This window comes from Streptomyces sp. NBRC 110035 (genome assembly GCF_000829695.1).
Taxonomy (GTDB): domain Bacteria; phylum Actinomycetota; class Actinomycetes; order Streptomycetales; family Streptomycetaceae; genus Streptomyces.
Genome location: NZ_BBNN01000048.1, coordinates 1 through 56,670 on the forward strand (window position 1 = coordinate 1; position 56,670 = coordinate 56,670).

The window sequence follows — 56,670 nt, forward strand, 5'->3', positions numbered from 1 at the left end:
AACGGATAAAAGGTACCCCGGGGATAACAGGCTGATCTTCCCCAAGAGTCCATATCGACGGGATGGTTTGGCACCTCGATGTCGGCTCGTCGCATCCTGGGGCTGGAGTCGGTCCCAAGGGTTGGGCTGTTCGCCCATTAAAGCGGTACGCGAGCTGGGTTTAGAACGTCGTGAGACAGTTCGGTCCCTATCCGCTGTGCGCGTAGGAGTCTTGAGAAGGGCTGTCCCTAGTACGAGAGGACCGGGACGGACGAACCTCTGGTGTGCCAGTTGTCCTGCCAAGGGCATGGCTGGTTGGCTACGTTCGGGAGGGATAACCGCTGAAAGCATCTAAGCGGGAAGCCTGCTTCGAGATGAGGACTCCCACCTCCATGAGAGGGTAAGGCTCCCAGTAGACGACTGGGTTGATAGGCCGGATATGGAAGCACGGTAACGTGTGGAGTTGACCGGTACTAATAGGCCGAGGGCTTGTCCTCAGTTGCTCGCGTCCACTGTGTTGGTTCTGAAACCACGAACGACCCCGTGTTCCGCCGTTTTTTCGGCGGGGTGCGGTGCGGTTGTCTGTTTCATAGTGTTTCGGTGGTCATGGCGTAGGGGAAACGCCCGGTTACATTCCGAACCCGGAAGCTAAGCCTTACAGCGCCGATGGTACTGCAGGGGGGACCCTGTGGGAGAGTAGGACGCCGCCGAACAATTTTTGAGGGAAAGCCCCGTGCCATTCGGCACGGGGCTTTCTGCGTTTAAGGTCGGAGTCATGCGCTATGACCTGATTATTTTCGACAACGACGGTGTCCTCGTCGACAGTGAGCCCATTTCCAACCGGCTTCTGGCCGGCTACCTCACCGAGCTCGGGCATCCGACGTCGTACGAGGACTCCGTCCGTGACTACATGGGATCCGCCATGCACCGGGTGCACGACCTGGTGGAGGAGCGGACCGGGCAGCGGTTGCCGGACGACTTCGACGATGTGTTCCACGGCCGTGTCTTCGCCGCGTTCGAGCGCGAGTTGAAGCCGGTGGACGGTGCTGTCGAGGTGCTGGAGACGCTGGCGGCCGACGGGGTGCCGTACTGCGTGGCCTCGTCCGGCAGCCATGAGCGGATCCGGGTGGGGCACCGTACGACCGGGCTCGACCGGTGGTTCGAGGACGAGCGGATCTTCAGCTCCCAGGACGTGGGGCGGGGCAAGCCGGCACCGGACCTGTTCCTGTATGCGGCGGAGCGGATGGGGGTCGGGCCGGAGCGGTGTGTCGTGGTCGAGGACAGCCCCCTGGGCGTCCAGGCGGCGGTCGCGGCCGGGATGGACGTGTACGGGTTCACCTCGATGACGCCGGCCGAGAAGCTGGCGGACGCCACCCGACTCTTCGCGCATCCGGCAGAGTTGCCCGGGCTCCTGAGGAAGAACTGAGCACAGTTCACCTTTGACCTGATCTACCCACCAGTACGCCGGGGCCCTACGCTCGCCGCCATGGCTGATGTGCTGCGGCGCGGCAGGGTCTCGTTGGCGTTCGCCTTCCTGGTGCAGGGAGTCGCCTTCGCTCTGCTCGTGACGCGGATCCCCGCCATCCAGGACCGGTACGGGGTCTCCGACGCGCTGCTGCCCGCCTTCCTCGCTGCGGTGCCCGTGCTCGCCGGTATCGGGAGTGTGGTGACGGAGCGTCTGGTGAAGGGGGTGCCGCCGAGCCGGGTCCTGCGGTGGTCGCAGCCGGTCGTGCTGCTGGCGCTGCTCGGGGTCGGGGCGGGGGAGCACATGGCCGGGCTGGCCGTGGCGCTGGCCGTGTTCGGGCTGGCCGTGGGGGCGCTGGACGCCTCGATGAACATGCTCGGGGTGAGTCTCCAACGGGCGTACGGGCGCAGCATCATGCTGAGTTTCCACGCCGCCTACAGTCTGGGCGGGATCGCCGGGGCGTCGCTCGCGTGGGCGGGGGCGCACTGGCAGCTGGCGCTGTGGGTGTCGTATCTGCCGGTCGTGCTGGTGCTGATGCCGGCGGCGCTGATCGGGAGCCGGCGGTACGTGGACCGGGAGCAGCACGAGGGCAGGGGAGAGGGCAACGGTGCCGGGCCGGCCGCGGAGAGCGGGTCCGGGCCCCGGGCCGTCGCCTTCAAGCTGCTGCTGCCGCTGTGTCTGGTGATGACGGTGGCGTACATCGGGGACTCGACGGTCTCGAACTGGAGCGCGAAGTACCTCCAGGACGTGCTGGGGAGCTCGGAGCGGACGGCGACCGTTCCGTACACCATCTACATGGTCACCACGCTGCTGGGGCGGACGATCGGGGACTTCGGGGTGCGGCGCCTCGGCACCGTGGCGGTGGTGCGGGCCGGGGCGCTGCTGGCGGCGGTGGGGTTCGCCGTGGTCGCCGGGGCGCCGGGGGAATGGGTGGGGATGCTGGGGTTCACGCTGGTGGGGCTGGGTCTCTGTGTGCTGGTGCCGCAGACCTTCGCGGCGGCGGGGCGGTTGTTCCCCGGTGCGTCGGACGCGGCCGTCGCACGGCTCAACGTCTTCAACTACGTGGGGTTCCTGATCGGTTCCCCGCTGGTCGGGGTGATCGGGGACGTCTGGAGCTACCGCGGGGCGATGCTTGTGCCGATGATGTTGGTGCTGGTGACACTCGCGTACGCCAGGTCGTTCGCTTCTGAACCGGACCGATACGGTGGCGGGCATGAGTGGCCGCACACAGCTGATGTGGGACGAGGCAGTAACGGGCTATGACTTCGGCCGGGACCATCCGATGGACCCGGTCCGGCTCGTGCTGACCCGGAGTCTGGTGGCAGCCCTGGGGCTGGACCGTGAGGTGGCGGTGGTCGAGGCGAAGACGGCCGGTGAGTCGACGCTGCGGCTGGTGCACCGCGAGGACTACATCGGCGCGGTGCGGGCGGCCTCGAAGGACCCGGCGGCCGCGGACCAGTCGTACGGGCTGGGGACGACGGACGATCCCGCCTTCGCCGGGATGCACGAGGCGTCGGCGCTGATCGCGGGGCAGTCGGTGGGCGCGGCCGAGGCCGTGTGGCGTGGGGAGACGCTGCACGCGGTGAACTTCGCGGGCGGGCTGCACCACGCGATGCCGGGAGCGGCCTCGGGGTTCTGTGTGTACAACGACGCGGCGCTGGCCGTCGCCCGGCTGTTGGAGCTGGGCGTCGAACGCGTCGCGTACATCGACGTCGACGTGCATCACGGGGACGGGGTGCAGGCGGCGTTCTGGGAGGACCCGCGGGTTCTCACGGTGTCGCTGCACGAGCACCCCCGGACGCTGTTCCCGCAGACGGGGTGGCCGGAGGAGACCGGGGCGGACAGCGCGCAGGGCAGCGCGGTCAACGTCGCCCTGCCGGCCGGGACCGGGGACGAGGGTTGGCTCCGGGCGTTCCACGCCGTGGTGCCGGAGCTGCTGGCGGACTTCCGGCCCCAGGTGCTGGTGACGCAGCACGGGGCGGACACGCACTTCGAGGACCCGCTGGCGCATCTGGCGGTGTCGCTGGACGCGCAGCGCGCGGTGCAGGTGGCGTGCCACGAGCTGGCGCACGAGTACGCCGACGGACGCTGGGTGGCGCTGGGCGGCGGCGGTTACGCGGTGGTGGAGGTCGTCCCGCGGTCCTGGACACATCTGGTGGGGATCGCGGCCGGTAAGCCGGTGGATCCGACGACGATGATCCCCGAGAGCTGGCGGCAGGAGGTGTACGCCCGGACCCGGCAGCCGGGTCCGATGCGGATGACCGACGGCCGGTCGCCCGTGACCTGGGCCTCCTGGGAGGACGGCTACGACCCGGCGGACCGTCTCGACCAGGCGGTACTGGCGACCCGGCGCGCGGTGTTCCCGCTGCGGGGGCTGCTGCCCTAGCCCGGCCGCCGTAGGGGGTGCGGGCCTGCCCCTGTTCCTTTCTCTGTTCCTGTCCCCGCGCGGTGAGGTCGCTCCCGCGCGGTTACGCCGACCGTGCGGTGTTTCCCGGGTTCCCGGGGCGGCCCGGGTCCCGATCACGCACCATCGCTGCCGTGCCGACCACGACCGACCCACCCGCAACTCTGCCCGCCGCCCCTTCCGCCGTTCCGAGCGGCGCCGGGCTTCGCGCGCATCTGCTGGCCACCCGGTTGTCCGGGACCGTGTCCACCACGCGGGAGGAGAGCCTGCGGAGCTACCGGCTCTTCGCCGCCCGGGACCCGCGCGCCCTGATCGGACTCGACCCGGAAGGAGTGTGGGGACAGCGGGAACTGATCGAGCTGATGGCGGCCAGGTGCGGGGTTTCGGCCGATCCCCGGCATGTTTCCGGGCATGATGTGATCGACCCGGAGCGGACCCTGGCCGCCCTGGCCGTCTATGCGGAACGGATCGCGGCCGCCGCCCGGAGCGGTGCGCCCGTGCTGCTCGGCACCGGTCACCCGCACCGGCTGCTCGGCTTCTACGCCGCTCTGGCAGACGCTCTGTCGGCGGCGGGATGTGACGTCCTCACCCCGGCGCAGGGTCGCTGTGTCGACATAACGACCCGGTTCGGTCTACGCACGCACCGCCTCGACTACGTGCGAGGAGTCGCGCTGGTCCGGGGTGCGCCCCCTGAACGCCCCGGTGGTGAGCCCGGCGCACACACGCACTCCCCGCTCCCGGTTCGGACCGCGCTCGCCGCGGCCGCCGCGGCCGGCGGGCCGCTTCCCGGGCTGGTGATCGGGGACCACGGCTGGGCCTGCGGGGCAGGTCAGCTGGGGTTCGAGGCCGTCGCGCTGGCCGATGTGAACGATCCCGCCCCGTTCGTGGGGGAGGCCGAGGGGTGCCTCTCGGTGGTCGTTCCACTTGATGACGGCGTGCGGTCCGCTCACTACCTGCCACTGACCCGCTACGTAATCAATCGGGCATGTCTGTCACGGTAGGCCGCCGATGGGTGCACCTCTTCCCCACTCGCATCACCCGCCCCTACATTGGGGAGTGAGCACGCAGCGACGAAGAGTCACCGGAAGGGGAAGCCGGTGCCCGTCGAGTGCGGAAGGTTCAGGTGTGTCATGGCTGCAGCTGGCGAAAGGCCTCTGAACGAGGTTCGGTTCCTTACCGTGGCGGAAGTCGCCTCGGTGATGCGAGTGTCGAAGATGACCGTGTACCGCCTGGTGCACAGTGGTCATCTGCCCGCGATCCGGGTGGGGCGGTCCTTCCGCGTCCCGGAGCAAGCGGTTCACGAGTACCTCCGCGAGAGCTATGTGGGGGTGGAAACCGCCTGACGGCGAGCCGGGGAGACCCGTACGAGGGCACGCGCGGGCCTCCCCGGTCACCTCGATTACGACCTCAGCGCTCGGGCGGGTAGGCTAGCCCCTCGTAGGTCGTGTGGGCCCATGGCGCCCAAACACCGAGTGATGAGAAGTGAGCGAGGGTAGTCGTGGGCTCTGTTATCAAGAAGCGGCGCAAGCGGATGGCCAAGAAGAAGCACCGCAAGCTGCTCAAGCGCACGCGCGTTCAGCGTCGCAACAAGAAGTAAGCGACGACGCGGAAGCGTGTCCAGTGGCCCCCCACCGCATCGGTGGGGGGCCACTGTCATCACAGGGGCCGGGCGCGTGGCGCGGGCAGGACGAAGCCAGGCGCAGGCAGGGCATCGGCAGGGTGCAGGCAGGGCGAAGCAAGAGGAAGGCGCTGGTCTTGGGGAAAGTCGTGCTCGTGACCGGGGTGGCCCGTCCGCTGGGGGGCCGTTTCGTCCGCCGGATCCTGCGTGATCCGGACGTGGACCGGGTCGTCGCCGTGGACGCGGTCCGGCCCGCGCACCACCTGGGCGGCGCCGACTTCGTCCAGACCGACATCCGGCAGCCCACCGTCGCGCGCGTGCTCGCCGAGGCCGGCGCCGACACCGTCGTGCACCTCGACGTCACGGGCACACCGCTCAGCAGCGGCAGCAGGACGGTGCTCAAGGAGACCAACGTCATCGGCACCCTGCAGCTGCTCGGTGCCTGCCAGAAGTCCCCGAACGTCAAGCGGCTGGTCGTGAAGTCCAGTACGAACGTCTACGGCTCCGCGCCCCGCGATCCGGCGGTCTTCACCGAGACGACCCCGCCCAAGTCCCTGCCCAGTGGCGGCTTCGCGAAGGACACCGTCGAGGTCGAGGGCTATGTGCGCGGCTTCGCGCGCCGCCGCCCGGACGTCGCCGTGTGCGTGCTCAGGTTCGCCAACATCCTGGGCCCCGCCGCGGACAGCCCGCTCGCCGAGTACTTCTCGCTGCCGGTCCTGCCGACCGTGTTCGGCTACGACCCGCGGCTGCAGTTCGTGCACGAGGACGATGTGATCGACGTCCTGCGCCTCGCCTCGTACGAGCCCCGGCGCTCCACGCTCAACAGTGGCACCTTCAACATCGCCGGGGACGGTGTCCTGACGCTGTCCCAGTGCTCGAGGCGGCTCGGCCGGCCGACCGTGCCCCTGCTCCTCCCGGCGGTCACCTGGGCGGGCACGCTGGTGCGTACGCTGGGGATGTCGGACTTCTCACCCGAGCAGATCCGGCTGCTCACACACGGCCGGGTGGTGGCGACGGACCAGATGCGCGAGACGCTGGGCTTCACGGCGAAGTACACGACGGCAGAAACGTTCGCGGACTTCGTGCGCAGCCGCGGCCCCGGGCTGCTTCCGCCGGAGGCCCTCGCAGGGGCCGTCGACCGGATCGCCGCGCTGCCCCTGCCGGGCACGGACAGCGGTCACCCCCCGAAGCAGAGCGCCAACTGAGGAGCGCAGCACGATGGCGGACGCCAAGGTCATTCCGTTCGACGACGACCGCTCCCGTGGGGGCGCGGGCGCCGGGGGCGCCGCGCAGCGCCCGTCGCGCCGCCGGGGTGCGGGACACCGGCGCCAGGGCGCGGGGGCTGCCGGGACGGGCGACGTCCAGCCCCTGCCGGGGCGGGCGCCCGCCGGGGACGATGTCCCGATGCCCCCTGAGTCCCGCACACCCCGTGAAGCCCGCGCAGAGCACGACGACGGTGCCGCCGCGTCCGGTGCCGTCCCCGGCACCGGCCCGGGGGCGGGATCCGGTCCCGGGGACGAAGGCGGCGGCCTGGAGCAGCGGGTCGCGAGCGGGCTGGCCTTCCTGCGCCGCCGCCTCACCGGGGACTACGCGGTCGACGACTTCGGCTACGACGAGGAGCTCACCGACCAGGTCCTCATGTCCCTGCTGCGCCCGGTGTACGAGAAGTACTTCCGGGTCGAGGTCAAGGGCATCGAGAACATCCCCTCCGAGGGCGGCGCCCTGATCGTCGCCAACCACTCCGGGACGCTGCCGCTGGACGCCCTGATGATGCAGGTCGCCGTCCACGACAACCACCCCGCCGACCGGCATCTGCGGCTGCTCGCGGCGGACCTGGTGTTCATGCTGCCGGTGGTCAACGAACTCGCCCGCAAGCTCGGTCACACCCTGGCCTGTGCCGAGGACGCGGCACGGCTGCTGGAACAGGGGGAACTGGTGGGGGTGATGCCGGAGGGCTTCAAGGGCCTCGGCAAGCCCTTCGCCGACCGCTACAAGCTGCAGCGCTTCGGCCGTGGCGGCTTCGTCTCCACGGCGCTGCGCGCGCGGACGCCGATCATCCCGTGCTCGATCGTCGGGGCCGAGGAGATCTACCCGATGATCGGCAACGGCAGGACCATCGCGCGGCTGCTCGGGTTCCCGTACTTTCCGCTGACTCCGACCTTCCCGTGGCTCGGCCCGCTCGGCGCGATCCCGCTGCCGACGAAGTGGACCATCCAGTTCGGCGAGCCGATCCACACGGAGAGCTACCCGCCGGAGGCGGCCGAGGACCCGATGCTGATGTTCAACCTGACCGACCAGGTCCGGGAACAGATCCAGCACACCCTCTACAAGCTGCTGGTGCAGCGACGATCGGTGTTCTTCTAGGAAGACCCGTACGGAAGGTGCGGGTGAGGGTGGGCGGGTTCCCCGGCCACCGGGGAACCCGCCCACCCGCGCGGTCGCTCCGGCGCGCCCTACTCCACGTCCTCGCTGTCGATGCCCAGCCCCGGCAGCAGGCCGGGGAGCAGGGGCGGAAGCGTGACGTCGGGCGGGGCCGGCGCGGTCGCTCCGCCGCCGTCGGCGGGCGGCGAGGTGTCGGCGCCGCCGCTCTCCTCCGGCGGGTCGAGCAGCCCGCCGGTGCCGCCGTCGAGCAGGCCCTCGCCCTGGTCGCCGGAGTCGGCGGACCCGCTGGGGGCACTGCTGCCGGTGCCGTCCTCGTCGGCGGAGCCGTCGGTGCCGGTGCCGGGCGTCCCGGAGCTGCCCGTACCGGGCGGGTCGCTCGGCGTGGACCCGGAGCCGCCGCGCCGCCCGCTGTCGTCGCCGCCGCCCTCGCGGGCAGGAGGGGTGGGAAGCAGGGACTGCAGCGGGGCGACGTCCTCGTCTATGGCGTCGAACACCGACGAGACCTGCTCGCTGACGTCACCGAGCTGCGGCGGCAGCCGGTCGCGGAGGGATCCCCAGACCTGCCGGTGCGCGTGGGAGAAGGAGGAGAGGGCCTGCATGGGCCCCAGGGAGTCCGGGTCGTGCCGGTACGCGGTGCGCAGCAGCCGATGGCCCTCGGACGCGTCGTGCCGCATGCCGGACAGGGTGCGGCGGATCTCGCCGAGGGACTCGTGGTCGAGGTCGCCGCTGCGGCCGCGCTCCATCAGCCGGCGGGCCTCGCCGAGGCGGGTGGAGGCGTGGTCGAGGAAGACGCGGCCCCGCTCGTCGTTGCCGTCGGCCAGGCCCAGCTTGACGTCCTCCATGCCCCGCTTGAGGCCGTAGAGCGAGTCGCCGGGCAGGGCGTCGGAGCTGGCGGCGGCGACTCCGCCGAAGGCACCCGCGGCCACGGTGACGCCGAGTCCGCCCGCGGTCAGCCCCTTGGCCAGGCGTGAGCGCGGTCTGAGCTTCCCCAGGGGGGTTGCCCGGTGTGTGCCCCGGGCGCGGCGTGAACGCTGGTCGGGTACGGACGGATCCGCTGCCTCGCCCTCGGCGGTGCCTTCTTGGAGCATGGCCTCGAACGCGGCCACCAGCCGGGCCCGCTGGACGACCTTGACCTCGGGATCCAGCTCCGGCCTGGGCAACTCGCCGAGACCGGCGGCCAGCGTGAGCAGCCGCGCCTGTTCCGTCTCCGCAGCGGCCGGAGCCGGGGCCGATCCTTCGGACTGTTCGGCCGCCGTGCCCCGATCGGACTGCTCCTCCAGGGCCTGGGCGAAGGCGTTCGCCCGCCGGTGTGCCGATACGTTCGCGATCACTGGCGGCACCTCCTCTCGTTATGACGGTCGACTCCCCAGGGGGTCCTGAGGGTTCCACTCCCTGACCACGTCCACACGATCGGGTGATCGGGGTCGGTCGGGGGTTGACCACAGGGAGCCTGTGTATCCCGCACAACGAGCGGCGCGGTGCATGGGTTACGCGCGCCGGAGCGTCGGTTCGGGAAGCCGACGGGAAGTCAACGGAGTGTCACTCAGGGTACGTCACCTGTCGCTGGTGGTGATGCTAGCGCGTGTCCTCGGGGAGGAGCCGGGCGAGGGTGCGGACGGCCCGGTACTGGAGGGTCTTGATCGCCCCCTCGTTCTTGTCCATCACGCGGGCGGTCTCCGCGACGGAGAGACCCTGGAGGAATCGGAGCGTGACGCATTCGCGCTGTTGGGGGTTGAGACGTCGTACGGCGTCGAGGAGGGCGGCATTGGACAGGTATTCGAGGACGGAGTCCTCGGGGGACCGCGCGACCTCGTTGGCGTCGAGCATCTCCCCGGTGGTGACCTCGAGGCGGAAGCGGCTGGACTTGAAGTGGTCGGCGACGAGATTGCGGGCGATGGTGACGAGCCAGGCGCCGAAGTCGCGCCCCTGCCAGGTGAAGGTGCCGATGCGGCGCAGCGCCCGCAGGAAGGTCTCGCTGGTGAGGTCCTCGGCGGTCGCCTTGCCGCCCACCCGGTAGTAGATGTAGCGGTACACGGTGTCGTTGTACTGGTCGTAGAGCCGTCCGAAGGCGTCGGCCTCGCCCGCCTGGGCGCGTTCCACGAGTTCCATCATCCTGGCGCTGTCACTGTCCGCCGCGGGGCGGCGGGCGGTGGTGGCGTCGGACGGCCGTCCGCCTCGGTGTCTTCCCACCGCGGCGCTGTCGTCGGCGAGGGCGTAGCAGGGGCCGACGGGCGCGTCGGCGAGGGCGTAGCAGGGGCCGGCGGGTGCGGTGGCGAATGCGGGGGCGGCGTACGCGGTGGGGACGCAGCCGCGCAGCAACTCCCGGGCCGCCGTGACTGCTGTGCGCAGTGCGGTCAGGCCCGGGTCGTCAACCCCGACGTGTGGGTACACGGGACTCCCAGAGGCAGAGCTTCCATCACGTGCAGTGCGGAACCTTTCACCCGTCGTGGCGACGGAGGGGCACCGGTTTGCGTCTGAGGAGAATAACGCTTCGTGCGGGGCCTGCTACGCCGAGTTGCTGAAATCGTCGGTTACGTCGTTTCGGTGGCCTGTTGATGTTCGTTCAGGCGCCTGGCGACGACCGAATGACGACCGGAATGCTTCGCATTCCGGTTCGGTACGGGACGTGTCGTGGCCGTGTGCAGCCAAGAGGACTGGACGGCGGGGTTGCGGGGTGCGGCAGTGGGATTGGCCGGGCCCGCGGGCGGGGTGCCACTTCTGCTCTTCGGCGATCGGACCGGCGGCCGTACGGGTGTCCGTCGTCGCGGAGTTGACCGGGTGGCAGGGGCAGTAGGGGCAGTAGGGGCGGCGGAGGGGGCCGGGAGGGGCCGGAGTCAGCGTCGGCGCCGGTGCATCGCGATGGCCGCGGCCGTGCCGCCGGCCACCGCACCCACGCCCGCCGCCGCGGGGATGCCGACCTTCGCCGCCTTGCGTCCCGTGCGGTAGTCCCGCAGGCGCCAGTCCTCGGTGCGGGCGTGCTTGCGCAGCTTGGAGTCCGGGTTGATCGCGTACGGGTGCCCGACCAGCGAGAGCATCGGGATGTCGTTGTGGGAGTCGCTGTACGCCGCGCAGCGGTTCAGGTCCAGGTTCTCCGCGGCCGCCAGCGCGCGGACGGCCTCGGCCTTGGCCGGGCCGTGCAGTGGCTCGCCCACCAGTTTGCCGGTGTACACGCCACCGATGGACTCGGCCACCGTGCCGAGGGCTCCGGTCAGGCCCAGCCGGCGCGCGATCACCTGGGCGATCTCCACCGGTGCCGCCGTGACCAGCCACACCCGCTGGCCCGCGTCCAGGTGTGCCTGTGCCAGGGCCCGCGTGCCCGGCCAGATCCGCTCGGCCATGTACTCGTCGTAGATCTCCTCGCCGATGGACTTCAGCTCGGAGACCCGGTGGCCCTTGACGATGGAGAGCGCGGAGTCGCGTGCGTCCTGCATGTGCTCGGGGTCCTCGACGCCGGCCAGCCGGAACCACGCCTGCTGCCACGCGAACCGGGCGAGGTCGCGCTTCTCGAAGAACTTCCGCTTGTACAGGCCCTTGCCGAAGTGGAACAGGGCCGCGCCCTGCATCACGGTGTTGTCCAGGTCGAAGAAAGCGGCAGCCCGCTCGTCGCCGCGAACCGGGAACTCCGGTTCGCGGCCGGAAACTTCCTGGGTGGACTTGCGTGCTGCCTCTGCCGAGGCCTCGCCTGCCAACACGCTCCGCGCCGTGGCGGAACGCCTACGGGGAGTGAGCCATCCGAGAGCGGCCATGGCGTGAGCATAGCCAGTCCGTCCAACGGTTCCGGAGTCGAGAGGTTTGAACACCGTGAACTCTGCACGTCCGTGTCGTTAAAGAGCCTCTCCCGGCCTGCGGGGGACCGCTCTCCGCGGGCCGTGTCCCGTGGTGTGGTGCGGCGGGCCGTGGGGCACGCGTTCCGGTTGAGGGCCCGCCGGTGAGCTGCGGGCCCGCCGGTGGTCTTCGCGGGCGCCGCTCTCCGCGAGGTGCCCCGGGGCGGGTCGGACCTCCGGTCCGGCGGAACCGCTCTTCCCGGCCTGCGGGGTCCGGTAGCCCGGCCGGCGGTACCGCCCGGAGCGGCGCACGGAGGGGCGCGCCGTTCCGTGCGCCGCTCCGGGTCTCGGGGGGGTGCGGGGGTTCCCCTCCGCCGTCGCGGGGTGAGAATGGCCGGCATGAGTCCGCTCTTCCGCCGCAAGGCCTCGCAGGATCGTCTCGTCACCCTCGTGGGCAAGCCCGGCTGTCATCTGTGCGACGACGCCCAGGCCGTGGTGGAGAGGGTGTGCGGTGACCTCGGGGTGGTGTGGGAGAGGAAGGACATCACTCAGGACCCGGAACTGCACGAGCGGTACTGGGAGCAGATTCCCGTCGTCCTCGTCGACGGCCGCCAGCACACGTTCTGGCGCGTCGACGAGGGCCGCCTCCGCAGGGCCCTGGCCGACCGAGGATGCAGCTGACCGGTCAGTGCAAAACAGCCGGAAAGTCGCTCAGGGGCGATGGCGACCAGCTCTCGGGAGCGGGATACGTAGAGGAGAGTGTGCGGTTTTGCCCCCGGAACAAAGGGAGCCGGGGCGCTCGTGCGCCGGTTCCGCGCGAGTGCGCCGGGGGTGCGTGACCCCGGTCACTTTGGGCGGACAAAACGGACACCATCTTTGTGCACGCGTTCACAAAGACATAGCCTGCATTCGACGGGGCGGTCCGGGGACGTATGACCGCCTGAAGCCCCGCTCTACCCGCAGGAGCACCGTGGCAACTGGCCGAACTCACCGACCGGCGACCCGTAGCCGAGGGATTCCCGAGGCCACCGTCGCCAGGCTTCCGCTGTACCTCCGCGCCCTCACCGCGCTCTCCGAGCGCTCGGTGCCCACGGTTTCCTCGGAGGAACTGGCGGCTGCCGCGGGCGTCAACTCCGCGAAGCTGCGCAAGGACTTCTCCTACCTGGGTTCCTACGGGACCCGGGGTGTGGGCTACGACGTCGAGTATCTCGTGTACCAGATCTCCCGCGAACTCGGCCTGACCCAGGACTGGCCGGTCGTGATCGTCGGTATCGGTAACCTCGGTGCCGCGCTCGCCAACTACGGCGGGTTCGCCTCCCGCGGGTTCAGGGTCGCCGCGCTCATCGACGCCGACCCCGCGATGGCCGGGAAGCCCGTCGCCGGGATACCCGTGCAGCACACCGACGAACTGGAGCAGATCGTCGAGGACGAGGGTGTGTCGATCGGTGTGATCGCGACGCCGGCCGGCGCCGCCCAGCAGGTCTGCGAGCGTCTCGTGGCCGCGGGGGTCACCTCCATCCTGAACTTCGCGCCGACCGTGCTGTCCGTCCCGGACGGCGTCGACGTGCGCAAGGTGGACCTCTCCATCGAGCTGCAGATCCTCGCCTTCCACGAGCAGCGCAAGGCCGGCGAGCTGGCCGCCGCCTCCGTCCAGCCGCCCGTCGTCACGCGCCGGGGCGCCGCGGACCAGGAGCCCGCCGTCGACCAGGAACCCGACGGGGACGTACCCGCCGTGATGCCGACATGAGTCTCCTCGTCGTCGGACTGAGCCACCGCAGCGCGCCGGTCAGTGTGCTGGACCGGGCCTCGCTGAGCACGGACGCGCAGACCAAGCTGCTGCAGGACACGGTCGCCGCCGAACCGGCCACCGAGGCCGCGGTGCTCGCCACCTGCAACCGCATCGAGCTGTACGCCGACGTGGACAAGTTCCACGCCGGTGTCGCCGAGCTGTCCACGCTGCTGGCCCAGCACAGCGGGGTCGGCCTGGAGGAGCTCACCCCCCATCTCTACGTGCACTACGAGGACCGCGCCGTCCACCACATGTTCTCGGTGGCCTGCGGACTGGACTCGATGGTGGTCGGTGAGGGGCAGGTCCTCGGCCAGATCAAGGACTCGCTGGCGCGTGCGCAGGCACTGCACACCGCCGGCCGGCTGATGAACGACCTGTTCCAGCAGGCGCTCCGGGTCGGCAAGCGGGCCCACTCGGAGACCGGCATCGACCGCGCCGGGCAGTCCCTGGTCACCTTCGGCCTGGAGCAGCTGGCCCTCGGCACACCCGTCGAGACCTGGGCACAGGGCAAGAAGGCCCTGATCATAGGCGCCGGTTCGATGTCGTCACTGGCCGCGGCCACGCTCGCGCGGACCGGCGTCCGCGAGATCGTGATCGCCAACCGCACCGCCGACCGCGCCGAGCGCCTGGTCGCCCTGCTCGGAGAGCAGTATGGACGAAGCCCGGCGGAGGGCGACGACACGGACGTGCTGGCCCGCGCGGTACCGATGGGATCGGTGCCGTTCGAGCTGACACGTGCCGACGTGGTCGTCTCCTGCACGGGCGCGACCGGGCTCGTCCTCACCGCCGAGGCGATCGCCGCCGGTGTCGAGGGCCGGGCCGGGGCGCAGCCGGAGACCGCGCGCGGTGGGCTGCCGGACACCGCCCTGCGCGGTGAGGCGCCGGAGACCGTACGGGGCGAGGTGCCGGAGGAGGCCCGGACGGCGTCCCTGCCTCCGGTGAGCATCGGTACCGACGAGGACTGCCCGCTGGACCTGTCCTCCGTGCCCCCCGGCTTCTCCGTGATGGGCGAGGCGGCCGTCGCCGGCATGGACGCGGCGACGCTGGAGCAGCACGCGGCGTGGGCCGCGGGCAGCACCGTCGACCGCCGTCGGGCCGGCCGGCGCGGCGTCGAAGCGGACCAGGTGGACCCCGAGCTGATCGGCGCGCTGGCCGCGACCGCGGCGAGCGTCGGCCGGATCCCCGAGCGGCGCCGTCCGGAGCCGGTGGCCGGGCCGCCGCGCCCGGAGCCCGTGCTGCACCTGCTCGACCTCGCGATGCCGCGCGACATCGACGCCGCCGCGCACCGCCTCGCCGGGGTGCGGCTGGTGGACATCGAGGCGCTCGCCCAGGCGTCCGCGGACGCTCCGATGGCTGCCGACGTGGACCAGGTCCGGCGTATCGTCTCCGACGAGGTGGCGGCGTTCGGGGCGGCACAGCGGGCCGCGCACATCACGCCGACCGTGGTCGCGCTGCGCACCATGGCCGCGGATGTGGTGGCCGGTGAGATCGCCCGCCTCGAGGGCCGGCTGCCCGGCCTGGACGACAAGCACCGCGCGGAGATCACCCAGACCGTGCGGCGGGTGGTCGACAAGCTGCTGCACGCGCCGACCGTGCGGGTCAAGCAGCTCGCGGCCGAACCCGGCGGCGCCGGGTACGCGGACGCGTTGCGCACCCTGTTCGACCTCGACCCCGAGACGGTGGCCTCCGTCTCCCGAGCCGAGGAAAGCACCGAGAAGAACGCGAAGAGCGCGACCATCGCGTACATCGCAGAGAACCGAGGGCCGGCATGACTGGAAAGGCACTGAGGCTCGGGACCAGGCGGAGCAAGCTCGCCATGGCTCAGTCCGGGCAGGTGGCGGATGCCGTGAGCCAGGTGACCGGACGGCCTGTCGAGCTCGTCCCGATCACCACGTACGGCGACACGTCGCGCGAGCACCTCTCGCAGATCGGCGGTACGGGCGTCTTCGTGGCTGCGCTGCGCGACGCCCTGGTGCGCGGCGAGGTGGACTTCGCGGTGCACTCGCTGAAGGACCTGCCGACCGCACCGCACGACGAGCTGGTCCTGGCCGCGGTACCGGAGCGCGAGGACCCGCGGGACGTGCTCATCGGGCGCGACGCGCTCAAGCTCACGGACCTTCCGCGCGGCGCCCGCATCGGCACCGGCGCGGCGCGCCGGGTGGCCCAGCTGAACGCGTACGCGGTCGCCCGCGGCCTGGAGTTCGAGACGGTGCCGATACGCGGCAACGTCGACACCCGGATCGGGTACGTCACCAGCGGTGAGCTGGACGCCGTCGTGCTGGCCGCCGCCGGACTGAACCGGGTCGGGCGCAGCGACGAGGTGACCGACTTCCTGTCGGTCGACACGGTTTTGCCCGCCCCCGGCCAGGGGGCCCTGGCGGTCGAGTGTTCCGTGCGCGACACGGAGCTGACCGCCGCGCTCGCCGAGCTCGACGACCCGTTCACGCGGGCCGCCGTGACGGCCGAGCGGTCACTGCTCGCCGCCCTGGAGGCCGGCTGCACCGCCCCTGTGGGGGCGCTCGCCGACCTTCCCCCGGTTCTCGGCTTCGCCCGAGACCGGGGGGACCCCCAGACGGACGGGTCGATTGTCAAGGAAATGCGCCTGCGGGGCGTCGTCGGCACGACCGACGGCACCACGCTGGTGCAGCTGTCCACCACCGGTCCCGTGCCCGAGACGCATGAGGCGGCGATGGCGCTCGGTCGCGAACTCGCCACCGGGATGCTCGCGCAGGGCGCGGCCGGTCTGATGGGGGAGCGAGCACTGTGAGCCCCACCACCCTTCCACCCCCTCCGGAACACGGGTACGTCACCTTCCTCGGTGCCGGACCCGGGGATCCGGGACTGCTGACTCTGCGCGCCGTCGAGGCGCTGGCGAGCGCGGACGTTCTCGTCGCCGAGCACGAGGTGCTCGACGTCGTACGCCGGCATGCCAGGCAGGGCGTCGCCGAGGTGCCCACGGACACGGACTCGGCGGGTTCCTCCGCGATGTCCGCTCCGGGCACAGGCACGCCTCAACTCACGGTTGTTGACGGCGCGTCACCAACCGTTGGCGCACCCGCGGTGCGGGATGCGGCACATCTTGTCATGGAGGCCGCGCGGGGCGGCAGGCGGGTCGTCCGTGCGGTGGCCGGTGATCCCGGCCTCGACGCGTACGCCGCCGAGGAGATGCTCGCGTGCGTGGCGGCCGGGGTGACCTTCGAGGTCGTGCCCGGTGTCGCGGCGGCGGTGGGCGTGCCCGCGTACGCCGGTGTGCCCCTGCGGGACGCGCAAGGCGCGGACGTACGGTTCGTGGACGCGCGCACCGCGTCCGAACGCTGCTGGACCGAGGTCGGGGTGTCCGACGGCACGGTGGTCGTCTCCGCGACGCTCGACTCGGTGGCCGCGGCGGCGGGCGAACTGGTGTCCGCCGGTCGCAAGCCCGACACCCCGCTGACGGTGACCGTCGCCGGTACGACGACCCGGCAGCGCACCTGGACGGCGACGCTCGGCACGATCGCGCAGACGCTGAAGCAGGCGAAGGTGCTGCCGTCGCCCGAGGGCGGCCGGCCCGTCATAGCCGTGCTCGGTGAGCGTTCCGCCCCCGCCCAGCGCGACCGGCTGGCGTGGTTCGAGTCCAAGCCGATGTTCGGCTGGAAGGTGCTCGTGCCGCGCACGAAGGAGCAGGCGGCGTCGCTCTCCGACCAGCTGCGGTCCTACGGCGCGGTGCCGCACGAGGTGCCGACCATCGCCGTCGAACCGCCTCGTACCCCGCAGCAGATGGATCGGGCGGTCAAGGGCCTGGTCACGGGCCGCTACGAGTGGATCGCCTTCACCTCCGTCAACGCGGTCAAGGCGGTGCGGGAGAAGTTCGAGGAGTACGGTCTCGACGCCCGCGCCTTCGCCGGGATCAAGGTCGCGGCGGTCGGCGAACAGACCGCCAACGCGCTGATCGCCTTCGGCGTCAAGCCCGACCTGGTGCCCAGCGGCGAGCAGTCGGCGGCGGGGCTCCTGGAGGACTGGCCGCCCTACGACCCGGTCTTCGACCCGATCGACCGCGTCTTCCTGCCGCGCGCCGACATCGCCACCGAGACGCTGGTGGCCGGCCTGATCGAGCTGGGCTGGGAGGTCGACGACGTCACCGCCTACCGCACGGTGCGCGCCTCGCCGCCGCCGGCGGAGACCCGCGAGGCCATCAAGGGCGGCGGCTTCGACGCGGTGCTCTTCACCTCGTCGTCGACGGTCCGGAACCTGGTCGGCATCGCGGGCAAGCCGCACAACGTGACGGTCATCGCCTGCATCGGCCCGGCGACGGCGAAGACGGCCGAGGAACACGGGCTGCGGGTCGACGTCATGGCCCCGGAGCCGTCCGTGCACAAGCTGGCGGAGGCCCTGGCCGACTTCGGCGCGCGGCGCCGGCTGGCCGCGCTGGAGGCCGGCGACCCGGTCACCCGGCCGAGCGAGCGCCGGCCGGGGGCGCGCAGGCGCCGGTCGACGACCTGAGATGAGAGGGGCGCCCTTTCGGGGGCGCCTCTTCTCGTCCGGCCTGCGACGTCTTGAGCACGTCCGCCCAAGATCCGCGTGTTGTCGCCTCAGGCGTGCATCAGCGGAAGCTGTTCAAGACGTTCGTCGATGGCCCTGACCACCATGTCGGGAACGGGGTGGTCCCGTTTCACCTGAGGCCACGAGGTGGCGAGGGCCGCGACGCTCTCCCGCACGATCGAGGCGATCACCGGGCACACCACGGGCAGCCGCCGGTGGCACGGGCCGCTCTCCTTCACAGCAGGACCGAGACTGAGCACGCCGGGTGAGGTGAATCACGAAACCGTCACACCGCGTGCTCCGCTGCACCGGTTCACCGTGCCGCTGTCCGCCACCCGCCGGGGCGCCCGTCTCGCCCGCCTGCCCGCCGCCGAGCAACTGGACGCCTGGGGGCTGCCGCTGGACCCGGCCCGGCTGATCGTCGCCGAACTCGCCACGAACGCCGTCGTGCACGGCCGTGTTCCCGGCCGGGGCTTCCGGTTCGGCCTCACCGTCACAGCGCCCGCCACCCTTCGTGTCGAGGTCACCGACCCCCGGGGCGATCAACTGCCCGCGCAGGCCCGAGCGTCCGCCGGGGCGGGTCCCCCGGAGTCCGGGTACGGCCTGCTCCTGGTCGAGGAACTGGCCGACCGATGGGGCGTACGAACAGGCCCGGTGCCGTGCAAATCCGTGTGGGCGGAACTGGACCTCGGCCGGTGACCCGGGGCCCGTCAGCCGCGCGGGCCTGGAGGGACGCGCTCCCACACGGCCCGGCTCCCCTGACGTCCGCGGGTCACGCTGGTCGTCTCGGCGGGTGATGCGCCATCCGGACATCCATCCGCCGCGGCCGTGATGACGGGCCGGGCACGAGCAGGTGCACTCGTACCCGGAGACGTTCATGCAGCCGGGTTCGCACCTCTCCGAGCTGTTGTACTCGCGTCCGAGGAGCACGGCCGTACCAGACGGCCGCGAGACCGCCGGTGCCGTCCTGCCCGAACAACCGGTGGACGCCGCCGTCGAGGTCGGGGTTCCCGGTCCGTCGGCGCAGCCGGTCGGTGGCTTCCTCGGCCGTGCCGGACGCGTCGCAGGGCCCGAAGCCGGTCCCGTCACCGTCGGCGTGGTCGAACCCGATGCGGGCCACGTCGGCGAGGGCGGGCGGAAGGCGGCGGTCGTCACCGGTCATCTCGTTCACGGGCGTACCGCACCCGCGACACCGCGACCGGTGCCGACGTACGGAAAACGCCCCGGGAGGACGGCCAAGCCACTGATGAGTGAGGGCGCATGCGCGGCCTGAACGTGTGCCTCCCCGGGCAACCCGTCAAGGCGTCAGGTGAGGACGACCAGTTGCCGGGTCGCCCGGGTCATTGCCACGTAGCGGTCGACGGCTCCCTCGACGCCCGTGCCGAACCTGTCCGGGTCGACGAGGACGACCAGGTCGAATTCGAGGCCCTTGGCGAGTTCCGGGGTCAGGGAGCGGATGCGGGGCGTGTCCCGGAACGTGGGGTCGCCGATGACGCAGGCGATTCCGTTGCCGTCCTCGTGGGCGGCCAGCCAGGTGTCGAGGACCGGGGCGAGGTCGGAGACCGGGCCGTGGACGACGGGGAGGCCGCCCGCGCGGACGGAGGCCGGGACGTTGGCGTCCGGGAGGGCGGCGCGGATGACCGGCTCGGCTTCCGTCATCACCTCCTGCGGCGTGCGGTAGTTGATGTTCAGGGAGGCGACGTCGATCCGGTCGAGGCCGATGCGCCGGAGCCGTTCCTGCCACGACTCGGTGAAGCCGTGCCTGGCCTGGGCGCGGTCCCCGACGATGGTGAAGCTCCGGGACGGGCAGCGCAGGAGCAGCATCTGCCACTGGGCGTCGGTGAGTTCCTGGGCCTCGTCCACGACGACGTGCGCGAACGGCCCCGCGAGCGCGTCCGGTTCGGGGGTGGGCAGGGCGCTCTCGTCGATCAGGCTGTCCCGCAGGTCCTGGCCGTGCAGCATGGTCACCGCACCCTCGCCGTCGTCGTCGGAGGCGATGACGTTGTCGATGACGCCGGCCATGCGCTCGCGCTGGGCGGCGATCGAGGCGTCGTGGCGGCGCTTGCGCAGGGACGACTTCGGGTCGCCGAGCCGCTGCCGGGCCGCGTCGAGGAGCGGCAGGTCGGACACCGTCCAGGCCTGGGCGTCCGCGCCCTCGCGCCGCAGGCGCCCGACCTCGTCGGGGCCGAGCCGGGGGGCGCACATGCGCAGGTACGCGGGGACCGACCACAGGTCGGAGACGACGTCGGTGGGTTCGAGGAGCGGCCAGGCGTTGTTGAGGGTGGTGACCAGGTCGTGGTTGCCGCGCAGGGCCCGCCGGAAGAGGCGGTCCGGCGGGGCCTCGCCTCCGTGCTTGTCCCTGAGGATCGTGACCAGTTCGTCCCAGATGTGCTCGCGCGCCTCGTTGTGCGGGGTGCCGGGCTCCGGGGCCCGGAAGGCCTCCGCCCAGTCGTCGGCGGTCAGCGCGACGGTCGACCAGGGGGTGGTCACCGCCATGCCCTGGGCGGGCGGGTCCTCGTAGAACCGTACGGCCGTCTCGATCGCCCTCACCATGTCCGCGGACGCCTTCAGGCGGGCCACCTCCGGGTCGCTCTCGACGGCTGCCGTGGGCCCCTCGGGGACGAGGTCGCGCAGCGTGCAGGTCTGCACGCCCTCCTCGCCGAGGCTGGGCAGGACGTCGGAGACGTACGCCAGGTAGGGCTGGTGCGGGCCGACGAACAGCACCCCGCCCCGGCGGTGGCCGAGGCGGGGGTCGGAGTAGAGCAGGTACGCGGAGCGGTGCAGGGCGACGACGGTCTTGCCCGTCCCCGGGCCGCCGTCGACGACCAGGGCGCCGCGCGAGCCCGCGCGGATGATGGCGTCCTGGTCGGCCTGGATGGTGCCGAGCACGTCCCGCATCCGGTCCGACCGGTCGCCGCCCAGACTGGCGACGAAGGCGGAGTGGTCGTCGAGCGCGGCGGCGTGCCCCTCGAGACCGTCGGCGGTGAACACCTCGTCCCAGTAGTCGCTGATCCGGCCGCCGGTCCAGCGGTACCTGCGGCGGCTCGCCAGCCCCATAGGGTCGGCGTGCGTCGCCGCGAAGAACGGCTCGGCGGCGGGGGAGCGCCAGTCGATCAGCAGGCGGCGGCCCGTGCTGTCGGTGAGGCCGAGCCGTCCGATGTACACCGGCTCGGGGTCGTCGGCGCTCACGATGTGCCCCAGGCACAGGTCCAGACCGAAACGGCGCAGGGCGCGCAGGCGGGCGGTCAGCCGGTGCACCTCCAGGTCCCGGTCCATCGCCTCCCGGCCGACGCCGCCGGGCGCCCTGAGGGTGGCGGCGCGGCGGTCGGACAGCTCGGCGACCGCCTCCTCGAGGCTCTCCGCGATGGCCGCGAAGTGCGCCTGGTCGTCGGCGATCAGCTTCGGGTCGGCCTTGGCCGCAAGACGCCCGGGGAGGTCGAACACGCTGGTGGGGATGATGGTCGGGTGGTTGGTCGGCTTCACGAGGAGCGATTCTGCGCCATGGCGGGGGCCTTGCCGCAAGCCCCCCGGTGCGCTGTACGTTGAGAGTGGCGAGGAGTGGGTTCTCCTTCTGGCCCCGCGTCCGGGCCCGCCGGACCGACTCACCGGACTCACGAAACCCCGTACACAAGCTCGTGCACGGGGTTTCGGCGGTCCTGGGTGGGCAGGGCCGCGACACGGGTGGCCGCCGCACCGTGCGGTTGGGGTACTCGGAGGCGGCGGGTGTCCCGGCGAGGCGGCGGGCGATGCCGCCCGGGGCGCCGGCGGGGGCCTCCCGCCCGGGCCCCCGCCCCGCGCCGGCGGCGGCCGAGCCCGTGGCGGCGGGCCGACTCGGCGTCGGCAAAGGCAGGGGGCGGGCGGGCGTAGCGTGGGAGGCATGACGACGTACGGATCTTTTCCCGGCACCCGGCCCCGGCGTCTGCGGACCACCCCCGCCATGCGCCGGATGGTCGCCGAGACCCGGCTGCACCCCGCCGACCTCATCCTGCCCGCCTTCGTGCGCGAGGGGATCGGTGAGCCGGTGCCGATCGAGGCGATGCCGGGCGTGGTGCAGCACACCCGGGACACCCTGAAGAAGGCGGCCGCGGAGGCCGTGGCGGCCGGGATCTCCGGGATCATGCTGTTCGGCGTGCCCGAGGAGTCCAAGAAGGACGCCCTCGGCACCCCCGGCACCGATCCGGACGGGATCCTCCAGGTCGCCCTGCGGGACGTGCGGGCCGAGGTCGGGGACGACCTGCTCGTCATGTCCGACCTGTGCCTCGACGAGACGACGGACCACGGGCACTGCGGAGTCCTGGACGACCGGGGCCGCGTCGACAACGACGCCACCCTTGAGCGGTACGCCGAGATGGCGCAGGTCCAGGCCGACGCGGGTGCCCACGTCGTCGGGCCCAGCGGGATGATGGACGGGCAGATCGGCGTCGTCCGTGACGCCCTCGACCAGATCGGCCGCGAGGACGTCGCGATCCTCGCCTACACCGCCAAGTACGCCTCCGCTTTCTACGGCCCCTTCCGCGAGGCCGTCGGTTCCTCGCTCAAGGGCGACCGCAAGACGTACCAGCAGGACCCGGCCAACGCCCGTGAGTCCCTGCGGGAGCTGGCCCTCGACCTCGACGAGGGCGCCGACATGGTGATGGTCAAGCCGGCCGGCCCCTACCTCGACATCCTCGCCAGGGTCGCCGACGCCGTGGACGTGCCCGTCGCCGCGTACCAGATCTCCGGTGAGTACGCGATGATCGAGGCCGCCGCCGAGAAGGGCTGGATCGACCGCGACCGGGCCGTCCTCGAGTCGCTCACCGGCATCAAGCGGGCCGGTGCGCAGAACATCCTCACCTACTGGGCGGTCGAGGTGGCCCGCACCCTGCGCTGACTCCGGCAACGCTTCAGCAGCCCGGGTCCGTCTCGCCCTCGCCCCGCCCCGCCCCGGCGGGGGCGGCCGGGCGGTGGTGTCAGCGGTCGGCGATGTCCTTGCGGAGGCCGTCGGAGAACTCCCACCACGACAGCGGGAGCCAGTCGCCGTTGACGAAGGCGTCGACGGTCGCGCCCCGGCCACGGACGGTCACGGTCGTTCCCGGCGGATAAGTGGTGCCGGACAGGCCCGGCACGGAGACCAGCAGGGTCCCCAGTCGTTGTGCTGACACTTCTCGCTCACCCTCATGATGTGCCGACGCGACACGGATTTTTGCACCGCTCCGCACCGAACTGCGTTCACGGTGAGATTACCGACTTGCCTGATGGTGTGGACCGAAGAACCATGAGGAATAGGTCACGCCGGGAAATCGGGGCGGGCGTGTGATCGGACGTGCGTTGTCGAACGAAGGGCGCGATCATGAAAGCCGTCGTTTACAAGGGGCCGTTCAGCGTCGAGGTCGAGGATGTGGAGAAGCCCCGCATCCAGCACCCGAACGACGTGATCGTACGGATCACCTCCACCGCGATATGCGGCTCCGACCTGCACATGTACGAGGGACGGACCGGCGCCGAGCCCGGCATCGTCTTCGGCCACGAGAACATGGGAATCGTCGAGGAGGTCGGTCAGGGCGTCACCGCGATCGAGGAGGGCGACCGCGTGGTCATGCCCTTCAACGTCGCCTGCGGGTTCTGCACCAACTGCGCCGCGGGATTCACCGGATACTGCACGACCGTCAATCCCGGCTTCGCCGGCGGCGCCTACGGCTATGTCTCCATGGGGCCCTGGCAGGGCGGCCAGGCCGAATACCTGCGCGTTCCCTACGCGGACTTCAACTGCCTGAAACTGCCTCAGGGAAAGGAGTACGAGAGCGATTTCATCCTGCTCGCCGACATCTTTCCCACCGGCTACCACGGCTGTGAGCTCGCCCAGGTCAGCCCCGGTGAGAGCGTCGCGGTGTACGGGGCGGGCCCGGTCGGGCTCATGGCCGCCTACTCGGCTCTGCTGCGCGGCGCGAAGAAGGTGTTCGTCGTGGACCGGGTCGCCGAGCGGCTGCAGAAGGCCGAGGAGATCGGCGCGGTGCCGGTCGACTTCTCCAAGGGCGACCCGGTCGAGCAGATCAAGGAGCAGACCGGGGGCGCCGGCACGGACAAGGGCGTGGACGCCGTCGGCTACCAGGCGACGGCGACGACACCGGGGGACACGCACGAGGAACCGGCGACCGTGCTCAACGCGCTCGTCGGCACGGTCAGGCCGACCGGAGCGCTCGGCGTGCCCGGACTCTACGTCCCGGCCGACCCGGGAGCACCGGACGAGCAGGCCAAGCAGGGCATGCTCCTCGTCGCGATCGGCAAGCTCTTCGAGAAGGGCCTGCGGATCGGGACGGGCCAGTGCAACGTGAAGCGCTACAACCGGCAACTGCGCGACATGATCATCGAGGGCAGGGCGAAGCCCAGCTTCGTCGTCTCCCACGAACTGGGCCTGGACCAGGCGTCGTCGGCCTACGACAAGTTCGACAAGCGGATCGAGGGCTACACGAAGGTCGTGCTGCACCCCTGACCGTCCGGGCCTGCGGCCCTTCGGAAGCGTGATCAGCGGACCGTGGCCTCGAAGCACTCCCGTCCCGGGGCCGTCGCGGAGCGGAAGCAGGCTCGTACGACGGTGCCCGGGCGGGATCTCGTCATGGGCGTGTAGACGTACGCCTTCGCGTCCAGGGCGTCCGTGACCTCGGCGGAGCGGGTCGGGCCGGCCGCGGTCAGCTCGACGCGGTCGCCCACCCGAGTGCCCCAGACACGGCCCCAGCTCGTTCCGCACTCGGAGCTGTACCGCACCTGCAGGTGGGCGCCGGAGGCGGTGCGGTGCTCGATGAGGGTGTCCGGGGGGAAGCCGCAGAGCATGTTCACCGGGTCCCTGCCCTCGCAGGCGGCCCCCCGGCAGCGGGGCGGGGGTGGGGCGGTCCCGGTCGCGGTTCCCGTGCCGCTGCCCGTTCCGGCCGTGAGCGGTGCCCGGGCTTCGTCGGGTGCCCGGTCGGACGGCAGGAGGAGGACGGTGGCGGTCATGCCTGCGGCGGCCACCGCCAGCACGGCCGCGATGACGGACGCGATGCGCCGGGGACCTCTGCGGGGCTCCGGTCCGTCCGCAGGCCGCGACGGGTCGGCCGGGGCGGGCGCCGGGGGTGCGGGCGGTGCCGGGCCGGGTTCCGGTGGTGCGGCCGGCGCCGGGGCACGGGCCTGGGCCGCCCGGCCGCTGCTCTCCGACTCCGCGAGCTCCCACAGGGCCAGGCAGCGTGCGGCCGGTTCCCCCGCCAGCCGGCACAGCTCCCGCACGGCCTCCCGGGGCGGCAGCGTCTCGCCCTTGAGATAGCGGCCCCAGGAGGACTTGCTGAACGGCGTGCGTTCCTCCAGCCGGGTCAGGCTCAGGCCCGCGCGTTCCTTGAGGTCCCGCAGGGCGGCGGTCAGCCGGGCACGCTCCGGTGACGGCGTACCAGCAGGTGCACTCGGCGTACGGGGTGTGCGCCGCGCGTCTCCGGAACCGTTCGGCGACCTCATCCCCGCAAGGCCCCCCAGGTGTGCGGGCCGACGATGCCGTCCACGACCAGACCGGCGTCCCGTTGCAGGCGGGTGACGGCGCGTTCGGTCAACGGGCCGTAGATGCCGTCGATGTCCCCCGGCGCGTAACCCGCGCGTTCCAGCAGGCACTGCACCTCGGCGACCTCCGGCCCGGCGTAGCCGTTCGCCAGGAGCTCCTCCTTCGTGTCGCTCTGCCCCGCGTACCAGAGACCGTCGACCCGCTCCACCCGGCAGGTGTACCCGGGTACGGCCGACGGTGACGACATCGCCGCCGCGGCCGACGACGTGGGCGACGTCGCGGCGCCGCCGTCCGTGCCCATCCGGCCGACCAGGACCGCAGCCGCCGACGCGGCCAGCAGGAGGGCCGCCACACCTGCGGCGACCGCGACCTGGAAGGCCCTCCCGCGCACCGGATCAGCCGTGTGGCCGGCGGTCGGCCCGGGGGGCTCCGCGGGCACGGCCGTGATCGGTTCCGCCGCCGGAGCCGGAGCCGGAGCCGTATCCGCAGTCGAAGCCGGAGGTGCCGTTGCCGTGCGTCCGTTCCAGGCCTCGGCGGCGACCTCCCACGCGGCGAGCAGCCGGGACGGCTCCTCGCCGTTGATCGAGGCGAGTGCCTCCACGGCCCCTCTCGGCGGCAGCGATCTGCCGCCGAGGTAGCGCTCCCACGACGAGGCGCTGTATCCGCTCTTCGACGCGAGCTGGCGCAGGCTCAGTCCGCTGTGGTCCTTCAGCCACCGTAAACGCACCACCAGGTTGCGTGCGCTCGGGTCGAGTTCAGCGGGCAGGGCCTTCCAGCGCGACATGTCCCCCCCACGCGTGTGCTCGGTTCCGGTCCCCCGTCGCATTGTGCAACAGCACCAACGGTGTGCCCGGGGAGGCGGTTCCCGCACCCGCACCGATTCGGCCACGGCCCCTCCCGCGGCACCTTCCCGGCGGAGCACATCCCCGCAGGTCGCAGGAGGGGGCGTCCCGTGCCGTCGTCACTTCTGAGGCAATCATGGCCGGGCCCGGCACCGGTCCGGCAGTGTCGTTGCCGAGCCGGCCGCTCCGGTCGGCGCCGCCCATTCGAAGGGGGAAACGAATGCGAGCCATGACGAAGGCACTCGTCAGCGTCACCACGGCCGTGGGGATAGCCGCCGGTGGCCTGGCCACCGCGGGCACCAGCTTCGCGGCACCGGCGCAGGACACCAAGGCCGTGGCGAGTGCCGAGGCGGTCGCTCCGCTCGCGGTGGTCAACCTCGGTCTGAGCACGGCGGAGGCCAAGAAGGTCCAGGACTGGCTGCGGACGTACTGGGGCTACACCGGGGCGAGGGACGGCCAGCTCGGCACCAACAGCTGGAAGGCCTTCCAGCGCGGTCTCAGGGCGTACTGGGGTTACAACGACGCGATCGACGGGATCGTCGGACCCAACACGGTGAAGGCGCTGCAGCGACTGCTGAAGGCACACTGGGGCTACACCGGCGCCATCGACGGCATCGCCGGCTCGGGGACCCAGGCCGCGTTCAAGCGGTTCGCCAACGCCAACTCCAGCTGACCGGAAGCCGGTCGGCCGGTTGACCGGCTGAACGGCCGTGGCCCGTCCTCTCTTCGGGGGAGAGGACGGGCCACGGTCCCGTGCGTGCGACCGTTCCGGTCAGGGGCGATCAGAGCCGCTCGGGCGTCCTGATGCCCAGCAGGGCCATGCCCCGGTGCAGCGTGCGGGCCGTGACGTCGCACAGGAACAGGCGGTTGGCCACCTGGTCCGGCGACCCGGCCTTCAGCACCGGGCACTTGTCGTAGAACGACGTGTACAGGGACGCCAGCTGGTACAGGTACGCGGCCAGCTTGTGCGGGGCGTACTCGCGGGCCGCGTCCGCCACCGTCTCCGCGAACGCGTCGACGTGCAGGCCCAGCGCCCGCTCGGCCGCGTGCAGCGCCAACTCCGGGTGCGCCGACGGGTGTACGCCCTCGGGGGCCTTGCGCAGGATCGACTGGATACGGGCGTAGGCGTACTGGAGGTACACCGACGTGTCGCCGTTCAGCGAGACCATCTGGTCGAGGTCGAACTTGTAGTCCCGGTTCGCCGACGTCGACAGGTCCGCGTACTTCACCGCGCCGACGCCCACCTGGGTGCCCCGCTCGGCGATCTCCTCCTCGGACAGGTCCTGTGCCTTCTCCCGGACCACCGCGGAAGCGCGGTCGACCGCCTCGTCCAGCAGGTCGACCAGCTTCACCGACTCGCCCTCGCGGGTCTTGAACGGCTTGCCGTCCTTGCCGAGGATCGTGCCGAACGCCAGCTGGAGCGCCGTCACACCGTCCCCGAGCCAGCCGGCCCGGCGCGCGGTCTCGAAGACCATCCTGAAGTGCAGCGCCTGCCGGGCGTCCACCACGTACAGCAGGGTGTCGGCCTTCAGGTGGAAGACACGGTCGCGGATCGCCGACAGGTCGGTCGCCGCGTAGCCGTAGCCGCCGTCCGACTTCTGCACGATCAGCGGGACCTGCTTGCCGTCCGGGCCCAGGACGTCCTCGAAGAACACGCACAGCGCGCCCTCGGAGCGGACCGCGACGCCCGACTCCTCCAGCAGGCGGCAGGTCTCGGCGAGCATGTCGTTGTAGCCGGACTCGCCGACGATGTCCGCGTCCTGGATCTCCATGTCCAGCTTGTCGAAGACGGAGAAGAAGTAGATCTTCGACTCGTCGACGAACTTCTGCCAGATGGCGAGCGTCTGCGGATCGCCCGCCTGGAGGTCGACCACCCGGCGCCGGGAGCGCGTCTTGAACTCCTCGTCGGAGTCGAACAGCTTCCGCGCGGTCTTGTAGAGGCGGTCCAGGTTGGACATCGCCTCCTGACCGGAGGCCTGGAGGCTCTCGGCGTCCTTGTGGTCCAACTCGTGCGGGTGCTCGTCCAGGTACTGGATGAGCATGCCGAACTGGGTTCCCCAGTCGCCGATGTGGTGGCGGCGCACCACGTTCTCCCCGGTGAACTCGAGGAGCCGGACGACGGAGTCGCCGATCACGGCGGACCGCAGGTGGCCGACGTGCATCTCCTTCGCCACGTTCGGCTGGGCGTAGTCGATCACCGTGGTGCCGGGGTCCGGGACCACCGGCACGCCGAGGCGCTCGGGGTCCGCGTACCGCGCGGCGAGGTTCGCGGTGATCGCCCGGTCCGCGATCGTGAGGTTGAGGAAGCCGGGTCCGGAGACCTCGACGTCCTTGAGCAGCTCGTCACCGGTGACGACGTGCGCGACGACCTCGGCGGCCAGCTCCCGCGGGTTCGCCTTCGCCTTCTTGGCCAGCGCCAGGATGCCGTTGGCCTGGTAGTCCGCCCGGTCGCTTCGGCGCAGCAGCGGGTCCGCGCCGGCGGCCTCGGGCCGGACGGCCGAGAGCGCGGACGCGAGATGCTGCTGGACGGAGTCGCTGAGGGACGTGACCGAGGCCATGGAGTGGCTGCCGTTCTGCTCGGGTTGTGGGAGTGCTACGGAAACCGAGTATCCCACGCGGTGAAAAGCGGTTTTCGCGGATGCGGTCCGGGCTGGGAGAATGGAGAGGTCAGCTGTGCGACCGTACCGGCTGCCCGAGCAGAAAGAAGGACGTGCCGATCGTGGCTCAGAGCACCGAGACCACCGACTGGGTCTCCCGTTTCGCGGACGAGGTCATCGAGGAGTCGGAGCGTCGGGCCCCGGGCAAACCTGTGGTCGTCGCGTCCGGACTGTCCCCGTCGGGCCCCATCCACCTGGGCAACCTCCGCGAGGTCATGACCCCGCACCTGGTCGCCGACGAGATCCGCCGCCGCGGCCACCGGGTCCGGCACCTGATCTCCTGGGACGACTACGACCGGTACCGCAAGGTCCCGGCCGGTGTCGAGGGCGTCGACGAGACGTGGGCCGAGCACATCGGCAAGCCGCTCACCTCGGTCCCGGCCCCCAAGGGCTCCCCGTACCCGAGCTGGGCCGAGCACTTCAAGGCGACCATGGTCGACTCGCTCGCCGAGCTGGGCGTGGAGTTCGACGGCATCAGCCAGACGGAGCAGTACACCTCCGGTGCCTACCGCGAGCAGATCCTGCACGCCATCCGGCACCGCGGGGACATCGACGCGATCCTCGACCAGTACCGCACCAGGAAGGCCCCGGCGAAGAAGCAGCAGAAGGCGGTCGACGAGGCGGAGCTGGAGGCGGCGGAGGGCTCCGGCGCCGCCGCCGAGGACGACGGCTCCACCGGCTCCGCCGGCTACTTCCCGTACAAGCCGTACTGCGGCAACTGCGAGAAGGACCTCACCACCGTCACCGTCTACGACGACGACAGCACCGAGCTGACCTACGCCTGCACGGCCTGCGGCTTCTCCGAGACGGTCCGGCTGAGCGAGTTCAACCGCGGCAAGCTGGTCTGGAAGGTCGACTGGCCGATGCGCTGGGCGTACGAGGGCGTGATCTTCGAGCCGAGCGGGGTCGACCACTCCTCGCCCGGGTCGTCGTTCCAGGTCGGCGGGCAGATCGTCGGCATCTTCGGCGGCAAGCAGCCGATCGGCCCCATGTACGCCTTCGTCGGCATCAGCGGCATGGCCAAGATGTCGTCCTCACGCGGCGGCGTTCCCACGCCCGCCGACGCGCTGAAGATCATGGAGCCCCAGCTGCTGCGCTGGCTGTACGCACGCCGCCGCCCCAACCAGTCCTTCAAGGTCGCCTTCGACCAGGAGATCCAGCGCCTCTACGACGAGTGGGACCGGCTCGACGCCAAGGTCGCCGAGGGCACCGCCCTGCCCGGCGACATCGCCGCGCACTCCCGCGCGGTGGGCACGGCGAGCGGCGCGCTGCCCACGACGCCCCGGCCGCTGCCGTACCGCACCCTCGCCTCCGTCGCCGACATCACCGGTGGGCACACGGACCAGGCGCTGCGCATCCTCAGCGACTTCGACCCCGCCCACCCGCTCGCCTCGCTCGACGAGGCCCGGCCCCGCTACGACAAGGCCGAGGCGTGGATCACCCTCCACGTGCCGGCCGACCAGCGCACCATCGTGCGTACGGAGCCGGACGAGACGCTGCTGAAGTCCCTCGACGAGCAGGGCCGCCAGTCCCTGCGGCTGCTGCTCGACGGACTCGCCGACCACTGGTCCCTGGACGGGCTCACCCACCACGTCTACGGCGTCCCCAAGGTCCAGGCCGGCTTCCCCGCCGACGCCACGCCCAAGGAACTGCCCGCGGAGATCAAGACCGCGCAGCGGTCGTTCTTCGCGCTGCTCTACCACCTGCTGGTCGGGCGGGACACGGGTCCGCGTCTGCCCACCCTGCTGCTCGCGGTGGGGCAGGAGCGGGTACGGCGGCTGCTCGGGGAGTAGGACGCGGGAGAGGCCCAACGGCGGTGGGGCGTCCGGCGAGATGGTCGCCGGACGCCCCCACCGCCGTGTGCGCGTGTCTCAGGCGATGTGGTCCTCGGTCAGTTCCGCGGTGTGGCGGTTCGTGAAGCGGCTGACCATGCGCTTGGTCTCCTCCGGGGGGAGGGTCCGGCTGAACTGGGCCTCGACGTTGTCACCGAACTCCCGGGGCGTCGGGTAACTGCCGTTGATCGACTTCTTGAAGACCTGGTAATACGCTTCCTCGTCCGGTTCGGCATCCGGGGTGCCGCCGCCCTCGCCCAGTTCACGGGTGCGGCCGGGGACGACCGGGATGGGGAAGGCGCCGGTGTCCTCCGGGGACGGCTCCTGCACCGGGGGCACCTCCTCGAACTGCCCGCGGTACTGGTCGGCCCGCTCCTGTTCCGCCATCCACGCGGCGTACTGCGGGTCCTCGGCGGGATCGTAGGTGGGGTCGTAGCCGCCGTGGTACTCGACGGACTGCGGGTCCCGGGCGTGCAGCCACAGGCTCTGGTCCGGGTCGGGCGGCTGCTGCTGTTCGTACGGCGCGTTCGGGCCCTGCTGCCCGTACGGGGGCAGGGGTTCCGCGTCCGGGACGTCGCGGAGGCCGCGGCCGTCGCGGGCCCGGTGGGCGTCGCGGAAGGCCTGGAGGTCCTCGGCGTCCCGCACGTCGCGGTGGTCGCCGGCGCGGTGGTCCTCGTCGTACGCGCCGTCGCCGTCCTCGTCACCGAAGGCGCCGCGGTGGCCGCGGTCGCCGGGGCCACCCGTCAGCTCGGGGCGCTGCTCGGCGGGCGGGGCCGCCTTCCGCAGGGAGAACGCCGGTGCTCCGGTGGCCGGACCGTCCACGCCGGCCTGCTGCTCGGGGGCCGGCGGGATCAGCGCCGGCTCGATGCCTGCGGCCGCCAGACCCGCCGGGGCCGTCTCGGCGAGGGGAACGCCGAACTTGGCCAGGCGCAGCGGCATCAGGGACTCCACCGGAGCCTTGCGGCGCCAGCTCCGGCCGAAGCGGGAGCGCATGCGGGCCTGGTAGACGAGGCGTTCCTGCTCCAGCTTGATGACCTGGTCGTAGGAGCGCAGTTCCCACAGCTTCATCCGCCGCCACAGCAGGAACGTGGGGATCGGAGAGAGCAGCCACCGGGTGAGGCGGACGCCCTCCATGTGCTTGTCCGCGGTGATGTCGGCGATCCGGCCGACCGCGTGCCGGGCCGCCTCCACGGACACCACGAACAGGACGGGGATCACACTGTGCATGCCCACGCCGAGCGGATCCGGCCAGGCCGCCGCGCCGTTGAAGGCGATCGTCGCCGCCGTCAGCAGCCACGCCGTCTGACGCAGCAGCGGGAAGGGGATACGGATCCAGGTCAGCAGCAGATCCAGGGCCAGCAGGACGCAGATGCCCGCGTCGATACCGATCGGGAACACGTAGCTGAAGTTGCCGAAGCCCTTCTGCAGGGCCAGTTCACGGACGGCCGCGTACGACCCCGCGAAGCCGATGCCGGCGATGACCACGGCTCCGGCGACGACCACGCCGATGAGAATCCGGTGCGTCCGTGTCAGCTGAATGGGCGCTGCCACCCGTACTCCCCTCCTCAAGCGTGTTGTTGCGCGCAACAGAGTGGCACATGTGTGCGGAGAACGAGTGGCCGGTTCCGTATCGGAGCCTCACCACGCGCCTTCGTGCACGTCGCCGTGGCCGCCCGGCCTCAGTCCTCGGACGGCGCCGAGGAGGACGCCGACTTCGACGGCGAAGCGCTCCCGCCGGACCCGGACCCGCCGTCGTCCTTGCCGCCCTTGGACCCGGTCACGCTCGTCACCGCTTCCTTCGCGGCCTTCTTCGCGTCCTTCATCAGGCCGTCGGCGCTCGGCGTCCTGTCGCCGGCGAGACCCGCCCCGTTGTAGTCGAGGGTGATGACCACGTTCTCGACGCGGGCCACGACCGTCTGCTGCTTGAAGGTGCCTTCCTTCTTCTTCAGGTCGTAGCGCACGGCCGTCGCCTCGTCGCCGGTGCCCGTGACCGGCTCCGCCTTCGTGCCCTTGGCGCCCTCGGCGGCCTGGACGTCCTCGACCTGCTTGTCGTAGTACTCCTTGGCCAGTTCGTCGCCCGCGCCACGCGTGGTGTCCGACTCGAAGCGCAGCAGCGACACGCTCAGCCAGCGGAACTGCGAGCCGTCCACACCGTTGCTGGCGAGGCTGTCCCAGGAGCAGCCGGCCCGCGTCGAGATGTCGTCGGACTGGCTCTCCTCGCCCGACTTCGCCTTCGGGACGAGGCCGTCCAGGGTCTTCCCGGACAGGACGTCGCACGCGTCCGGCAGGTCCTTGTACACCGCCGCCCGTACCGTCGGGGACGGGCTCGCGGACGCCGAAGCCGAACTGCCGGCGGCCTTGTCCTCGCCGGCGTCGGAGCCGGAGTCCGAGGAACAGCCCGCGACGATCAGCATCGCCGGGACGGCCGCCGCGCCCACAAGGACGCGGTGGAGGCGCTTCGCCCTCCCCCCCTGCCTGAATGGCGTGGGAGGTGCCCCCACGTCTCGCTGGTCTGGTCGCTGCATGGTTCCTTCGCTCATGACGCTTGTGTTCCCTGCGGTCAAAACGGTGGCCGAGGTGTCACGGTACGCGGTGAGTCCTCCGTGCGGTCTTCCTCCGGACGCTTCGCGCGAGGCCGTGAAGGAGGCGCGTACGAGGCTCAGCCGCCCAGCGAATCGGCCAGCAGGGAGGCCAGATTCCGCGCCCTGTCCTGCATTTCCTTGCTGTCCGGGACGGCGCCGACGGTCGCCGGCTGCTCCGTGTACTCGATCGTCACGATCACGTTGGACGTGCGGAACGCCACAGTCACCGTGCGCTGCTTGACGGTCGATCCGGAGCTGCTCAGCTCGTCGTCGATGAAGGCCTCGTCGCCGAATCCGTCCAGGAGGCGGGGCTGGAGGCCGGCGGGCGGGACGGACGGCGACGCGGAGCCGGAGGTCCCGGACGTCCCGGTGGACGACGGGGAGCCGGAGGAACCGGAAGAGCCGGAGGAACCGGGGGAGTCGGACGTGCCGGAAGCGTCGGAGACGTCGCTCGAAGGGGACTCGGACGCGTCCGGACCGGCGGACGGGCCGCCGCCCTCCTCGTCGGCGCCGTCGGCGTCGTCGTCCGTGCCCGCGGGCACGGACTCGGTGGTCGTCGGCTCCGGAAGGTCGGCCGCGTCCTGCTTCGTCGCGAAGAGCTCCCCGGCCTGGCTGTCGTCGCTGACGGCGTTGTCGTAGGAGACGACCCGCTCGAAGTCGATCACCAGGCGGTTGGTCGCCCCGGCCGACTCCACCTTCCAGCCGCAGCCCACCTTGCGGTCGGTGTCGTACGTGAGCGTCGGCTCGCCCTCGTACGCCTTCGTCCGCCGGGTCTCGTCGGTCATCTCCCCGATGCCGGGCAGGAGTCGGCCGAGCGTCTCGGTGCCGACCGAGCCGCAGGGCTCCGGAAGCGTGGCGTACCTGCCGGGCTGGGCCGCCTGCGACGCCGTACCGGCGCTGCCCGGGTTGGAGTTGTCCGACTGGCTCCCGTCGCCCGAACTGCCGGTGCATCCGGCCAGCAGGGCCGCGAGGAGCGCGGCGACGCCGGGTACGTAGGCCCTCCGCTGCACGGCCGGGCTCCTCTCGACGGTGGGCGCGGGCCTCGGCCCGCCGGGTCTACCAGTGTCCCCGCTGGTTAATCGTTTGCGGCACGGGGGCACCCCCGGCAGACAATGTGTATCGCACGTACCGCCGTGAACGCCGGTCCGAAGTCCCTTTCGTCGATCCTGGCGCCGGTTTTTGCGCTTTCGCACTTCTGTTGCTTTTCGGGGGAATGAGGAAAACATGTCGTACGTGGAAATGCCGGGTGCGAAGGTGCCGATCCGGATGTGGACGGATCCGGCGTCGGTGGAGGAGGTCGCCCTCCAGCAGCTGCGGAACGTGGCGACCCTGCCCTGGATCAAGGGCCTCGCCGTGATGCCGGACGTGCACTACGGCAAGGGGGCGACGGTCGGCTCGGTCATCGCGATGCGGGGCGCGGTGTGCCCGGCGGCGGTGGGGGTCGACATCGGCTGCGGAATGTCGGCGGTGAAGACGTCCCTGACGGCGAACGACCTGCCGGGCGACCTGTCCCGGCTGCGCTCGAAGGTCGAGCAGGTGATCCCGGTCGGGCGCGGGATGCACGACACCCCCGTGGACCCCGGCCGCCTGCACGGTTTCGCGACCGGCGGCTGGGACGACTTCTGGGAACGCTTCGACGGCGTCGCGGAAGCGGTCAAGTTCCGCCAGGAGAGGGCCGGAAAGCAGATGGGGACGCTCGGCGGAGGTAACCATTTCGTCGAAATCTGCACGGACACGACCGGTTCGGTCTGGCTGATGCTGCACTCCGGTTCCCGGAACATCGGCAAGGAGCTCGCCGAGCACCACATCGACGTGGCCCGGAAGCTCCCGCACAACCAGGGCCTGGTCGACCGCGACCTCGCCGTCTTCGTGGCGGACACCCCGCAGATGGCGGCGTACCGCAACGACCTGTTCTGGGCGCAGGAGTACGCGAAGCGGAACCGTTCGATCATGATGGCGCTGCTGAAGGACGTCGTCCGCAAGGAGTTCAAGAAGGCGAAGCCGGCCTTCGAGACGGAGATCAGCGCGCACCACAACTACGTGGCCGAGGAGCGCTACGACGGCATGGACCTGCTCGTCACCCGCAAGGGGGCGATCCGCGCGGGCTCCGGCGAGTTCGGGATCATCCCGGGCTCCATGGGCACGGGTTCGTACATCGTCAGGGGCCTCGGGAACGCCGCCTCCTTCAACTCGGCGTCCCACGGCGCCGGCCGCCGCATTAGCCGCAACGCGGCGAAGCGGCGCTTCTCGACCAAGGACCTGGAGGAGCAGACGCGGGGCGTGGAGTGCCGCAAGGACTCCGGTGTCGTGGACGAGATCCCGGGCGCGTACAAGCCGATCGAGCAGGTCATCGACCAGCAGCGGGACCTCGTGGAGGTCGTCGCGAAGCTGAAGCAGGTCGTCTGCGTGAAGGGGTGAGCGGGTCCGGGCGGGTCCGGCCGGACCCGCCCGTCAGTGTTCCCGGTGGACCTTGCTGTTCGACGCCTGGGCACGGGGGCGGACGACCAGCAGGTCGATGTTGACGTGGCTCGGGCGGGTCACCGCCCAGGTGACGGTGTCGGCGACGTCCGCCGCGGTGAGGGGCTCGGCGACGCCCTCGTACACCTTGGCGGCCTTCGCCCCGTCGCCGCCGAAGCGGGTGAGGGCGAACTCGTCGGTCTTCACCATGCCGGGCGCGATCTCGACGACGCGGACGGGCCGGCCGACGATCTCGAGGCGCAGGGTCTCGGCGAGGACGTGGGCGCCGTGCTTGGCGGCGGCGTAGCCGGCGCCGCCCTCGTAGGTGGCGTGCCCGGCCGTCGAGGACACGACGACGACCGTGCCGTCGCCGCTCGCCTCCAGCTTGGGCAGCAGGGCCTGGGTGAGGTGCAGGGTGCCGAGGACGTTCGTCTCGTACATCCGGCGCCAGTCCTCGGGGTCGCCGGTCGCGACCGGGTCGGCGCCCAGCGCGCCGCCGGCGTTGTTGACCAGGACGCCGATGCTCCTGAAGGCGGTGGCGAACTCGTCGACGGCCGCGCGGTCGGTGACGTCGAGCGGGTACGCGGTCGCCGCGTGGCCCGACGCGTTCAGCTCCTCGGCGAGTGCCTCGATCCGGTCCTTGCGGCGGGCGGTGAGGACGACGCGGTAACCGGCCTCGGCGAGTCCGCGTGCCGTGGCGGCCCCGATCCCGCTGCTCGCGCCGGTGACGACGGCGATGAGCGACGCTGCGGGCGGTGGTGCGGCGGCCATGGGGTTCCTCCGTGCGGGCGACTGCGGTACCGGGCCCGGCCAGGATATGCGGGGACACCCACGCCCTCTCGCCCGCCCTGCCCCGCCCGGGCCGCCCTGCCCCGCCCTGCCCCGCCCGGGCCGCCCTGCCCCGCCCTGCCCCGCCCGGGCCGTCCGCCCCGCCCGGCCCGGCTGGCTTCGACCGCCTCGACCGTCCCGCCCGGCCGGCTTCGACCGGCCCCGCCCGCCTCGCCCGGGCCGTCCGCCCCGCCCGGGCCGTCCGCCTCGCTCGGCCCGCCCGGCCTCGACCGCCCCGACTGGCCTTGACCGCCTCGCCCGGATCGACTGGCTTTGTGACCGTCCCGACTGGCTTCGGCCGGCCCCGACCGCCCGGCCTCGCCCGCCCCGACCGCCCCCGGTCGGCCGTGGTCGGGGCTTTCGTCCGTCCGGGCGGTCAGCCGCTGCGCGGGGCCCACATGATCACGGCCATCCCGGCCAGGCAGATCAGCGCGCCCGTGATGTCCCAGCGGTCCGGGCGGTAGCCGTCGGCGACCGCGCCCCACAGGAGCGAACCGGCGACGAAGATCCCCCCGTACGCGGCGAGGACGCGTCCGAAGTGCGCGTCGGGCTGGAAGGTCGCGACGAACCCGTAGGCGCCGAGGGCGAGGACGCCACCGGCCGCCCACATCCAGCCGCGGTTGTCCCGTACGCCCTGCCAGACCAGCCAGGCGCCCCCGATCTCCAGGATCGCGGCGAGGACGAACAGTGCGGCGGAGCGGGCGATCAGCATGCGGGCAGCCTCGCACGCGGGTTTCGGAATAACGGGGGCAGGTGGCCCGTTCACCGGTATAGTTGAACCATAAACAATTTGGAGGGTGAGCGGTCATGCAGTTCGGGATCTTCAGCGTCGGCGACGTCACGCCCGACCCCACGACGGGTCGTACCCCCACCGAGCGTGAGCGGATCAAGGCCATGGTCGCCATCGCGCTGAAGGCCGAGGAGGTGGGCCTGGACGTGTTCGCGACCGGCGAGCACCACAACCCGCCGTTCGTGCCGTCGTCCCCGACCACGATGCTCGGCTACATCGCGGCCCGCACCGAGCGGCTGGTCCTGTCCACCTCGACCACCCTGATCACCACCAACGACCCGGTGAAGATCGCCGAGGACTTCGCCATGCTCCAGCACCTGGCCGACGGCCGGGTGGACGTGATGATGGGGCGCGGCAACACCGGGCCGGTCTACCCCTGGTTCGGCCAGGACATCCGCGAGGGCATCAACCTCGCCATCGAGAACTACGCCCTGCTGCGCCGCCTGTGGCGCGAGGACGTCGTCGACTGGGAGGGCACGTTCCGCACCTCGCTGCAGGGCTTCACGTCCACGCCCCGCCCGCTGGACGACGTACCGCCGTTCGTCTGGCACGGGTCGATCCGCTCGCCCGAGATCGCCGAGCAGGCGGCCTACTACGGCGACGGCTTCTTCCACAACAACATCTTCTGGCCCGCCGACCACACCCGGCGGATGATCGAGCTGTACCGCGCCCGGTACGCGCACTACGGGCACGGCACGCCCGAGCAGGCCGTCGTCGGCCTCGGCGGCCAGGTGTTCATGCGGAGGAACAGCCAGGACGCGGTGCGCGAGTTCCGGCCGTACTTCGACGTCGCGCCGGTGTACGGGCACGGGCCCTCCCTGGAGGAGTTCACCGAGCAGACGCCGCTGACCGTGGGCTCCCCGCAGCAGGTCATCGAGAAGACCCTGTCCTTCCGTGACTACGCGGGCGACTACCAGCGCCAGCTGTTCCTGATGGACCACGCGGGGCTGCCGCTGAAGACCGTCCTCGAGCAGCTCGACCTGCTCGGCGAGGAAGTGGTGCCGGTGCTGCGCGAGGAGTTCGCGAAGAACCGTCCGGCCGACGTGCCCGACGCGCCGACCCACTCCACGCTGCCGGCCGGCCGGGAGGTGAGCAGGGCATGAGCGTCGTCGTGTCGGCGGGGCTGAGCGTGCCGTCGTCCACCCGGCTGCTCGGGGAGCGGCTGGCCGCCGCGGCCACCGGGCAGGCCCCGAAGGACGCGCGGGTGATCGAGCTGCGGGACCTCGCGGTCGACATCGCCCACCACTTCACCGGCGGCTTCCCCGCGCCGGCGCTCGCCGACGCGATGGACGCGGTGACCGGGGCGGACGGGCTGATCGTGGTCACGCCGGTGTTCTCGGCGTCCTACAGCGGGCTGTTCAAGTCGTTCTTCGACGTGCTCGGCGTACGGGACCGCCGGGCACTGGCCGGCAAGCCGGTACTGATCGCCGCGACCGGGGGCACGCCCCGGCACTCGCTGGTGCTGGAGCACGCCCTGCGGCCCCTCTTCGCCCACCTGCGCGCGGTTGTCGTCCCCACCGGCGTGTACGCCGCAGCCCAGGACTGGGGCGACAGGGGCCTGGACGCCCGGATCGAGCAGGCGGGAGGTGAGCTGGCCGCGCTGATGGGCGCGCTGACGGCCGCCTCCGGCGGTACGGACAGCGGTACGAGCGGCGGCGCGGACAGCGGCGCGGACGGTGGCGCGATCGGCGTCCCGCGCGCAGGCGCGGCCGACGACCGGTTCGACGCGCGCAACGTGGTGCCGTCCGAGGAGCAGCCGGCCGCGCTGCGGTCGGCGGGCTGAGCGCGGCGTGCCGGGCACCGAACGTGCCCGGCACGCCCGGCACGGAACTTCCGGCACGGAACTCCCGGCGGTCTTCCACGGACCGCGGCGGGAGGCGGCCTGCGTGCCACCGGTCGTTCGCCGGGGCGCGGCGGTGCTTGGCAGACTGGCCCCGTGCCCCCTACCGCGCCCCACACCCCCAGCGTGCTGCTCGCCGAGGACGACCGTGCCATCCGCAACGCCCTCGAACGCGCCCTGACCCTGGAGGGCTACCGGGTCACCGCGGTCGCCGACGGAGTCGAGGCGCTGGCGCAGGTCCACCGCAGCCGGCCCGACGTCCTCGTGCTCGACGTGATGATGCCCGGCATCGACGGACTCCAGGTGTGCCGGATGCTGCGCGCCGAGGGCGACCGCACCCCCGTACTGATACTGACGGCGCTGGTGGAGACCGCCGACCGGATCGAAGGGCTGGACGCGGGCGCCGACGACTACGTCGTCAAGCCGTTCGACGTCGAGGAGGTCTTCGCCCGGCTGCGCGCCCTGCTGCGCAGGGTGCCGCCCGTGCCGCCCGTGCCGCCCGCACCGCCCGTGCCGTCCGTTCCCGCCGGGCCGTCGGCCGAGGAGGCGCGGCCCTCCGGGACACCGCCGGGGGCACCCGAGGTCCCGGCCAGGCCGCCGGGCGTCCCCGCGACGGGCCGCTTCGTCGAGGCGGCGGGGCTGCGCATGGACCCGCGGGCGCGCCGGGCCTGGCGGGGCCGGCGGGAGCTGGAGCTGACCCGCACCGAGTTCGAGCTGCTGGAGCTGCTGCTGCGCAACGCGGGCGTCGTCCTCGACCACTCCACCATCTACGACCGCATCTGGGGCTACGACTTCGGCCCCGGTTCCAAGAACCTCGCCGTCTACGTGGGCTACCTGCGCCGCAAACTCGACGAGCCCGGCGCGCCGCAGCTGATCCACACGGTGCGCGGGGTGGGTTACGTGCTGCGGGAGGACTGAGTGGCCCGCGGCACCTTCGACGCCCCGGGCACCTCGCGCACTTCGGGCACCTCGCGCACCGCTGCGGGTGCCCCGGCCGGGCGGCGCCGGCTGCGGCTGCTGTCGCTGGGCACCAAGTTCGCGGTGGCGTTCGCCGCGGTGACGGCCACCATCACCGTCCTGGTCGGCCTCCTGTCCTACAACGCCGCCGCCCGGCTGCTGCGGGTGGACCAGCAGGTGGTGTTCGACGAGGTCGTGGAGGACCTGCGGGGCGCGGTCCGGGCGAACCGGATGGCGCCGGTCGACTTCTCCTCCGCCGCCCCCGGCCACGACCTGGTACGGCCCGCCCGGACCGACGTCCAGGTCCTCGGGCCGGACGGCCGGATCGTCGACCCGGGCGACCCGGGGCTGCCGGTGGTCGCCGCGGACCGCGCGGTCGCGGGCGCCGCCGTCGCCGGGCGGGTGGCCGTGCACGCGGACGTCGACGTCGGCGACGACGTCTACCGCGTCGCGACCGTCGCGCTGGGCGAGGGCCGGGGCGCGGTGCAGGTCGCACAGGAGTTCAGCGACATCGAGGACCTGCTGCGGACCCTCCAGCAGCGCACGCTCGTCCTGATGATGGCGGTGGTGATCGCGGCCGGTCTGTCCGGCTGGTGGCTGGCCCGGCGGATCACCCGCCGCCTGGTCGTCCTCACCGCCGCCGCCGAGGACGTCGCCCGCACCCGCAGGCTCGGCATCCAGGTGCCCGTCGCCGGTCACGACGAGGTGGGGCGGCTCGGCCGCGCCTTCGACCGGATGCTCGGCCGGCTCGCCCAGTCCGAGGACGACCAGCGCCGGCTCGTCCAGGACGCGGGCCACGAACTGCGTACGCCGCTCACCTCGCTGCGGACCAACATCTCCCTGCTGCGCCGTATCGACGAACTTGCGCCCGACGCCCGTGAGGAACTCGTCGCGGACCTCACCCAGGAAGCCCGTGAGCTGACCGACCTGGTCAACGAACTCGTCGAGCTGGCCGCCGGCCAGTCCGACACCGAGCCGCCGTGCCGGGTCGACCTCGCCGTCATCGCCCAGGGCGTGGCCGAACTGGCCCGGCGCCGGGGCGGACGCGAGATCACCGTCCACGCGAGCGGCGACACCACGACCGACGGACGGCCCGGGATGCTGACGCGGGCGGTGTCCAACCTGGTCGAGAACGCCGTCAAGTTCGACCGGGACGGTACGGCGCCCATCGACATCACGGTCGCGGGTCCCGCGCGGCCGGGCACGGTACGGGTGGAGGTCCGCGACCGGGGGCCCGGCATCGCCGCGGACGACCTGACCCACGTCTTCGACCGCTTCTTCCGCGCCGCCGACGCCCGCTCCCTCCCCGGTTCGGGTCTCGGCCTGTCCATCGTCCGCGAGGTGGCCCTGGCCCACGGGGGCGCCCCGTACGCCGTCCGCAGGCCCGGCGGCGGCACGGTGATCGGCTTCACCGTGGGCGGCGGCCCGCTGCCGCGCCCCGACGCCGGTGAACCCGGCCGGTGACCGTGCCCGTGCCGGTGCCGGTGTGTCCGCGCCGCGGACGGTGACGGCGCCCACCGCCACGCGCGGGGCCCTGTGCCACACTCTCCCCGCGGTGACCGAACGCGCGTACGTGGGGGCTCGCGCGGACGGGAACGACTCCCGCGCTTTGTGTTATCCGGCCCCCGGCGACGGCTCTCCTCCTGTGACAGGGCAGTACGGGCCAGGACCGAGAAGGAGCGTGGACGAGCGTGTCATCGAGCAGCGAACCCGGCGGGGAGACGGTCGAGGCGGCACGGCGCGGCGACCTGCGGGCCCAGGACGAACTCGTCGCCGCCTACCTCCCGCTGGTCTACAACATCGTGGGCCGGGCCCTGAACGGGCACCCCGACGTCGAGGACGTGGTGCAGGAGACCATGCTCCGCGCCCTCGGCTCCCTCGGCTCGCTGAAGGACCCCGGACGCTTCCGGTCCTGGCTGGTCGCCATCACCATGAACCAGATACGCCACCACTGGCGCAGCGAGAACGACAGCCGGTCGGGGCCGGTCCGGTCGGGCCTGCACGACGCGCACGACGTCGCCGACCCCGGTGCCGACTTCGTGGACCTGACGATCCTGCGGCTCGGCCTGGAGGGCCAGCGGCGCGAGGCCGCCGAGGCCACCCGCTGGCTGGACCCCGACGACCAGGCGCTGCTGTCGCTGTGGTGGCTGGAGGCGGCGGGCGAGCTGACCCGGGCGGAGGTCGCCGCCGCGCTGGAGCTGCCGCCGCAGCACACCGCGGTACGCGTGCAGCGGATGAAGGCGCAGCTGGAGACGGCCCGGCTGGTGGTACGGGCACTGTCCGCGCGGCCGCGCTGCGTCCTGCTGGACGACATCACCGCGGCCTGGGACGGCGTCCCCTCGGCCCTGTGGCGCAAGCGCATCGCACGGCACGCCCGGGACTGCACGGTCTGCGCGGGCTTCCAGTCGGGGCTGGTCCCGGCGGAGGGCCTGCTGGTCGGGCTGGGGCTGGTGCCGGTCGCTGCGGGCCTGCTCGCCGCTCTCGGCGCCGGGACGGCGGAGGCGGCGCCGATGTCCTTCGCCGGCCACGCGGCGGCGGGACCGGGGGAGACACCGGGGGCGTACGGGGACGCGGCGACGGAGCCGTACGGGGACACGGGCGGCCCGGAGCCCGCCGGCTCCCCGGCCGGGCCCCTCGGGACGGTGGAGGTGGGCCGACGCCGTGCGGGCCGCGGCGCGGACCGCCGGACCGGCGGCCCCGCGGGCAGCCGCGCGCAGAGCCGCGCACGCAGGCGGCGGAGCCGGAACATCACGGCCGTGGTCGCGGCGCTGCTGGTCACCGGCGGTGCGATATCCGGGTGGGCCCTCCTGACGCCGGACGGTGAGGCGGACAAGGTGCAGTCGGCCTCGGAGGGAGCCCCGAAAGCCACGGCACCGGATCCCTCGTCGCCGAAACCCTCCACCTCGGCCTCGGCCTCGCCCTCGCCCTCCGCTTCCGCCCCGTCCTCGGCCTCCGCCTCACCGGACGCGTCGCGGGAGCCGAAGTCCTCACCCACACCGAGCGCCGACACGTCCCGTACGAAGTCCGTCGCCCCGGCCCCCGTACAGCCCGAGAGGACGACGACGCGCCCCCAGGCGGCACCGACCACCGGGTCCGCGCCCGCGGCCGCTCCGGGAGGCGGCAACGCCGCCGAGGTCCTGTCCCTCACCAACGCCGAGCGGTCCGAAGCAGGGTGCTCACCGGTGACGCTCGACGACCGCCTGAACAAGGCGGCCCAGCTGCACAGCGAGGACATGTCCGCCAACGACTACTTCTCCCACACCGGGCAGAACGGCAGCAGTTTCGTCGACCGGATCACCGCGCAGGGCCACCCGAGCCCGGGTGCCGAGAACATCGCCCGCGGCCAGAGCTCCGCCGCGAGCGTCATGGAGTCGTGGATGAACTCCGAGGGCCACCGCGCGAACATCCTCAACTGCTCGCTGAAGACGATGGGCGTGGGCGTGGTCACGAGCGACTGGACGTGGACCCAGGTCTTCGGCCGCTGACCCCCGGCACCCCGGCCGCCCCGGCGTGGTCGGCGGTCAGGGCATGCCGCTGGCCTCGATGATCATGGCGGTGAGGGCCTCGGGGCCGCTCTCGGCCAGCTTCTGGCGCTGGCGGTCCGCCCCCGTGCCCTGCTGCAGCAGCCGGTGGACCAGTGAGGTCACCTCGCGGCTGTCGCCGGTCTCCTCCAGGGCGGGGCCGACATGCTCCAGAAGTCCGTACACGGCGTCCCCCGCCCGCCGGCGCCGGCCGCGCGGATCGACCAGCTCACCGCTCAGTCCGTGGCGCGCGGCCTGCCACATCGCCGCGTCCACCAGTTCCGGAGCGGGATCCGGCTCCTCGACGCCGTCGGCCGCCTCGCGCAGGGCGGTGTCGACCAGGGCACGCAGCAGCCCGGCGAACATCACTGCCTCGTCCGTGCGCAGCTGGACGTCGAGGCAGCGGATCTCGACGGTGGGGTAGTCCTCGGACAGACGTGCCTGCCAGTACAGCTGGCCGGTGTCGCCGATCACCCCGGCCGCCAGCAGACGGCGTATCCGTGTGTCGTAATCCGTGTCGTCGGCGAAGCGCGGCGGGATGCCACTGACCGGCCAGCGGCCGAAGACGACGGTGCGCCAGCTGGCGAAACCGGTGTCGTCGCCCTCCCACAGGGGGGAGTTCGCCGACATGGCGGTCAGGACCGGCAGCCAGACGCGGATCCGGTTCAGTACCTGCACGCCGACGTGCCGGTCGGGGACGCCGACGTGGACGTGCATGCCGTTGACCAGTTGCTCGGCCACCAGCTGCGGGGCCTGCTGCTGGAGGGCCCGGTAGCGGGCCTGGTCGGTGACAGGGACCGACAGCGCCTCGCGCAGCGGTGGCGTGCCGCTCGCCACGATCCGGCAGCCGTGCGCCTCCGCGGCCCCGGCCACGGCGTGCCGCAGACGCAGCAGATGCCCGCCGACCTCCTCCAGCGTGCTGCACACCGGGGTGGCCACTTCGATCTGCGCCTGCAGCAGCTCCGACTGGATCTCCCGAGCGGTGACGAACGGCTTCACGCCGGCCGCGGCCCGCACCTTCTCCGCGCGTGGCGCCGGCCGGCCGGTGACCGGCTCCACCAGCATGTACTCCTCTTCCACACCGATGGTCGTGGTCATGACCGGCCTTTCGTCACTGCAGCGCGGCGCCTCCACGGTCGTGGACGCGTTCCGGACCGAACGTCACCGCTCGCCCCCGGACCTATCGCCGTCTGCCCAGCGGAGCTCGTAAAATGCCACTGGCGTGCCTGCTCGAGCCTGGTGCGACCGGTCCGCATCCACGACCGGGCCCGCCCTCCCCTTACGGAATCCGGCTCAGGGCCACACCAGGCAGTACGCCTGATGCCCCGCCTCGTGCAGCCGGTGCGAGAAGTCCTGCCACTCGTGCAGCGATTGAAGGACGCGGGCCGCTGACCTGGGGAATGCCGGCGAAGAACGAACTGACCTGCGAAAACACGTCTCCGTAGTTCTCACCTGTCAACGCTGATTTCCAGGCTCATGTGCCCTGGACGTGCCCTCGCGCTGACGCTGAGCCTCCGCGACCACCGGCGTACCGGACAGTTCGACCCCCGCTCGCCGGAGTGCGTCGCGGGCCTGCTCGATCGTGTCGTGGTTCACGCCGGCGGTCAGGTCCAGCAGGACCCGGGTGGTGAATCCCGCTGCGGCGGCGTCCAGGGCGGTGGCCTTCACGCAGTGGTCGGTGGCGATACCGACGACGTCCACGGCGGTGACGCCCTGCTCCCGCAGCCACACGGTCATCTCCGTCCCGTCTTCGGCGGCGCCTTCGAAACCGCTGTAGGCGGCCTCGTAGGCGCCCTTGTAGAAGACGGCGTCGACGGCTCCGGCGTGTACGGCGGGGAGGAAGTCCGGGTGGAAGTCGGAGCCTTGCGTGCCGGCCACGCAGTGCACGGGCCAGGAGGTCTTGAAGTCGGGGGTGTCGGAGAAATGGTCCCCGGGGTCGATGTGGTGGTCGCGGGTTGCCACGACGTGCTGGTACCCGGCCCCCGCCGCGCGCCCGACCAGGTCACGCACCTTCACGGCGATCTCGGCGCCACCTGCCACGGCGACACTGCCGCCCTCGCAGAAGTCGTTCTGCACGTCCACCACGATCAGTGCTCGTCCCATGTTCCTGTCCTTCGGTTCGGCGTTCACGGATCTACTGCTCGCCTCCGGCAGCCGGCCGCGGCGTCTCGTAGACGTAGGTGAGGGCGGTGTCCAGGAGGTGGCGCAGCTGGGCCGGTGTCGGGGCGACGGCGGTGGCGATGAGGGCCCGGGGATCGGCGAGAGGGGTCAGTACGGCGTGTCCCTCTGCCGGATCGTCGCCGATGACGTGCGGCTCCTGGGGCGTGCCCAGTCCTGGATCGACCAGGAGGAACTGCCCGGCCGCCCGGTGGGGTCCGAGGATGGCGGGGCCGTCCCACGCCGGCGCCGGGTAGCCGTAGGCGGTGTGCTGGTCGAGGAGCGGTCGTCCGCCGCGGCGTACGGTCAGGCGGGTGGTGAGGTGGCCCGGCGGTTCGCCCGAGCGGCCCAGGAGCTGTTCCTCCCGCATCAGCAGGCGGGAGGTGGGGGCGAGGTCCACGGCGAACGTCTGGTGCAGGGTGCTGCCCCGGGTACTGATCAGGGGCTCGGGCAGCCAGTGCAAGGACGCGTCGTCGTCCACCCTGATCCGTACGTCGTACGTCGCCGGTGCGGTGGTGGGGCCGCGCAGGGCGATGGTGGCGGCTGCGCCGGTCACCTCCAGCCGGACGCATGTCTCGGCGGTGATGTCGAGGGCGAGCCGGTCTCCGCCGAGCGGCGCGCTCATCGCGCCGAGGACGCAGACACGCGCCTGCTCTCCGCGGGCCCGTAACCGGCGCAGGTGGAAGGGACCGTCGCTGTGGAGGAGAGGGACCGTCGTGGTGCGGCCGTTGTGGGTGGCCCGGATGCGGGCGGTGGCGGTGACTCCGGACGGGTGTGCCAGGGCGGGTCCGGCGGAGCGCCGGCCGTGTGGGCCACCGGCGGCCCGGAGGGGCTCGTCGGCCGGCGCCGGGATCACGGCCGACGTCTGCGCGGTGGTGACGTTCACCGGGTGGATCCGGCGGCGTGCCAGGCGGCAAGGCAGCCGGTGACCCAGTCGGCGACCGGTTGGACGCCGTCAGGCGTGGTGAGGCTGGTGAAGGCGTAGGGCAGGTCCTTGCGCTGCTTGCGGGTGTCGGCCCTCATGGTGTCCAGGTCGACGCCGACGTAGGGGGCCAGGTCGGTCTTGTTGACGACGAGGAGGTCGGCGGTGGTGATGCCGGGGCCGCCCTTGCGGGGGATGTCGTCGCCGCTGGCCACGTCGATGACGAAGACCTGGGTGTCGACGAGTCCGCGGGAGAAGGTCGCGGTGAGGTTGTCTCCGCCGGACTCGATGAGGATCAGGTCGAGCGGGTGCAGGGTCTGCTCGAGTTCCTCGACCGCTTCGAGGTTGGCGGAGATGTCGTCGCGGATGGCGGTGTGCGGGCACGCTCCGGTCTCCACGGCGGTGATCCGCTCGGGCGGCAGGACGGCCTCGCGGCGCAGGAAGGCGGCGTCCTCCTGGGTGTAGATGTCGTTGGTGACCACGGCGATGGAGAGCCGGTCGCGCAGGGTGCGGCACAGGGCGGCCACGGTCGCGGTCTTGCCCGAGCCGACGGGTCCGCCGAAGCCGATGCGCAGCGCGCGGCGGCTGCCGTCGGCGAGCAGCGGTTCGGCGCTGTGGGTGTGGCGGTGCGGCATGGTCACGGGGGGGTCGAGATGCACAGGGATGCTCCAGGCAACGGTCAGGGCTGGTCAGGAGGCGAAGAGCCGGACGGTCCAGGCGGCGTGCTGCTCACCGGTGATGTCCAGCAGGGGAGCGGAGGCGGCGGGCAGGGCGGCGACCCCCTCCGTCGCCACCCGCCCCGCCGCGTCGGCCGCGGTGTCGGCGACGGTGTCGAGTTCGTCGGCGAGCCGCGCCAGGACGCCGGTGGCGTCGAACGGGTCGAGGCTCAGCAGGCGCACCGCGGCGGTCGCCGGACCGCCCACGCTCTCGTAGGCGGCGGCCTGTGCGGCGTCGAGTGAAGTGAGTCCGGCGGCGCGGGCGGTGACGCCGAGCACGACCGGCTGGTGGGCGCCCTGGGGCCGATGCCGGGCGAGGCGGTCGAGGTCGGTGCTGGGCCAGGTGGCCCGGGCCGCGCGCATCAGTTGTCGGCCCAGGCGGCGTGCGATGTGGCGCAGGGCCGGTACGGGGGTGCGGGTGTCGGCGGCCTCGTCCAGGGCGAGGGCGTCGTAGCCGTCGGCGGCGGCTGAGGCGAGACCGGCCGCGACCAGTCCTGCGGTGTGCAGCCGCCCCCGGCAGAACGCCTCCAGGCTCGCGGTGTCGTGGACCCGGCCGGAGGCGACGGCGGCCTCCATGCCGCCGGAATGGGCGTGCCCGCCGGCGGGGAAGCGGCCGTCGGCCAGGACGAGCAGGGCAGTGCGGCTCATGGGGTGGCGGGACCGCCTTTCGCGAGGAGGTGCTGGGGCCGGCCGGGGTGGTCAGAAAAGGAAGTACCGCTGTGCCAGGGGCAGCTCGGTGGCGTAGTTCCGTCCGACTTCCTGCCCGTCGACCGTGGTGCGGACGTCGGAGGTGGTGGCGCCGCCGATGGTGACGTCGAAGGTGTCGGGGTCGACCTCGATCTTCGGGACGCCGTTGTTGTGGACCATGTCGGCCTTGGTGACCTCCCGCGTGGAGCGGATCGCGCGCAGGGGCTTGAGCAGCCCGATCGCGGGGAGTTCGCCGTCGAGGGCGGCCTCGGCCACGAAGTTGAAGGAGTTCGCCGCCGGGGCGCGGCCCTGGAATCCCCAGACGGGGCGCGGGAGGTAGGGCTGCGGGGTGGGGATGGAGGCGTTGGCGTCGCCGATCTGGGCGTAGGAGATCTGGCCGCCCTTGATGACCATGTGCGGCTTGACGCCGAAGAACTTCGGCTCCCACAGCACCAGGTCGGCGAGTTTGCCGGCCTCGACGGAGCCGACCTCGTGGTCGATGCCGTGGGTGATGGCCGGGTTGATCGTGTACTTGGCGACGTAGCGGCGGGCACGGAAGTTGTCCGCGTGCGCGTCGTCCTCGCGCAGGTGGCCGTAACGGGACTTCATGACGTGCGCCGTCTGCCAGGTCCGCATGATCATCTCGCCGATGCGGCCCATGGCCTGGGCATCGGAGGACATCATCGAGATGGCGCCCATGTCGTGCAGCAGGTCCTCTGCGGCCATGGTGGAGGGCCGGATCCGGGAGTCGGCGAACGCCATGTCCGCCTCGACCTCAGGATTGAGGTGATGGCACACGATCATCATGTCGACGTGCTCCTTGACGGTGTTGACCGTGAAGGGCCGGGTCGGGTTCGTCGACGCGGGCAGCACGTTCGGCTTGCTCGCGAGGCCGATCATGTCGGGGGCGTGGCCACCGCCGGCGCCCTCGATGTGGAAGACGTGCAGGCTGCGGTACTTGGCCTTCTTGGCCTTGCGGTCCTTCTTGGTCGCGGCGAAGGTGCTCTGTACGAAGCCGGCCTCGTTCAGCGAGTCGGCGTGCAGCGCGACCTGGACACCGGTCTCCTCGCACACCGTCAGCGCGGCGTCGATCACCGCCGGGGTGGCGCCCCAGTCCTCGTGGATCTTCAGGCCGAGGGCGCCGGCCGCGACCTGGTCGTGCAGCGCCTTCTTCGAGACGGTGCTGCCCTTGGCCAGCAGGCCGATGTTCACCGGGAAGGCGTCCAGCGCCTCGAAGGTCCGCTGGATGTGCCACTTGCCCGGCGTCACGGTGGTGGCCGTGCTGCCCTCGGCCGGGCCGGTTCCGCCACCGATCAGTGTCGTCACGCCCGACGCCACCGCCTCGTGGATCTGGTTCGGGCAGAGGAAGTGCACGTGGGTGTCGACGCCGCCCGCGGTCAGGATGCGTCCCTTGCCGGAGATCACCTCCGTCTCGGGGCCCACGACGAAGTCCGAGGCGCGCGGGTCGTCGTGGGGACGCGGCGTCATGGTCTCCGGGTTGTACGCCTTGCCGATGGCCCGGATGCGGCCGTCGCGCAGCCCGACGTCGGCCTTGACGACGCCCCAGTGGTCCAGGATCAGCGCACCGGTGATCACGGTGTCCACCGGCTCGCGGGGGTCGTCGCGGGGGATGTGCGACTGGCCCATCGACTCACGGATCACCTTGCCGCCGCCGAAGACCATCTCGTCGCCGCTGCGCCCCGGCCCACCGCACCAGTCCGCTTCGATGCGCAGGACGAGACGGGTGTCGGCCAGCCTGACCCGGTCGCCGGCGGTCGGCCCGTACAGGTCGGCGTACCGGGAACGCAGCAGCGGGTCCCAGGGCCTGTCCTTCTCAGTCCTGTCCGGCATCGAGGTGCTTCTCCTCTTCGCTCTTGTCGGCCTGGAGCCCGTGGACGATCCGCTCGCCGGCGATCGGCACGAGCATCACGGTGCGCTTGTCACCGGGCTCGAACCGTTCGGACGTGCCGGACGGAATGTGCAGCCGCATTCCGTGGGCCGCCTCGCGACGGAACCTGAGTCCCTCGTTGGCCTCGGCGAAGTGGAAGTGGGACCCCACCTGGACCGGGCGGTCCTTGGGGTTGCGCACCACCAGCGGCACGGGCGTCGCGCCGTCGTTGAAGGCCACCCGGTGTTCGTCCTCGTCCGGCAGCAGTTCCGGCTTGCCGGGATGGACGTCCACCGTGGTGGACGCCTCGTCGAACGGCTTGCTGATGGTCACCAGCTTCGTGCCGTCCGGGAACGTCGCCTCGACCTGGACGTGGTCGACCATCTCCGGCACGCCGTCCATGACCTCGCTGCGCCGCAGCACATGCCGCCCGGACTCCATCACCGCGTCGACCGTCGCCCCGGCCCGCGCCTCCTCGAAGACATGCACCGTCAACAGCGCCATGACTTCGGGATAGTTCAACAGCAGACCGCGTTCACGGCGTCGCCGGGCGACATCGGCCGCCACGTGGATCAACAAGCGCTCCTGCTCATGCGGAGTCAGGTGCATGGTGGTCCCCCTCTCCTGGTCGTCGGGACCGATCATGAGGGAGGGCGGAGTCGACAGGCGGCGAAAACGGTGTGATCGACCCTGATGGAATGAACCGGAATCACGGGGTGCGTGCGGGGGGCGTGGGCGGACCGTGTGGCGTGCCCGCGCGCGGAGCGGTCTGCTGCCCGGCGCACTCACGAGCGGTCTCGGTGAGGGATGGCCATCACCCCTGTGAGCAGGCAGCTTCGGGCCATACGGGTTCGGGTACCCGTCCACGAGGCGGGTGCCGGCACACCTGGCATCCGAAGGGTGGAGGCAGGTCTCCGGCTCTTTGAGGGCGGTCGCGGTCGGCTCGCGCTCCACGTGGTGTGGGTGGGTGCCGGCGACGGCACCCACCGCTACGCAGCAACGAGGCCGGGCCCCGGGGGAAGAGGCCTGGCTCGCGGCCGGCCGGGCCATGGCCGAGGCGGAAAGGTCTGGGGACCCTGTCGTCCTCGCCGCCAGCGTCCGCGTTCACGCTCACGTGCTCGTACGGGAGAAGCACACAGCCCAAGCCGTGAACATGGTGCGCCACACCGTCGACCAGCTCAGCGGCTCCTACCACCAACGCTTGCCCCGATATCTGGCAGCGGTCGGCCTGCTGCTGCTCCGCGGAGCAACCGGCGCCAGCAGAAACGGCGACCGCGAAGCCGCCCACGACTTCCTCACCGAGGCCAAAGAGGTGGCCCGCTACGTCGCATTCGACAGGCCGGACGCCTGGGCGAACTTCAGCCCGACCAACGTAGCCCTGCACGAGATCAGCGCGGCTGTCTCATTCGGCGACGCCGGAATCGCCCTCCAAACCGCTCGCCCCCTCATGCGGCGGCACATCCCCGTCCCCGAGCGACGGGCCGCGCTCTGGGCGGAGGCCGCCCGCGCCTACAGTCAGCAGGGCAGACTCGCCGACGGCTACCAGGCCCTGCGCATCGCCGAGAGCTGCGTGGCACAGGACGTCCGCCGCCCGGCCGTACGCGAACTGGTCGCCGACATGGCAGCCCGTGACCGTCGCCGGGCGCTGCCCGAGCTCCACCACTTCAGCCGCCAACTGGGAGCGCCCGCGTGAGTGACCAGCACGACAAGCCGTTCCTCCAGATCGTGGTCTGCGCGGCCGGGGTCGCCGCCGACGTCGGCCGACTGATCACAGCAGCACAGGAACGGCACTGGGACGTCGGCGTCATTGCCACCCCGCAGGGAGTCGGCTTCCTTGATGCGGAGGCGGTCGAGGCCCGGACGAGTCCAAGACCTTCCGACTGCTTTTCGGCGACGAGAAGGGCCGGGCGCACAACCGCAGCGTCTTCAACATGGGCGGCTGGAAGCGAGCCCCGGTCGCCGCCGGCGTGATCCCTCCCCGCGAGCGCGGGGCGAGGTATCTCCAGGCGGTCCCGGAGGACGGCGTGCACGCCCTCCGGCACGCGTACGCCTCCGTGCTCCTGGACGCGGGGGAGAGCGTCAAGGCGCTCTCCGAGTACCCGGGCCACTCGGACCCGGGCTTCACGCCGCGGACGTACACGCACCTGCTGCCGTCCAGCGAGGCCCGCACCCGCAAGGCGATCGACGACGCCTTCACGGACGCGGAGCCGCAAGGCGAGGGAGAAGGGAAGGGCACATCAGCACCTCCAGCAAAACCCATGTGCCCTGGCCGTCTGACGACCCCTCTCCGGCACGGAGAAGGGCGAGGCCCGAAGGACCCTGCCCGACCTCCACGAAACCCCGGCTCAGGGCCACACCAGGCAGTACGCCTGATGCCCCGCCTCGTGCAGCCGGTGGCTGAAGTCCTGCCACTCGTGCAGCGATTGAACGAGGCGGGGCACTGACCTGGTACTTCTCGGCGAAGCGTGCGGTGACCTGCGGAAACTGCTTCCGGTAGTTCTCACGGGTCAACGCCGTTTCCCGGGCTCATGTGCCCTGGATGTGCCCTGTCCCGGCTGCAGAGTCGGCTGGGAAGCGCACGCCTGCCCGGCGCATACATGAGGCCGTCTTGCTCACTGCTTCTGACCCTGGTCACATGGTCATTGGTCTTTTGGTGGGATGCGAAACGGGGGACGCGTGAGCGGATTACGGGTCTCTGTGTGGAAACGTTACGGACATGACCGTCTCTACGTGAATCAGCCGGACGGCACGAAGGTCGCCTGGCTCGACCGCCGCACGGGGTCTCTGGAGCTTCTGGTCGAGGAGCAGCGGGACGCGGTACTCGACGCCCTCGCTCCCTACCTTGCTACTTCTTCTTTGCCGGTAGTGCGCAAGGCACTGCGCTCTGAAGACGACCTTGTGGGGAACCGCCCAGGAGACGCGCTGCAGACGAAGGTGGACGAACTGGCACCCGGCTTCTGGCGGTGGGTGTTGGCCAGGATGTCCGGTAGGCGTCTGGAGGTGGACAGCTGGCGCACCGGACTGGCCGGTGAGCGCCGGGTGGGGGTGGAGTTGGAGAGGCTGGCGTGGCGAGGCTGGCGAGTACTGCATTCCATACCCCTGGCAGGCGATGTCGACATCGACCACGTCCTGATCGGTCCGGGCGGAGCCTTTTGCGTCAACACGAAGTGCCACCGCGGTGCGCGTGTGTGGGTGGGCGACGACTCGGTTCGGATAGGCGGCCAGTCGTACCCCTACGTGCGGAAGAGTCGAGCCGAGGCGCGTCGGGCATCGAGCGCGCTGACGCGTGCGTGTGGCTTTCCCGTCGAGGTTCAGCCGGTGCTTGCCTTCGTTGCGGTGGCAGAGCTGCAGGTCGTGCCGTCGCTTCACGACGTGCGTGTCCTTCAGGAGCGCGACATCGCGACGTTCAAGCACCTCAAGGCTGGCTGGGGGCCGGACAAGGTCGAGTTGGTGTACATGGCGGCACGTGATCGCCGCACGTGGGTTCGCCCCTGAACGGTTGGCTGGGTTACAGCCAATTTCCGCGGAATGTGGCTGGTTTACGTCATTACTCGCCGGTCCTTGTTGAAGGCCGCGCTTCTCTCTCACATCCTGGAAGGCTTTCCGTTGAGCCATGATCTGGGGGGATAGGTGTCTCTTCACTCTGCACTCCGTGCGAACCATCCGGAGGCGGTCCACCGCACGCGCCAACTTATCGAATACATGCGCGAATTTGTTCGCGGGTCATACAAGCCGGTGCGGGACTGGCAGAAATACCCGGAGGTCCTCTGGCTTTCCGACATTCCGGACGACAGGCTCCGGCGGAACCCGGATGGCGACCGGACGCTGCTTAAGGTGGCGCACCGCTCGTCCCGCCCGGCTCCTGTCCTGCCCGAGGCGCTGGTGGGATGGGTCGATCCCGAAGCCGCCGCCACCGCATCGCCCGAAGTGCCACCGCTGGCCGAATCGGGACCGGGGCAGGGTTGGCAAGAGGACGAAAACGGAGACCTGTTCGAAGTTTCCGAGATTCGCCGGGAGGAAGCGCACGACGTGCTGCGCGCCTACACACGGTGGCTCGACGCGTGGCGCAAGTGGTCGGAGAAAGAGCGCATCGACCGTCCTTATAGGGAACTCCATCAGCAGCTGTACCGAATGGCGACCAGGATTCAGCAGGACGGCGAGGAATACGAGGCGGTACTGGGCGCCGGATTGCTGACCGTTGGAGCCGCACGTCCGTCGGCGCGCATCGCCCGGCACATTTTGACGGCGCCGCTGATACTCACCGTGAATCCCACGAACATGTCCATCACCGTCGCCCTCGCCCCCGGCGACCCGGCGCGGATGGAGGACAGCGAGTTTCTCGACGCGGACGCGGGCTACAGCACCCGTCTGCTGAGCCCGCTGCGGGACCGTATCGATACAGAAGGATTCCATCCGCTGTCCCGTGACTCCCAGGACGTGCTCGGCGACTGGTCGGAGAGGGCGTTCGGCACCGATCGCGCGGTGGCGTTCCACCGTGGCTGGGGCCGCCCATCCGCAGACCTCGCGCTGCCGGTGCCCACACTTGGGTTCGCGCCGGCGATCATTCTCCGCCAGAGGGGCCAGGGTGCCCTCGTAAACTTCTACGACGGCATCGCGAACCGCCTCGCTCAGCCCGGTGCCATGGCTCCGCTGGGCTTGGCTCAGCTGCTGTACCAGCTGGAAGCGGAGGACCGCAGGGTGTGGGGTACGGCGGCGGGGAGCCGTGACGTGCCGCCCGCCCTTGGCCCTGACCCGCTGTTTCCGCTGCTGTCGAACGAAGCCCAGCGGGAGGTGCTGAGGCGCCTACAGACCGATACCGGCGTCGTGGTTCAGGGACCGCCAGGCACGGGAAAGACGCACACCATCGCCAACCTCGTGTGCGCCTTGCTGGCGGACGGCAAGCGGGTGCTCGTGACGAGTGAGAAGGGCCAGGCTCTGAAGGTCCTGCGGCAGCAATTGCCGCCCGGGCTTCGCAACCTGTGCGTCCTCCAGGGCGACCGGCGCCAGAACGGCAGCGACGACCTGGAACAGTCCGTGCGCGCGCTTTCCCAGCTCAGTGCCACCCAGTCGACGGAGCGTCTCGAGGTAAGGATCAAGAGCCATGAGGCGCTGCGCTCGGAACTGTCGGACACCCGCGCGCGGCTTCGTGACGAACTGCGCGCCATACGTGAGGCGGAGTGGTACGAACACCTCGACGTGGCACCCGGATACAAGGGGCGGCTCGCGGAGATTGTGGAGACGGTCGCTGCCGGTGCACCGAAGTACGACTGGATGCCCGCTCTGCCCGCCTCGGCACCGCGCGAACCGTCACTGACCCAGGACGAGGCCCAGCGCCTGCTGGGCCTGGTGTCCCGGCACGGGGCCGGCGTGCTGGACGAGTATGCCGCCCGCTGCCCGGACCCCGCGGATTTCATCGCACCCGTGCTGTTCGAAGAAGCGGTCAACGCCCTGGACGCCGCTGTACGTGCCTGTGCTGCGTCGGCGTCCGACACACTTGCCCTCGAACTCGCAGACCGCGGGGATGAGCTGATCGCGACACTGGTCGGTCTGCTGGACGCAGCGGAACACGCGCTGCAGAGCGAGGGACTGCCGGGTGACCCTGCCGCCTGGCCGCCCGAGGAGTGGACCACGCGCGCCTTGCAGGACGGAATGGCAGGCCGGCGGCAGCAGCTGTGGGAGGGAGTGCGGCAGGCATCCGCCCGTGCCGAGGACGTGCAAAGCGTGCTTCAGCACATGCTCTTCACCGTGCTCGACGTACCCGACGTGGCGCTTGCCGAGGAATCACGTCTCATCGCCGCCGGGAAGGATCTCGAACGGTACTTGCGTGCAGGCGGCAAGCTGCGCAAGTTCGCCCCGAGGCCAGTCCAGAAGGAGGCCCAAGTCCTTCTGCGGGACTGCCGGGTGGATGGGAGGCTGCCCAGCACACCGGACGAGATCTCCGCGTTGGTGGCTCATCTGGCGGCACGCCAGTGCGTTCGGCAGCTGAACGAGCGCTGGAAGAGCGTCGACGCGCCCGAGGCCGAAGGCTCCACGCAGGTGGCTCTGTCGGAGCTGCTGGACCGGGTGCCGACGCTCCGCGCGGTGGACGGGTTCACCCAATCCGTGCGTACGCTGCACGAAGTCCTACTTAAGGCCCGGATCAAGGCCACGGTGCGGACGGCACAACAGTGGGACGACGTGCGTACGTCGGCGAACGGTGCGGAACGGCTGCTCCGTGCCCGTGAGGCGGAGGAGAGGCTGCGGTCCATCTCCGAGCAGCTGCCGCGACCCGATGCCCGCGGAGTGGCCGAACTGGCAGAGGTACACAGGGCTGTCACCGACCGTGATCCACAGGCGTACACGTCCGCGATCGATTCGCTGACCGAGGCATTCCACCGTGAGGCTGATCGCCGGGAGGCCCGCAAACTCCTGGACCGCCTGTCCGAGGACCACCCCGAACTGGCACGGCGCTTCGCCGAGTCCCCGACCGAGGCGGCGTGGGAGACCCGCCTTGTAGACCTGGATGGGGCCTGGGCATGGCGGCGAGCGCGTACCTTCCAGGACACGATGCTGACACCTGGCAGGGAAGCCAAGCTAG

Annotated in this window: 48 protein-coding genes, 2 rRNA genes and 3 pseudogenes; 31 read left to right on the forward strand and 22 right to left on the reverse strand. The window is 71.5% G+C overall.

Annotated features, from left to right (window positions below; genetic code table 11):
• From TU30_RS29340 to TU30_RS29380, 10 genes are all read left to right on the forward strand, one after another.
• Positions 1-476, forward strand: a 23S ribosomal RNA gene (locus TU30_RS29340); the annotation flags it as partial.
• 99 nt (positions 477-575) lie between these two features.
• Positions 576-692, forward strand: a 5S ribosomal RNA gene (gene rrf, locus TU30_RS29345).
• 62 nt (positions 693-754) lie between these two features.
• Positions 755-1,405, forward strand: coding sequence for an HAD family phosphatase (locus TU30_RS29350; RefSeq protein WP_042175809.1), 651 nt, complete (start codon positions 755-757; stop codon positions 1,403-1,405).
• Between the two features lie 60 nt (positions 1,406-1,465).
• Positions 1,466-2,707, forward strand: a complete 1,242-nt coding sequence (locus TU30_RS29355) for an MFS transporter (protein ID WP_107068610.1) — start codon at positions 1,466-1,468, stop codon at positions 2,705-2,707.
• Positions 2,658-3,830 carry an acetoin utilization protein AcuC gene (locus tag TU30_RS29360; protein ID WP_078878617.1) on the forward strand — a complete coding sequence of 391 codons (1,173 nt, stop codon included), beginning with the start codon at positions 2,658-2,660 and terminating at the stop codon, positions 3,828-3,830. The genes TU30_RS29355 and TU30_RS29360 overlap by 50 nt, the downstream gene beginning before the upstream one ends.
• 182 nt (positions 3,831-4,012) lie before the next feature.
• Complete coding sequence (locus TU30_RS29365) at positions 4,013-4,849, forward strand: phosphatase (protein ID WP_042175889.1); 837 nt, start codon at positions 4,013-4,015, stop codon at positions 4,847-4,849.
• 129 nt (positions 4,850-4,978) lie between these two features.
• Positions 4,979-5,191, forward strand: a complete 213-nt coding sequence (locus TU30_RS29370) for a helix-turn-helix domain-containing protein (RefSeq protein WP_062193679.1) — start codon at positions 4,979-4,981, stop codon at positions 5,189-5,191.
• Positions 5,192-5,346: 155 nt separating this feature from the next.
• Entirely contained in the window at positions 5,347-5,445 is a 99-nt protein-coding gene (locus TU30_RS34870) for a 30S ribosomal protein bS22 (protein ID WP_003948845.1), read from the forward strand.
• A 158-nt stretch (positions 5,446-5,603) separates the two neighbouring features.
• Complete coding sequence (locus TU30_RS29375; RefSeq protein ID WP_042175817.1) at positions 5,604-6,671, forward strand: NAD-dependent epimerase/dehydratase family protein; 1,068 nt, start codon at positions 5,604-5,606, stop codon at positions 6,669-6,671.
• A 13-nt stretch (positions 6,672-6,684) separates the two neighbouring features.
• A complete protein-coding gene (locus tag TU30_RS29380) occupies positions 6,685-7,830 on the forward strand; it encodes a lysophospholipid acyltransferase family protein (protein WP_042175819.1) in 1,146 nt (381 codons plus the stop codon).
• A gap of 89 nt (positions 7,831-7,919) precedes the next feature.
• On the opposite strand, the gene TU30_RS29385 is transcribed toward TU30_RS29380, so the two are convergent.
• The 3 genes from TU30_RS29385 to TU30_RS29395 form a co-directional block, all read right to left on the reverse strand.
• Entirely contained in the window at positions 7,920-9,179 is a 1,260-nt protein-coding gene (locus tag TU30_RS29385) for a DUF5667 domain-containing protein (RefSeq protein WP_042175822.1), read from the reverse strand.
• Positions 9,180-9,423: 244 nt separating this feature from the next.
• On the reverse strand, positions 9,424-10,239 hold the full coding sequence (locus tag TU30_RS29390) for an ECF subfamily RNA polymerase sigma factor, BldN family (protein ID WP_042175825.1): 816 nt from the start codon (positions 10,237-10,239) through the stop codon (positions 9,424-9,426).
• A gap of 443 nt (positions 10,240-10,682) precedes the next feature.
• Positions 10,683-11,594: an HAD family phosphatase gene (locus TU30_RS29395; RefSeq protein WP_042175827.1), complete on the reverse strand. Its 912-nt coding sequence runs from the start codon at positions 11,592-11,594 to the stop codon at positions 10,683-10,685.
• A 408-nt stretch (positions 11,595-12,002) separates the two neighbouring features.
• On the opposite strand from TU30_RS29395, the gene TU30_RS29400 reads away from it, so the two are divergent.
• From TU30_RS29400 to TU30_RS29420, 5 genes are all read left to right on the forward strand, one after another.
• On the forward strand, positions 12,003-12,293 hold the full coding sequence (locus TU30_RS29400) for a glutaredoxin family protein (protein WP_176726276.1): 291 nt from the start codon (positions 12,003-12,005) through the stop codon (positions 12,291-12,293).
• Positions 12,294-12,582: 289 nt separating this feature from the next.
• Positions 12,583-13,359 carry a redox-sensing transcriptional repressor Rex gene (locus tag TU30_RS29405; RefSeq protein ID WP_042175828.1) on the forward strand — a complete coding sequence of 259 codons (777 nt, stop codon included), beginning with the start codon at positions 12,583-12,585 and terminating at the stop codon, positions 13,357-13,359.
• Entirely contained in the window at positions 13,356-15,173 is a 1,818-nt protein-coding gene (locus TU30_RS29410) for a glutamyl-tRNA reductase (RefSeq protein ID WP_042175829.1), read from the forward strand. Before TU30_RS29405 ends, TU30_RS29410 begins: the two co-directional genes overlap by 4 nt.
• Positions 15,170-16,168 (forward strand): hydroxymethylbilane synthase, encoded by a 999-nt coding sequence (gene hemC / locus TU30_RS29415; protein WP_042175830.1) that lies wholly within the window; start codon positions 15,170-15,172, stop codon positions 16,166-16,168. The genes TU30_RS29410 and hemC overlap by 4 nt, the downstream gene beginning before the upstream one ends.
• A complete protein-coding gene (locus TU30_RS29420; protein WP_042175831.1) occupies positions 16,165-17,880 on the forward strand; it encodes a uroporphyrinogen-III synthase in 1,716 nt (571 codons plus the stop codon). The genes hemC and TU30_RS29420 overlap by 4 nt, the downstream gene beginning before the upstream one ends.
• An 89-nt stretch (positions 17,881-17,969) precedes the next feature.
• Here TU30_RS29420 and TU30_RS36640 read toward each other — a convergent pair whose 3' ends face one another.
• Positions 17,970-18,179 carry a hypothetical protein gene (locus TU30_RS36640; RefSeq protein WP_199816917.1) on the reverse strand — a complete coding sequence of 70 codons (210 nt, stop codon included), beginning with the start codon at positions 18,177-18,179 and terminating at the stop codon, positions 17,970-17,972.
• Between the two features lie 10 nt (positions 18,180-18,189).
• Here TU30_RS36640 and TU30_RS29425 point away from each other — a divergent pair, with 10 nt between their 5' ends.
• Positions 18,190-18,618, forward strand: coding sequence for an ATP-binding protein (locus TU30_RS29425; protein WP_042175832.1), 429 nt, complete (start codon positions 18,190-18,192; stop codon positions 18,616-18,618).
• A gap of 73 nt (positions 18,619-18,691) precedes the next feature.
• Here TU30_RS29425 and TU30_RS36260 read toward each other — a convergent pair whose 3' ends face one another.
• Both TU30_RS36260 and helR read right to left on the reverse strand, forming a co-directional pair.
• Positions 18,692-19,090, reverse strand: coding sequence for a hypothetical protein (locus TU30_RS36260; protein ID WP_158719389.1), 399 nt, complete (start codon positions 19,088-19,090; stop codon positions 18,692-18,694).
• Positions 19,091-19,224: 134 nt separating this feature from the next.
• A complete protein-coding gene (gene helR, locus TU30_RS29435; protein ID WP_199816915.1) occupies positions 19,225-21,402 on the reverse strand; it encodes an RNA polymerase recycling motor ATPase HelR in 2,178 nt (725 codons plus the stop codon).
• Between the two features lie 394 nt (positions 21,403-21,796).
• On the opposite strand from helR, the gene hemB reads away from it, so the two are divergent.
• Positions 21,797-22,789, forward strand: a complete 993-nt coding sequence (gene hemB / locus TU30_RS29440) for a porphobilinogen synthase (protein ID WP_042175835.1) — start codon at positions 21,797-21,799, stop codon at positions 22,787-22,789.
• Positions 22,790-22,868: 79 nt separating this feature from the next.
• Here hemB and TU30_RS29445 read toward each other — a convergent pair whose 3' ends face one another.
• Positions 22,869-23,060 carry a hypothetical protein gene (locus TU30_RS29445; protein ID WP_042175837.1) on the reverse strand — a complete coding sequence of 64 codons (192 nt, stop codon included), beginning with the start codon at positions 23,058-23,060 and terminating at the stop codon, positions 22,869-22,871.
• Positions 23,061-23,248: 188 nt separating this feature from the next.
• Between TU30_RS29445 and TU30_RS29450 the strand changes: the two genes are divergently transcribed.
• Positions 23,249-24,388: a glutathione-independent formaldehyde dehydrogenase gene (locus TU30_RS29450; RefSeq protein ID WP_042175840.1), complete on the forward strand. Its 1,140-nt coding sequence runs from the start codon at positions 23,249-23,251 to the stop codon at positions 24,386-24,388.
• Between the two features lie 32 nt (positions 24,389-24,420).
• On the opposite strand, the gene TU30_RS29455 is transcribed toward TU30_RS29450, so the two are convergent.
• Positions 24,421-25,377, reverse strand: a complete 957-nt coding sequence (locus TU30_RS29455; protein WP_078878609.1) for an XRE family transcriptional regulator — start codon at positions 25,375-25,377, stop codon at positions 24,421-24,423.
• Positions 25,374-26,201: a peptidoglycan-binding protein gene (locus TU30_RS29460; protein ID WP_042175842.1), complete on the reverse strand. Its 828-nt coding sequence runs from the start codon at positions 26,199-26,201 to the stop codon at positions 25,374-25,376. Before TU30_RS29460 ends, TU30_RS29455 begins: the two co-directional genes overlap by 4 nt.
• 278 nt (positions 26,202-26,479) lie before the next feature.
• Between TU30_RS29460 and TU30_RS29465 the strand changes: the two genes are divergently transcribed.
• Entirely contained in the window at positions 26,480-26,932 is a 453-nt protein-coding gene (locus tag TU30_RS29465; RefSeq protein WP_042175845.1) for a peptidoglycan-binding protein, read from the forward strand.
• Positions 26,933-27,041: 109 nt separating this feature from the next.
• Here the strand turns inward: TU30_RS29465 and argS are convergent, their stop codons facing one another.
• Positions 27,042-28,817: an arginine--tRNA ligase gene (gene argS, locus TU30_RS29470; RefSeq protein WP_042175847.1), complete on the reverse strand. Its 1,776-nt coding sequence runs from the start codon at positions 28,815-28,817 to the stop codon at positions 27,042-27,044.
• Between the two features lie 152 nt (positions 28,818-28,969).
• On the opposite strand from argS, the gene lysS reads away from it, so the two are divergent.
• Positions 28,970-30,709, forward strand: a complete 1,740-nt coding sequence (gene lysS / locus TU30_RS29475; protein ID WP_042175849.1) for a lysine--tRNA ligase — start codon at positions 28,970-28,972, stop codon at positions 30,707-30,709.
• 78 nt (positions 30,710-30,787) lie between these two features.
• On the opposite strand, the gene TU30_RS29480 is transcribed toward lysS, so the two are convergent.
• From TU30_RS29480 to TU30_RS29490, 3 genes are all read right to left on the reverse strand, one after another.
• Entirely contained in the window at positions 30,788-32,299 is a 1,512-nt protein-coding gene (locus TU30_RS29480) for a DUF2637 domain-containing protein (RefSeq protein WP_042175852.1), read from the reverse strand.
• Between the two features lie 128 nt (positions 32,300-32,427).
• On the reverse strand, positions 32,428-33,288 hold the full coding sequence (locus TU30_RS29485; protein ID WP_042175854.1) for a DUF3558 family protein: 861 nt from the start codon (positions 33,286-33,288) through the stop codon (positions 32,428-32,430).
• Positions 33,289-33,407: 119 nt separating this feature from the next.
• A complete protein-coding gene (locus TU30_RS29490) occupies positions 33,408-34,340 on the reverse strand; it encodes a hypothetical protein (RefSeq protein ID WP_042175857.1) in 933 nt (310 codons plus the stop codon).
• 214 nt (positions 34,341-34,554) lie between these two features.
• Here TU30_RS29490 and TU30_RS29495 point away from each other — a divergent pair, with 214 nt between their 5' ends.
• Entirely contained in the window at positions 34,555-35,748 is a 1,194-nt protein-coding gene (locus tag TU30_RS29495) for an RtcB family protein (protein ID WP_042175859.1), read from the forward strand.
• Between the two features lie 33 nt (positions 35,749-35,781).
• Here the strand turns inward: TU30_RS29495 and TU30_RS29500 are convergent, their stop codons facing one another.
• Both TU30_RS29500 and TU30_RS29505 read right to left on the reverse strand, forming a co-directional pair.
• The gene (locus tag TU30_RS29500; RefSeq protein ID WP_042175862.1) at positions 35,782-36,558 is read right to left on the reverse strand and encodes an SDR family NAD(P)-dependent oxidoreductase; all 777 of its coding nucleotides are present in this window, start codon (positions 36,556-36,558) and stop codon (positions 35,782-35,784) included.
• A gap of 433 nt (positions 36,559-36,991) precedes the next feature.
• On the reverse strand, positions 36,992-37,327 hold the full coding sequence (locus tag TU30_RS29505; protein ID WP_042175864.1) for a YnfA family protein: 336 nt from the start codon (positions 37,325-37,327) through the stop codon (positions 36,992-36,994).
• A 95-nt stretch (positions 37,328-37,422) separates the two neighbouring features.
• Here TU30_RS29505 and TU30_RS29510 point away from each other — a divergent pair, with 95 nt between their 5' ends.
• The 5 genes from TU30_RS29510 to TU30_RS29530 all read left to right on the forward strand — a co-directional run bounded on the left by TU30_RS29510 (position 37,423) and on the right by TU30_RS29530 (position 43,687).
• On the forward strand, positions 37,423-38,508 hold the full coding sequence (locus tag TU30_RS29510; RefSeq protein WP_042175867.1) for an LLM class flavin-dependent oxidoreductase: 1,086 nt from the start codon (positions 37,423-37,425) through the stop codon (positions 38,506-38,508).
• Positions 38,505-39,188 (forward strand): CE1759 family FMN reductase, encoded by a 684-nt coding sequence (locus TU30_RS29515; protein WP_042175869.1) that lies wholly within the window; start codon positions 38,505-38,507, stop codon positions 39,186-39,188. The genes TU30_RS29510 and TU30_RS29515 overlap by 4 nt, the downstream gene beginning before the upstream one ends.
• Before the next feature lie 153 nt (positions 39,189-39,341).
• Positions 39,342-40,163: a response regulator transcription factor gene (locus tag TU30_RS29520; RefSeq protein WP_042175871.1), complete on the forward strand. Its 822-nt coding sequence runs from the start codon at positions 39,342-39,344 to the stop codon at positions 40,161-40,163.
• A gap of 90 nt (positions 40,164-40,253) precedes the next feature.
• The gene (locus TU30_RS29525) at positions 40,254-41,666 is read left to right on the forward strand and encodes a HAMP domain-containing sensor histidine kinase (RefSeq protein WP_042175901.1); all 1,413 of its coding nucleotides are present in this window, start codon (positions 40,254-40,256) and stop codon (positions 41,664-41,666) included.
• Between the two features lie 227 nt (positions 41,667-41,893).
• On the forward strand, positions 41,894-43,687 hold the full coding sequence (locus TU30_RS29530) for a sigma-70 family RNA polymerase sigma factor (RefSeq protein WP_042175872.1): 1,794 nt from the start codon (positions 41,894-41,896) through the stop codon (positions 43,685-43,687).
• 36 nt (positions 43,688-43,723) lie between these two features.
• Here TU30_RS29530 and TU30_RS29535 read toward each other — a convergent pair whose 3' ends face one another.
• From TU30_RS29535 to TU30_RS29565, 7 genes are all read right to left on the reverse strand, one after another.
• A complete protein-coding gene (locus tag TU30_RS29535) occupies positions 43,724-44,821 on the reverse strand; it encodes a glutamate--cysteine ligase (protein WP_042175874.1) in 1,098 nt (365 codons plus the stop codon).
• A 357-nt stretch (positions 44,822-45,178) separates the two neighbouring features.
• Positions 45,179-45,826: an isochorismatase family protein gene (locus tag TU30_RS29540; protein WP_042175904.1), complete on the reverse strand. Its 648-nt coding sequence runs from the start codon at positions 45,824-45,826 to the stop codon at positions 45,179-45,181.
• Between the two features lie 31 nt (positions 45,827-45,857).
• Positions 45,858-46,661 carry an urease accessory protein UreD gene (locus tag TU30_RS29545; RefSeq protein ID WP_370626733.1) on the reverse strand — a complete coding sequence of 268 codons (804 nt, stop codon included), beginning with the start codon at positions 46,659-46,661 and terminating at the stop codon, positions 45,858-45,860.
• Between the two features lie 101 nt (positions 46,662-46,762).
• Positions 46,763-47,461: an urease accessory protein UreG gene (gene ureG / locus TU30_RS29550; protein WP_042175876.1), complete on the reverse strand. Its 699-nt coding sequence runs from the start codon at positions 47,459-47,461 to the stop codon at positions 46,763-46,765.
• 30 nt (positions 47,462-47,491) lie between these two features.
• Positions 47,492-48,166 carry an urease accessory protein UreF gene (locus tag TU30_RS29555; RefSeq protein ID WP_042175879.1) on the reverse strand — a complete coding sequence of 225 codons (675 nt, stop codon included), beginning with the start codon at positions 48,164-48,166 and terminating at the stop codon, positions 47,492-47,494.
• 51 nt (positions 48,167-48,217) lie between these two features.
• Positions 48,218-50,056, reverse strand: coding sequence for an urease subunit alpha (locus TU30_RS29560; RefSeq protein ID WP_042175882.1), 1,839 nt, complete (start codon positions 50,054-50,056; stop codon positions 48,218-48,220).
• Positions 50,040-50,702 carry an urease subunit gamma gene (locus tag TU30_RS29565; protein ID WP_042175909.1) on the reverse strand — a complete coding sequence of 221 codons (663 nt, stop codon included), beginning with the start codon at positions 50,700-50,702 and terminating at the stop codon, positions 50,040-50,042. Before TU30_RS29565 ends, TU30_RS29560 begins: the two co-directional genes overlap by 17 nt.
• Positions 50,703-51,099: 397 nt before the next feature.
• Between TU30_RS29565 and TU30_RS29570 the strand changes: the two are divergent.
• From TU30_RS29570 to TU30_RS29580, 5 genes and pseudogenes are all read left to right on the forward strand, one after another.
• A pseudogene (locus TU30_RS29570) lies at positions 51,100-51,786 on the forward strand (transcriptional regulator); the annotation flags it as partial.
• A pseudogene (locus TU30_RS37780) lies at positions 51,783-52,037 on the forward strand (flavoprotein); the annotation flags it as partial. The pseudogenes TU30_RS29570 and TU30_RS37780, both read left to right, overlap by 4 nt.
• A pseudogene (locus tag TU30_RS37785) lies at positions 51,950-52,360 on the forward strand (tyrosine-type recombinase/integrase); the annotation flags it as partial. The pseudogenes TU30_RS37780 and TU30_RS37785, both read left to right, overlap by 88 nt.
• A gap of 463 nt (positions 52,361-52,823) precedes the next feature.
• Positions 52,824-53,588 (forward strand): nuclease-related domain-containing protein, encoded by a 765-nt coding sequence (locus TU30_RS29575; RefSeq protein ID WP_078878615.1) that lies wholly within the window; start codon positions 52,824-52,826, stop codon positions 53,586-53,588.
• Positions 53,589-53,795: 207 nt separating this feature from the next.
• On the forward strand, positions 53,796-56,670 hold a 2,875-nt coding region (locus TU30_RS29580), incomplete at its 3' end, for an AAA family ATPase (protein WP_042175887.1).

What these genes read in the sequence shown, in the direction of transcription:
- TU30_RS29555 (WP_042175879.1), bottom strand. Translation starts at nt 48,166, where the DNA reads ATGAGCCGCACTGCCCTGCTCGTCCTGGCCGACGGCCGCTTCCCCGCC.
- TU30_RS29565 (WP_042175909.1), bottom strand. Translation starts at nt 50,702, where the DNA reads ATGCACCTGACTCCGCATGAGCAGGAGCGCTTGTTGATCCACGTGGCG.
- TU30_RS29455 (WP_078878609.1), bottom strand. Translation starts at nt 25,377, where the DNA reads ATGAGGTCGCCGAACGGTTCCGGAGACGCGCGGCGCACACCCCGTACG.
- TU30_RS29505 (WP_042175864.1), bottom strand. Translation starts at nt 37,327, where the DNA reads ATGCTGATCGCCCGCTCCGCCGCACTGTTCGTCCTCGCCGCGATCCTG.
- TU30_RS29355 (WP_107068610.1), top strand. Translation starts at nt 1,466, where the DNA reads ATGGCTGATGTGCTGCGGCGCGGCAGGGTCTCGTTGGCGTTCGCCTTC.
- TU30_RS29380 (WP_042175819.1), top strand. Translation starts at nt 6,685, where the DNA reads ATGGCGGACGCCAAGGTCATTCCGTTCGACGACGACCGCTCCCGTGGG.
- argS (WP_042175847.1), bottom strand. Translation starts at nt 28,817, where the DNA reads ATGGCCTCGGTCACGTCCCTCAGCGACTCCGTCCAGCAGCATCTCGCG.
- TU30_RS29350 (WP_042175809.1), top strand. Translation starts at nt 755, where the DNA reads ATGCGCTATGACCTGATTATTTTCGACAACGACGGTGTCCTCGTCGAC.
- TU30_RS29360 (WP_078878617.1), top strand. Translation starts at nt 2,658, where the DNA reads ATGAGTGGCCGCACACAGCTGATGTGGGACGAGGCAGTAACGGGCTAT.
- TU30_RS29510 (WP_042175867.1), top strand. Translation starts at nt 37,423, where the DNA reads ATGCAGTTCGGGATCTTCAGCGTCGGCGACGTCACGCCCGACCCCACG.
- TU30_RS29450 (WP_042175840.1), top strand. Translation starts at nt 23,249, where the DNA reads ATGAAAGCCGTCGTTTACAAGGGGCCGTTCAGCGTCGAGGTCGAGGAT.
- TU30_RS29370 (WP_062193679.1), top strand. Translation starts at nt 4,979, where the DNA reads ATGGCTGCAGCTGGCGAAAGGCCTCTGAACGAGGTTCGGTTCCTTACC.
- hemB (WP_042175835.1), top strand. Translation starts at nt 21,797, where the DNA reads ATGACGACGTACGGATCTTTTCCCGGCACCCGGCCCCGGCGTCTGCGG.
- TU30_RS29465 (WP_042175845.1), top strand. Translation starts at nt 26,480, where the DNA reads ATGCGAGCCATGACGAAGGCACTCGTCAGCGTCACCACGGCCGTGGGG.
- TU30_RS29560 (WP_042175882.1), bottom strand. Translation starts at nt 50,056, where the DNA reads ATGCCGGACAGGACTGAGAAGGACAGGCCCTGGGACCCGCTGCTGCGT.
- TU30_RS29535 (WP_042175874.1), bottom strand. Translation starts at nt 44,821, where the DNA reads ATGACCACGACCATCGGTGTGGAAGAGGAGTACATGCTGGTGGAGCCG.
- TU30_RS29410 (WP_042175829.1), top strand. Translation starts at nt 13,356, where the DNA reads ATGAGTCTCCTCGTCGTCGGACTGAGCCACCGCAGCGCGCCGGTCAGT.
- TU30_RS29540 (WP_042175904.1), bottom strand. Translation starts at nt 45,826, where the DNA reads ATGGGACGAGCACTGATCGTGGTGGACGTGCAGAACGACTTCTGCGAG.
- TU30_RS29395 (WP_042175827.1), bottom strand. Translation starts at nt 11,594, where the DNA reads ATGGCCGCTCTCGGATGGCTCACTCCCCGTAGGCGTTCCGCCACGGCG.
- TU30_RS29495 (WP_042175859.1), top strand. Translation starts at nt 34,555, where the DNA reads ATGTCGTACGTGGAAATGCCGGGTGCGAAGGTGCCGATCCGGATGTGG.
- TU30_RS29460 (WP_042175842.1), bottom strand. Translation starts at nt 26,201, where the DNA reads ATGTCGCGCTGGAAGGCCCTGCCCGCTGAACTCGACCCGAGCGCACGC.
- TU30_RS29515 (WP_042175869.1), top strand. Translation starts at nt 38,505, where the DNA reads ATGAGCGTCGTCGTGTCGGCGGGGCTGAGCGTGCCGTCGTCCACCCGG.
- TU30_RS29485 (WP_042175854.1), bottom strand. Translation starts at nt 33,288, where the DNA reads ATGAGCGAAGGAACCATGCAGCGACCAGACCAGCGAGACGTGGGGGCA.
- TU30_RS29400 (WP_176726276.1), top strand. Translation starts at nt 12,003, where the DNA reads ATGGCCGGCATGAGTCCGCTCTTCCGCCGCAAGGCCTCGCAGGATCGT.
- hemC (WP_042175830.1), top strand. Translation starts at nt 15,170, where the DNA reads ATGACTGGAAAGGCACTGAGGCTCGGGACCAGGCGGAGCAAGCTCGCC.
- TU30_RS29500 (WP_042175862.1), bottom strand. Translation starts at nt 36,558, where the DNA reads ATGGCCGCCGCACCACCGCCCGCAGCGTCGCTCATCGCCGTCGTCACC.